Genomic DNA, 48,867 nt, shown 5'->3' with positions numbered 1-48,867 from the left:
GGTGTGGGCGTGGTATTCCACCGATTCGGCGGTGAGTTGCATGAAGGCCTCTTCCAAGGAGGCCTGCTGCGGGCTGAGTTCGTGCAGCACCAGGCGGTGGGTGGCGGCCAGTTCGCCGAGCCGGTCGGCTCCGGTGCCGTCCACTTCCAGGGCGCCGTCGTCCTTGGTGAGGACCGCGATGTCCTCCCGGTGCAGGACGTCGAGGAGCTGTTCGCGCTGGGGGCTGCGCAGCCGTACGTAGGAGCGGGAGTTCTCCCGGATGAAGTCGGCCATCGAGGTGTCCGCCAGCAGGCGGCCCTGGCCGATGACGACCAGGTGGTCGGCGGTCAGCGCCATCTCGCTCATCAGATGCGAGGAGACGAAGACCGTACGGCCCTGCGCGGCGAGGGACTTCATCAGATTGCGGATCCAGTGGATGCCCTCGGGATCCAGGCCGTTGACCGGCTCGTCGAACATCAGGATCCGCGGATCGCCCAGCAGCGCCCCCGCGATCCCCAGCCGCTGGCCCATACCCAGCGAGAAGCCCTTGGCCTTCTTCTTCGCCACCGCCGTCAGCCCGACCGTGTCCAGCACCTCGTGCACCCGGCTGCTGGGGATGCCGTTGGACTGCGCCAGACACAGCAGATGGTGGTAGGCGCTGCGCCCGCCGTGCATCGCCTTGGCGTCGAGGAGGGCCCCGATGTCCTTGAGGGGTTCCTTGAGGCGGTCGTAGTGGACGCCGTCGATCCGGACGTCGCCGGAGGTCGGCCGGTCCAGGCCCAGCATCATCCGCATGGTGGTCGACTTGCCCGCGCCGTTCGGGCCGAGGAACCCGGTCACGATGCCCGGCCGCACCGTGAAGGTCAGATTGTCGACGGCCATCTTCTCGCCGTAGCGCTTGGTCAGCCCTTCGAGCTCGATCATGCGTACACGCTAGGCGGGCCCACTGACAGGCGCCTCCCGGTGGGGCGCGCGATAGGGGCGCGCGGATGCATTGGGAGCGCATTTGGCTCTCTCGCGCGCCCCCCATGCCCGCCCGGTGCCTACGGGCCGCCGTTTCACACGGCCTGCCCGGTGCGCGCGAGGCCGTACGCACCACGCCCCCGTCCCGCGGAAAGCGCGGTACGGGGGCGTGCGGAGTTGCTGCCGTGCGGTGGGCGTCAGCGGGTCTGCTGGGCCGGCACGCCTCGGGAGGCGCTCTCGTCCTCGCCGGGAGTGCCCGCGGCGGCGACCGCGGCACCGGTCAGCGTGGCCAGCATCTCGCGGACGTTGGTCAGCTGGGCGTTGATCGAGTCGCGGCGGTTGGTGAGTGCCGCCAGCTCGCGCTCCGATTCGCTGCGGATGCGGTCGGCCTTGGCGTTGGCGTCGGCCACGATGTCCTCGGCCTGGCGCTGGGCGGTCTCCACCGTCTGGCGGGCGCGGCGCTCGGCGTCGGTACGCAGCTTCTCGGCCTCCATGCGCAGCTGCTCGGCGCGGTGCTCGATCTCGGCGAGCCGCTTCTCGGCCTTGGCCTGGCGGGAGGCGAGGTCGCGCTCCGACTGCTCGCGGCGCTTGGCGAGGTTCGTCTCGAAGTCCGCGGCGGCCTGGGCGGCCTTGGCGCGGGTCTCCTCGAAGAGGGCGTCCGCCTCCTCGCGCTTGGACTGCGCGTCCTTCTGGGCGTCCGAACGGAGCGTGCTCGCCTCGCCCTTGGCCTTCTCGACGATCCGGACGCCCTCGTCCTCGGCCTTCGCCTTGCGCTCGGCGGCGTAGGACTCGGCGTCGTTGCGCACCTGCTGGGCGGCGGACTCGGCGAGTTCACGGTGCTGCTCGGCGGCGCGGCGGGCTTCCTCCCGCAGGTCCTTCGCCTCTTCCTCGGCGAGGCGGAGGATCTTCTCGACGCGCGCGCCGAGGCCCGCGTACGAGGGCTCGGCGTCGTTGACCTGTGCCTGTGCGTTCTGGGTTTCGAGGTGGAGCTCCTCGATCCGCTTCTCCAGCGCCGTGATGCGGGTCAGGGCGCCGTCGCGGTCGGAAACGAGCTTGGAGATGCGTTCGTCCACCTGAGCGCGGTCGTACCCACGCCGCACAAGCTCGAAGCCGTAGGGGGAAGTGTCGCTCATGGGGATCCTGTCGAAAGAGACCGGTGAGGTGATAGGGGGAATCCTAGAGGCCCGGACGGCGTGTCATCGAGCAGATGCCTGTTTGGTCTGGAGAATGACACCTCTTTTGAGTGGCTGACGACCGGAGCCCTTGCCAGGGGTGGCCCCCAGGCACCCTACAAGCACCTTACAGAGTCCGGAATCCACCCTTCCGCCCGGGGAAGGGGCGTGCGCCGGAGCGTACGGAGTCGGCCGGAAATCGACGGTGCCAGACGTGAGTTGAACCACCGTCACCGACTCCGCCCAACTGCCCCCGCCCGAGCCGGAGTCAGCTCTCCGAGGACTTCGCGGAGCGGGTCGCCCCGGCCCCTGCGGGTGCCTTGCCCCCGGAGTCCTTGCCCGGGGTCTCGAAACCGAGGGTCTCCAGGACGTCCTGCACCCGGGAGATCTCGGCGTTGATGTCCTCGCGGCGGCGGACCAGGACCTCCAGCTCGCGGGTGCTCTCCTCGACCGTACGCCGGGCGTCGGCCTCCGCCTCCGCCTTGATCTGCTGGGCCTCGCGTTCGAGCCCGGCCTTCTTCTGCTCGGCCTCCTTGAGCAGGCCCTCGGCCTTCTTCACGGCGCCGATGCGCACCCGCCCGGCCTCGGCCTCCGCCTCGGCGAGCTGCTCGCGGGCGGCCTTCTCCGCCTCCGCGAGCTGCTCCTCGGCCGCCTTCACCAGAGCGTCGCAGCGTTCGCCCGCGGTCTTCATCGCCTCCGCCGACTCGCGCCGGGCCCGCTCGTGCAGCTCCTCCATCTCGCTGGTGAGGCGCTCGCGCAGCTCCTCGGCGCGCTCCCGGATCGAGGCCGCGTCCCGGCGCGCCCCGACCAGCAGGTCGTCGGCGTCCGTACGGGCCTTCTCCACCAGGGAGTTGCCCTCGACCGTGGCCTCGGAGACCAGCCGGTCGGCCTCCTTGCGCGCGGCGCCGACCATCGAATCGGCCCGGGCCTCCGCCTCGGTGTTCGTGCGGTGCGCCTCGCGCTGCGCGTCCGTGGTGAGCTTCTCCGCCTCGGCGACCGCCTCGGTGATGAGGGTGTCCACCTGCTCCGCCGCCTCCGAGCGGCGCTTGTTGGCGTCCTTGCGGGTCTCGTCGAGGGTGCGTTCGGCCTCCGCCCGCGCCTCGCCGCGTACCCGCTCGGCCTCCTCCTCGGTGCTCGACTTGAGCGCCTGCGCCTCGGTCCGTACGCGCTGCGCGTGCTCCTCGGCGGAGGCGACGGTGGCGGCGGCCTCGGTGCGCAGCCGCTCCGCCTCCGCGGTGGCGTCCGCGAGCAGCTTCTCGGCCCGCTCGACCGACTCCGCGCGTACCCGCTCGGCCTCGGTGGCGGTCTCCTCCCGCAGCCGCTCGGTCTCGGCGGTCGTCTCCGAGACGAGCGTGTCCGCCTGGGCCGCCGCGTCCGAGCGGATGCGGTTGGCGTCCTCGCGGGCGTCGGCCCGGGTGCGCGAGGCGTCCTGCTCCGCGGAGGCGGTGGCGTCGGAGGCCTCGGTACGCAGCCGCTGGGCGTACTCCGCGGCCTCCGCGCGCAGCCGTTCGGCCTCGGCGGCGGCGTCCGCGCGCAGCCGGTCCGCCTCGGTGGCGGCCTCGGTGCGCAGCCGCTCGGACTCCGCTGCCGCCTCCGAAAGCGCCTGATCGGCAAGGGACTTGGCGGTCTCGGAGGCCTCCTGGGCGTCCCTGCGCACCCGGTTGGCGTCCTCGGTGGCGCGCTCCCGCTCGGCGTAGGCGTCGGAGCGGACCCGGTCGGCCTCCTCCTGGGCCTCGCCCCGGGTGCGTTCGGCGGCGTGCTCGGCGGCGCTGCGCAGGCCGGTGATCTCCTCCTGGGCCTGCTCGTGCAGATGGGCCACCGAGTCCCGTACCTGCTGGGCCTTCTGCTCGGCACTGGTGACCAGTTCGCCCGCGCGGCGCTCGGCGTCCTCGCTCAGGCGCAGCGCCTCGGCCTCGGCCTCCTCGACGCGTTTGCGGGCCGCGGCGAGGAGTTCCTCGCTCTGCTCGCGGGCGCGGGCGCGCTCCTGGTCGGCCTCGCCGCGGGCGGAGCCCACCAGCTCCTCGGCCTCCCGGCGGCGGCGCGCGGCCTCCTCCTGGGCGGCGGACAGCGCCTCGGCTGCCTCGGCGTGCACCCGCTCGGCGGCGGTGGTGGCCTCGGCGTGCAGCCGGTCCGCGGACTCCTGGGCCTCCGTCTTCAGCCGCTCGGCCTCGGCGGCGGCCTCGCTGCGCAGCCGTACCGCGGTGTTCTCGCCCTCGGCGCGGGAGCGGGAGGCGTCCGCGGCGGCCTCGGTGCGCAGCCGCTCCGCCTCCGCCTCGGCCGCCGCCTGCAGGGTGCGGACCCGCTCGGCGGCCTCCGCGCGCAGCCGCTCGGTCTCCTCGCCCGCCTCCCGCCGCAGCCGCTCGGCCTCCGCCCGCGCCTCGGTGAGCGCGGCCTCGGCGGCGGTCAGGCGCTCCTCGGCCTCGGTGCGCAGCCGGGTCAGCTCCTCGGCGGCCGACTCCTGCCGGGCCGCCACCGCCCGCTCGGCCTCCTCGCGCAGCTCGGTGGCAGCGCGCTCGGCCTCGGCGCGAGTGGACTCGGCCTGCTCGGCGGCCTCCTCGCGCTGCTTCTGGGCCTCCGTACGGGCCCGCTCCAGGGCGTCCTCGGCCTGCTTGCGCAGGGTGCTGGCGCGCTCGATGGCGTCGAAGCGGACGCGTTCGCTCTCGGTGGTCGCGGCGCCGCGCAGCTCGTCCGCGTCGGTGCGGGCCTTGGCGAGCAGCTCCTCGGCGGACTTGGCCGCCTCCTCGATCTGCTGGACGGCCTCCCGGCGGGCCTCGCCGCGGATCTTCTCGCCCTCGGCGACCGACTCGGCGCGCAGCTGCTCGGCCTCGCCCCGCAGCCGCCGCGCCTCCTCCTGGAGCTCGACGGTCTTGGCGCGGTACTCCTTGGTGTCGTCCTTCGCCGCGCCCTTGAGCTCCTCGGCGATGTCGTGCGCCTCGGCGCGCAGCCGGTCCGCCTCGGCCTCGGCCTCGCCGCGGGTGCGCTCGGCCTCCTCGGCCGCCGCCTTGGTGGTCGCCTTGGCCTGCTCGGCGGCCTTGGTGAGCACCTCCTCGGCGGTACGGGCGGCCTTCGCGGTCTGCGAGGCGGTCTCCTCCGCGGCGACGTTGCGCGCCTTCTCGGCGGCCTCCGCGATCAGCTTCTCGGCCTCGGCCCTGGCGTCCTCGACGACCTCCTTGGCCTCGGCCCGGACCGTCTCGGCGTCCTTGGTGGCCTCGCCGACCAGGCGCGCCACCTGCTCCTTGGCCGTACGGGTGCGCTGCTCGTTGGCCGCCTCCGCGGCGGCGAGCTGGCGGGCGGCGGCCTCCTTGGCCTCGGCCACCCGCTTGTCGGCCTCTTCCCTGGCCTCGCGCAGCGCCCGCTCGGCCTCGGCCATCCGCTCCTCGGCGGCCCGGCTCAGCTCGGCGGCCTGGCGCCGGGCGCTGTCCGACTCGCTGGCGGTGGAACTGCGCAGCTGCTCGGCGTGGTCGGTGGCCTCCTGCGCCTGGGTGGAGGCGGCGTTCAGCAGGCGTTCGGCGTCCGCGCGGGCCCGGCGCAGCAGCGCCTCGGCCTCGGCGCGCGCCGACTCGGCCTCCTCGGTCAGCCGGCGGCGGGCCTCGTCGGTGAGCCGCTGCGCCTCCTCGCGGGCGGCGGCGAGCGACTGGTCCGCCTCGCCGCGGGACTCGTCGAGGAGCCGGCGGGCCTGCTGCTCGGTACGGGTGCGCAGCTGCTCGGCCCAGGCGACGTTCTCGTTGACGTGGGACTCGACGGTCTGGCGGCGCTCGGCGAGCTCCTGGTCGAGCTGCTGGCGGCGGGAGACGGCCTCGGCGTGCAGCTCGGACTGGAGCCGCGACTGCTGCTCGGCGTGCTCCTGGAGGATGCGCTGGGTCTGCGCCCTGGCCTCGCGCAGCTCGCGCTCCGCGTCGGAGCGCAACTGGTCCGCCTGGGCCTGGGCGTTGCGCAGCAACTGCTCGGCCTGGTAGCCGAGATCGGCGCTGTCGTAGGCGGGACGGAACGCCAGATTTCGCCGTGCCTCGTGCAGCTTGGCGCGCAGCACCTCGACCTGGTAGCCGAGGTCCTCGGCGTGCTGGACGGCCTTTTCCCGTTCGGTCTTCAGCCGGTCCATCTCGGCTTCGAACCGGGAGAGGTGGTCGTCCTCAGCCCGCTCTCGTTCCTGGCGTTCATAGCCACGCACTGCGCGGTCCCATCCGTCCCCTGGTCGCAGTCTTCTCCACGAGCCGCGTTCTCCGCCGAACGGGGCCCCCGGGGAATGGTGTCAGATCATCGGCACCGCGTGGGCCGCTGCTCCATGCCCGCCCCCGAAATGCCCGAACCCCGGCCACGGCCGTCCACGGCGGAAGCTCAGTCTCCACTCCCGGACGGCCGTGCCCCAAGAGTACCGGCCCAGGTGGGCGGTGGTCAGTGCTCCGAGCTCTCCGGGGGTGCGGAGGTGACGAGTTCGGTCAGCACGCCGCCGCAGTCCTTGGGGTGCAGGAAGGTGATCCGGGAGCCCATCGAGCCGATCCGCGGCTCCGGGTAGAGCACCCGTACGCCCTTGTCCTTGATGTCGGCGGCGTCCGCGTCCACGTCGGCGGTGCCGAAGGCGATGTGGTGGACGCCCTCGCCGTTCTTCGCCAGCCACTTGGCCACCGTGGAGTCCTCCCGCACCGGCTCCAGGAGCTGGAGGTACGAGGCGCCCCCGTCGTCCGTGGAGTTGATCTTGAGCATGGCCTCCCGGACGCCCTGCTCCTCGTTGACCTCGGAGTGGTACACCTCGAAGCCGTAGGTGGCACGGTAGAACTCAACGGTCTTGTCGAGATCGAAGCAGGCGATCCCGATGTGGTCGATTCTCGTCAGCATGACCTCAGTGCAACGTCACAGGGGGTGATTACGCAACGTGCGCGCGATCACACTTCGGCACCGATGACGCGGCACTTACCGCTCAGTACATTCAGGTAAACCCTCGTTCACTCCTCATCCAAGGAGCCGTGCCTGATGTCAGGAACGACCGGAACAACCTCGGTGATCGTCGCCGGCGCCCGTACGCCCATGGGGAGGATGCTGGGCTCCCTCGCCTCCTTCTCCGCCGCCGACCTCGGCGGCTTCGCCATCAAGGCCGCCCTGGACCGGGCCGGGATCGCCGGGGACCAGGTGGAGTACGTGATCATGGGTCAGGTGCTCCAGGCCGGAGCGGGCCAGCTCCCGGCCAGGCAGGCCGCCGTCAAGGGCGGCATCCCGATGAACGTCCCCTCCCTCACCATCAACAAGGTCTGCCTCTCCGGCCTCGACGCCATCGCCCTCGCCGACCAGCTCATCCGCGCGGGTGAGTTCGACATCGTCGTGGCGGGCGGCCAGGAGTCGATGACCAACGCCCCGCACGTGCTCCCGAAGGCCCGCCAGGGCTACAAGTACGGCGCCGTCGAGGTCCTGGACCACATGGACCACGACGGCCTCACCGACGCCTACGACAAGATCCCGATGGGCGCCTCCACCGAGCGGCACAACACCCGCCTCGGCATCGGCCGCGCCGAGCAGGACGAGATCGCCGCCCTCTCCCACCAGCGCGCCGCCGCCGCGCAGAAGAACGGCGTCTTCGACGCGGAGATCACCCCCGTCGAGGTCCCGCAGCGCAAGGGCGACCCGATCCTCTTCAGCAAGGACGAGGGGGTCCGCGCCGACACCACCGTCGAGGGCCTCGCCAAGCTCCGCCCGGCCTTCGACAAGGGCGGCACTATCACCGCGGGCACCGCCTCGCAGATCTCCGACGGCGCCGCCGCGGTGGTCGTGATGAGCAAGGCCAAGGCCGAGGAGCTGGGCCTGGAGTGGCTGGCCGAGATCGGCGCCCACGGCAATGTCGCGGGCCCGGACAACTCGCTCCAGTCGCAGCCCGCCAACGCGATCAAGCAGGCGGTGAAGAAGCAGGGCATCGCGGTCGAGGACCTGGACCTGATCGAGGCCAACGAGGCCTTCGCCGCGGTGGTCCACCAGTCCACCAAGGAGCTCGGCGTCTCCTCCGACATCGTCAACGTCAACGGCGGTGCCATCGCCCTCGGCCACCCGATCGGCATGTCCGGCGCCCGCCTCGTCCTCTCCCTCGCCCTGGAACTCAAGCGGCGCGGCGGCGGCACCGGCGCGGCCTCCCTGTGCGGCGGCGGCGGCCAGGGCGACGCCCTGATCATCCGCGTCCCCAAGGCCTGAGCGAGCCCGGGCAGGGCCTGAGCACGACCCGGCGGGGCCCGGGCGGATCCGAGAGCGTCCGCCCGGGCCCCACCGGTCGCGATACCGCGGGCACCCACCGGTCTGGGACCCTGTGGGCACACACTGAGTGAACGGAGCTGTGATGCAGGACGTCTCCTCTCTGGTCGACGAGGCCAGGAAGGGCAAGCCGCGTGCGGTGGCCCGGCTGATCTCCCTGGTGGAGGGCGCGTCCCCGCAGCTGCGCGAGGTGATGGCGGCCCTGGCCCCGCTCACCGGCAAGGCGTACGTCGTCGGCCTCACCGGCTCCCCCGGGGTGGGCAAGTCCACCTCCACCTCGGCACTGGTGACCGCCTACCGCAAGCAGGACAAGCGGGTCGGCGTCCTGGCCGTCGACCCCTCCTCGCCGTTCTCCGGCGGCGCCCTGCTCGGCGACCGGGTCCGGATGTCCGACCACGCCTCCGACCCCGGGGTCTACATCCGCTCGATGGCCACCCGCGGCCACCTCGGCGGGCTCGCCTGGGCGGCCCCGCAGGCCATCCGCGTGCTGGACGCCGCGGGCTGCGACGTGATCCTGGTGGAGACGGTCGGCGTCGGCCAGTCCGAGGTGGAGATCGCCTCCCAGGCCGACACCAGCGTGGTGCTGCTCGCCCCCGGCATGGGCGACGGCATCCAGGCCGCCAAGGCGGGCATCCTGGAGATCGGCGACGTCTACGTGGTCAACAAGGCCGACCGGGACGGCGCCGACGCCACCGCCCGCGAACTGAATCACATGCTCGGCCTCGGCGAATCCCGCGGCCCCGGCGACTGGCGCCCCCCGATCGTGAAGACGGTCGCGGCCCGCGCCCAGGGCATCGACGAGCTCGTCGAGGCCCTGGAGAAGCACCGCGCCTGGATGGAGGAGCGCGACATCCTCGCCGAACGCCGCCGCCGCCGCGCCGCCCGCGAGGTCGAGACCATCGCCGTCACCGCCCTCCGCGAACGCATCGGCGACCTCCACGGCGACAAACGCCTCGGCGCCCTCGCGGACCGGGTGGTCCAGGGGACACTGGACCCGTACCGGGCGGCGGACGAGCTGGTGGCGGAGCTGACGGAGGGCTAGGGGTCTCCTCGTCACGTACGGGACCGGACGTACGCGACCGGACGTACGCGACCGGACGTACGGGACCGGACCTACGCGACCGGTCTCTGACCCCGAACGCGTCGCGCCCCGCCCCCGGTTGACCGAAGTCAACGGGGCGGGGCGCGGTGCTGTGCGGCGGGGGAGACTCAGCGAAGGGCGAGGTCAGTCGTCGTCGTTGGCGTCGTCCTTCGCGTCGTCGCGGTCGTCGTCCCCGTCGTCGTCGTGACCGGACTTGTCGTCGCGGTCGTCCCCCTTCTCGTTTCGGTCGTCCCGGTCGTCCCGGTCGTCCGCCTTCTCGTCGCGGTCGTCCCCGTCGTCGTCGCGGTCGTCCGCCCGGTCGTCGTCGGCGTCCCGGTCGGCGGTGACCTCGCCGGTGGTGCCGTCCACCTTCCAGTCGCGCTCGGCGCCCTTGGACGTGGTCGTCTCGACCTCCCAGACGGCCTTGCCCGCTTCCTCGTCGAGTTCGACGGCGGTGACCCTGCCCCGGTCGGCGAGGGCGGCCGCGGCCTCCTCGGCGTCGACGCGGGTCTCGGCGGCGGGGCGCTGGTCGTCCTGGACCGCGACGGTGGACGTGGCGGAGCCCGCGCCGTTGCCGCTGTCGCCGCCCACGGCGAAGGCGGTGGCCGTACCGCCCGCGATCAGCGCGGCGGTGGCGGTGGCGACGACGAGCTTGCGCTTCATGGGCATGGAATCCTCCAGGTCTCGGGCCGGTGTCCGGCCGCGGTGGCTTCGCTGCGGCCGGTTGTCGTCCCGGCCACGGACACCACAGTCCCGGGCCGACGCTGAAGGCAGCCTGAAGGAAGCTGAAGGGTTCTTCAGGTCCCGTTTGGGAGGCTGTGCGCATGCGCCTGTTGATCGTGGAGGACGAGCAGCGCCTCGCCCGCTCCCTGGCCGCCGGACTCACCGCCGAGGGCTACGCGGTGGACGTGTCCCACGACGGCCGCGAGGGACTGCACCTCGCCTCCGAGGGGACGTACGACCTGCTGATCCTCGACATCATGCTCCCCGGCATGAACGGCTACCGGGTCTGCGCCGCCCTGCGCGCCGCCGGGCACGAGCTGCCGATCCTGATGCTGACCGCGAAGGACGGCGAGTACGACGAGGCCGAGGGACTGGACACCGGGGCCGACGACTACCTCACCAAGCCCTTCTCGTACGTGGTCCTGCTCGCCCGGGTGAAGGCCCTGCTGCGCCGGCACGCCGCGGCCGGGCGCTCCCCGGTGCACCGGCTCGGCGGCCTGACCGTCGACACCGCGGCCCGCCGGGTCTGGCGCGAGGAGGAGGAAGTACCGCTCACCGCGAAGGAGTTCGCGGTACTGGAGCAGTTCGTGCTGCGCCCCGGCGAGGTGGTCTCCAAGGCGGAGATCCTGGAGCACGTCTGGGACTTCGCCTACGAGGGCGACCCGAACATCGTCGAGGTCTACATCAGCACCCTGCGCCGCAAACTCGGCGCCGCCCTCCTCGTCACCGTCCGCGGCGCCGGATACCGGCTGGAGGCGGGCCGATGAGACGCCCCTTCGCCTCGGTACGCGCCCGGGCCACCCTCGCCGCGACCCTGGTGGTCGCCGTCGCCCTGGTGCTCGCGGGCTTCACCGTGCTGACCGCGCTGCGCTCCAGCCTCTCCGCCGAGGCGGGCAACCGGGCCGAGTCCGCCGCGCGTGACGTGGCCGCCCAGCTCGCCGGGGGCCGGGCACCCGGCGAGCTCGAACTGCCCGACGCGGAGGACAGCCCTGTACAGGTCGTGGACGAGGACGGACGGCTGCTCGCGGCCGACGAGGACCTGGAGGCGGTGACCGGGACCGGCACGGGGGACGTACGCCCGCCCCGTGCGAGCGGTTCGCCCACGAGCGGTTCGTCGCCTACGAGTGCAACGCCCCCGAGTACGAGCGGATCGCCCGCGAGTGGATCACCGCGGCCGGAGCGGACCGGGGAGGGAAGCGGCGGGGACGACGGCCGGGAGGAGACCGAGGAGCCGGACGACGACTCCGACTCCGATTCCGGGTCCGACTCCGGGTCGGATTCCGATTCCGGGTCCGAGTCGGACTCCGATGACGGTGGCGACGACAGCGACAGTGACCGCGAGGGTGATGACGACGGCTGGCGCGGCCGGCCCGGGGAGATCGACTCGGAGGCGGGGCGGGCCGAGGGCAGCGCCACCGTCGACGGGGAGACGTCCGCGTACCGTTTCGCCGTGGTGCACCTCGCGCTGCCCTCGGGCGAGCAGGCCACCGTGTACGCCGGGGCCTCCCTGGACGCCGAACACGACGCCAACCGCACCGCGTTGACCGTGATGCTGATCGGGCTGCCGGTGCTGCTGCTCGTGGTGGGCGGGGTGACCTGGCTGGTGACCGGGCGGGCGCTGCGGCCCGTGGAGGGGATCCGCCGCGAGATGGCCGCCATCACCGCCTCGGAGGATCTGCGGCGCCGGGTGCCGGAGCCCGCCACCCACGACGAGATCGCCCGGCTCGCCGCGACCACCAACGAGACGCTGACCGCCCTGGAGTCCTCGGTGGAACGCCAGCGCCGCTTCGTCGCGGACGCCTCGCACGAGCTGCGCAGCCCCATCGCCTCGCTGCGCACCCAGCTCGAAGTCGCCGCCGCCCACCCGCAGTTGCTCGACCTCGATGGCGCCGTCGCGGACACCGTACGGCTGGAACAACTCGCCGCCGACCTGCTGCTCCTGGCCCGCCTGGACGCGGGGGAGCGGCCCGCCGGGACGCGGTTCGACCTCGGTGAGCTGGTGGCCCGTACGGTGGCCGAGCGGCGGCCGGGCCGGGTGCGGGTGCGTACGGCGATCGAGGCGGCCCAAGTGACCGGCTCCCGGGGGCAGTTGGCGCGGGTGCTCGGCAACCTCCTGGACAACGCCGAGCGGCACGCCGCCGCCGAGGTCCTGGTGACGGTACGGGCCGAGCCGGGCGCGGCGGTCCTCGAAGTCTCCGACGACGGCGCCGGGGTGCCCGAGGCGGACCGGGAGCGCGTCTTCGCCCGCTTCGTCCGCCTCGACGAGGCCCGCACCCGCGACGAGGGCGGCGCTGGACTCGGCCTCGCCATCGCCCGCGACGTGGCCGAACGGCACGGCGGGACACTGGAGTTGGGGGAGGGGCCGGAGGGCGGGGCGCGGTTCGTGCTGCGGATCCCGAAGGGAGGGGGAGAGGGAGAAGGGAAGGAAGAGGGAGGGAGAGGAGAGGGGAAGGATGGGCATGTGTGACGGCTGACAGGTGACAGATTGTGGGCGGACAGATAACAGATATCGATATCTGTCAGCCGTCAGCCGTCAGCCGTCAGCCGTCAGCCGTCAGCCGTCAGCCGCCGGGTCGCCGGGGCCCCCGGGAACCCACAAGCCCACGACCTCACGGAGCCCCGAGCCCAAGCCCCCTGCAGACCCCGCCGGCCCCCAGGCCTCCAGCCCCCTCACCCCCGAGCCCGCCGCTCCCGCAGATGCCCCGCGACCGGATCCAGCGAGGTCTTCAGGGCGTCCAGTGCCTCCGGGCTCATCAGGTCGATGAAGTTCTTCCGTACCGAGTCGACGTGGTACGGGGCCACCTTGTGCATGGTCTCGCGGCCGGTGTCGGTGAGGGCGGCGTACAGGCCGCGGCGGTCGGACTCGCAGGACTCGCGGCGTACCAGGCCCGCGTTCTCCATGCGGGTGATCTGGTGCGAGAGGCGGCTCTTGGACTGGAGGGTGGCCGCGGCGAGGTCGCTCATCCGCATCCGCTGCTCCTCGGACTCGGAGAGGTTGACCAGGATCTCGTAGTCGTTCAGCGTGAGGCCGAAGGGCTGGAGGTCCTTTTCGAGCTGGTAGCTGAGCAGCCTGTTGACCTCCAGGTGGGTGCGCCAGGCGCACTGCTCCTTCTCGGTCAGCCAACGGGTGGCCGTGTCGGTCTCCATGAACTCGATTCTACCTAAGAAGTTGAAAATCCAACGAGTGAGGGGGTGGTCCGAACGGTGACCCTGCGCACATGTTCGAGGTCACCCTCCGGAGACTACCGCTCACAGACCGAAGCGACGCTGGAGGTCCCCGAGTTGACCGGGAAGCCTCGGTGATCCCGATTGCGCTCCGCCGGCCGACGGAGCGTGACCGCCGGGCACCCCGGCCTCCTGCGGGACGGCACCCGTCGGCTGCTCCGGACGCAGCGTCTCGGTGGACTGCAGCAGCACGGTCCCCGCTCCGGTGAACTCGAACTGATGCTCCTCGCCGGAGGCCCCGCCGAGTCCCGTCAGCGCCCGGATCCCGCCCAGTACGCCGGTCATATAGGCGTGGTCGTAGTGGTGGCAGGGGGAGGGGCAGTCGGCCCAGCCGACCAGGGCCTGCGGGTCGACGCGCAGCGGCGGCTCCATGAAGACCACCGGGCCATTGGAGGCGGCCACGAACTTGCCGGTGCCGAGCAGGGTGAGGAAGCCGGGCACAATCGACTGCTTCAGCGCGAGAGTTGGCTGAAAAGCGAGCAGATTGCCCGCGCGGACCGTGAGGTTGCCGTCCTCCAGGTCGAAGGAGTTGACGTCGAAGGCCCGGTCGGCGAGGAGCATCTTGCCCTGGCCCTGGGCGACGACCCAGTCGGCGGCGTGCAGCGGTGAGTGGAAGCTGGTCCGCAGCAGGCGGTCCAGGCTGCCGTGGCCGACGCCGTTGAAGTCGATCGAGCCGTAGTAAGCGATCATCTTGCCCTTCTGCAGGAACCACTGGCTCCCCTTGAGTTCCACGCAGAAGGTGTAGGAGTTGACGTTGTCGTCCGCGGGCAGCGTCATCGGGTCGTGGACGGCCGGGCCCGGGGCACCGCTCTGGTTCGTCTGGTTCACGGCTTCACAGCTTCTCTTCGGATGCCTGGACGTACACACTGCCGCTGCCGCTCAGCTCCAGCTGGAAGGCCTCGCCGGAGCCGCGGCCCACCATGTCCCGCCAGCCGAGGTCGGCCGAGAGCTTGTTGCGTACGTCCCCGTGGTGGGCGACGTAGGCCTGCGGGTCGACATGGACGGGGCGCCCGGGGGTGAGCGGGACCTCGATCACCCCGCCGTGCGCCATCACCGCGACCGCGCCGTGGCCCGTGAGGGTGGTGGTGAACAGGCCCTGCCCGGTGACCTGCCCGCGCACCATGCCCATCACCCCGCCCTGCGAGCCCATGAACATCGTGCCCTGCTCCAGGGTGCCGTCGAAGGCGAGCAGCCGGTCCGCCTCGACGTGCAGGGTGTCGCCGCCCAGCTCGATCACCTGGACGTGGTGGCCGCCGTGGCCGAACAGCACGGTGCCGCTGCCGTCCACGGTCATCAGGGGCGCCGCCTCGCCCGCGACCCGGCGGCCGATCATGGACATCACCCCGCCCCGGCCGCCGGCGCTGTTGGGGGTGAAGCTCACCTCGCCCCGGTAGGCGAGCATCGCGCCGCGCTGGGCGAACAGCCTCCGGCCGGGCTGGAGTTGCGCCTCCACCATCTTGGAGTTGATCTCCCGGAAAGGCATCAGAGGTCCCCCGCGACGGTAGTGCGCTCACTGGGCTGCACGTAGACGAGTCCCTCGCCCTCGAAGCGGATCTGGAAGGCCTCGCCGCCGCCCTCGCCGCGCAGCGTGCGGAAGGTCACCCCGGACTGGAAGCTCTGCCGGACGTCGCCCTGGTGCGCCACGTACGCGCCCGGGTCCACGGTCAGCGGGTACTGGGCGCTCACCCGCAGCACGGTGGCCTGGCCGTCCGACATGATCGCCGCCTGGCCGGTGCCCTCCACGGTGGTGGTGAACAGGCCGTTGCCCTGGGAGGCGCCGCGCAGCCCGGTGAAGGAGGTGCCGGTGCGCAGGCCCGCGTCGGCGCAGAGGAGATTGCTCGACTCCACGTAGAGCGTGTCGCCGTGCAGGCTGACGAGGTTGATCTCGGTGGCCCGGTCGGCGAACCAGCAGGTCCCCTCGCCCTTCACCTCCATCATCTCCATCTGCTCGCCGGTCAGGCGGCGGGTGACCATGCCGCGCAGGCCCTCGCCGCCGCCGGACATCTTCTTGAACGCCATCCGGCCGTCGTAGGCGACCATCGAGCCGTTCTTCGCCTTCACGGCGTCGCCGGTCATGTCGACGGCGAGCACCTTGCTGCCTTGGAGTCGGAAGGTTGCCACCCGGGCACGGTATCGGGCCCCGGGCCCGCGCGGACACCCCGGCGCCGGGCATCCGGCCCGGGCTGCGACAATGGTCCGGAAGCTTGTGAGCCCATTCACAAGATCGGCCCCCAGGGGCTCCCGTTCCAGATCAGTGCCAGCGGGACGTGCCGCGCGCGACCGCTGAACAGCCCGCGACCCCGAAGGTTCCCCGTGGACATCAAGACAGCCACCGCACTGCACCGACTGCGCCTGGTCTCCCTCCCCGAGGCGCTGTCCTTCCCCGCCCTGCTGATCTTCGGCTCGCTGCTGAGCCGCATCTCCGACATCGACTTCCTGATGATGCCGCTCGGCCTGCTGCACGGCGCCCTCTTCGTCACCTACCTGGTGCTCCTCGCCGACGTCTGGAACCGCACCAAGTGGCCCCTGAAGAAGGTCGCCGTCTACTTCCTGCTCGCCCTGCCGCCCTTCGGCGGACTGTGGGCGCACCGGATGCTCGGCCGCGAGGAGGAGGCCGGGGTCATCGCCGCCCGGGCCCGCCGCGAAGGTGTCGTGAACCCGTGATCGTCGCCTTCTCCGTCACCCCGCTCGGCGTCGGCGAGGACGTCGGCGCGTACGTCGCCGAGGCGGTGCGGGTGGTCCGCGAGTCCGGTCTGCCGCACCGCACCGACGCCATGTTCACCTCCGTCGAGGGCGACTGGGACGAGGTCATGGACGTGGTCAGGCGCGCGGTGGCCGCGGTCGAGGCGCGGGCGCCGCGGGTCTCGCTGGTCCTCAAGGGCGACATCCGGCCCGGTGTCACCGACGGGCTGACCGGCAAGGTGGAGACCGTGGAGCGCTACCTCTCCGGCGGCTGAGAGGCGGGGACGACGCGCCCGCCGCGGGCGCCCGTTCCCCCGTTTCCCGCAGGAAATCCCCTCGCACGGACCCCTCCGGTCGACACGCCGTCAGTTCTCCCTTCTTGTGTGGGTATCGGCTTGATCGCTCACACCCGGGAGGGCTTGTGCCGCCGGAGGGCTACGACTACGAGAGCTACAGCCGGCTTGCCGGGCCGCTGACCCAACCCACCGGCCGCCCCTACCGGGTGCGTTACCGCTCCCTGCTGTCCACCGAGCCGAGACGCCTGCGCGCCGTCGCGCTGATGACGCTGGCCCCGATACTCACCGCGGTGCTGCTCGTCTACCTGGTCTGGCCCTCGCACTGGACCCGCCGGGAGGGCGGCGCCGCCTGGCTGGTGGGCCTCGACATCACCATGCTGGCGGCCATCGGCCTGATCGAGGCCTTCATGCTCGTCAACGTGGTCTCGATCGCGCACGCCACGATGGTCGCCCGCGACCCGGTGCCGGTCGTCCCGCAGCCGGGCACCCGGGTCGCCTTCCTCACCACCTTCGTGCCGGGCCGCGAGTCCCTCGCGATGCTGCGCGGCACCCTGGAGGGCGCCGTCCGCGTCCGCCACACCGGCCCGCTGGACGTCTGGCTCCTGGACGAGGGCGACGACGCCCAGGCCAAGGCGCTCTGCGCGGAGCTGGGGGTGCGCCACTTCACCCGGCACGGCGTCCCCGAGTGGAACCGGGAGAGCGGCGCCCACAAGGCCCGCACCAAGCACGGCAACTACAACGCCTGGCTGGCGCTGCACGGCGGCGACTACGAGTTCTTCGCCTCCGTGGACACCGACCACGTCCCCGTGCCGGACTTCCTGGAGCGGATGATGGGCTACTTCCGCGACCCGGACGTCGCCTTCGTGGTCGGCCCGCAGGTCTACGGCAACTACCTCACCCCGGTGACCAAGGCCGCCGAGTCCCAGCAGTTCCTCTTCCACGCGCTCATCCAGCGGGCCGGCAACCGCTACCGCTCGGCCATGTTCGTCGGCACCAACAACGTCGTACGGATCTCCGCGCTGCGCCAGATCGGCGGGCTGCGCGACTCCATCACCGAGGACATGGCCACCGGCTTCGAGCTGCACCGGCACCGCAATCCGCTCACCGGCCGCCACTGGGAGTCCGTCTACACCCCGGACGTGCTCGCCGTCGGCGAGGGCCCCGCCTCCTGGACGGACTTCTTCACCCAGCAGACCCGCTGGTCGCGCGGCACCTACGAGACCCTGCTCAAGCAGTACCGCAAGGCACCCCTGTCGATGCCGGGCGGCCGCCTCTTCTCGTACTCCCTGATGCTCGCCTACTACCCGATGGCCGCGGTCAACTGGCTGCTCGGCGTGCTCAGCTGCGTGCTCTTCCTCTGGTTCGGGGCCTCCGGCACCCAGGTCGCCGCCTCGGTCTGGCTGATGCTCTACTCGGACGCCGCGGCGCTCCAGATCGGCCTCTACCTCTGGAACCGGCGGCACAACGTCTCCCCGCACGAACCCCAGGGCTCCGGCGGCCTGGCCGGAATGGCGATGTCCGCGGTCTCGGCGCCGATCTACGCCAAGTCGCTCGCCGAGGCGGTGCTGCGCAGGCCCAGCCGGTTCGTCGTCACCCCCAAGGGGGACGCCAGTCCGGACCGGCTGCTGACCTTCCGGATCCATCTGCTCTGGGCGGGCGTGCTGATCGCCTCGCTGACGGCCTCGGCCCTCCTCGACCACACCCACGCGGCCATGCGCACCTGGGCCGTCCTCGCCACCTGCATCTCGCTGGCCCCGGCCACCGTCTGGGCCTGCGGCGAGTACCGGCGCCGCCGTGCCGTGCGGGCCGAGGGCCGCGCCCGGGTGCCCGAGCCGGAGGCGGCGCCCGCGCTCGCCCGGACGGTCTCCAGCGCCTCCGCCCCGGTGTCCACCAGTACCTCAGGAGGGAACTGAGCCATGGCATACCAGCCGTCGAAGAAGCTCAAGAAGACGGCCCTCGGGGTCGCCGGGGTCGCGGTGCTCGCCGGGCTCAACGCGCCCGCCGCGCTCGGTTTCGCCGAGGACAAGTACCACGAGTACAAGATCGCGCAGCCCGGCTACCAGGCCCGCTACGGCTCCTGGCAGCAGGTCGCGATCCCGGAGAAGTACCGCACCAACGCCATCCACGCGGCGCTCCTGCACACCGGCAAGGTCCTCATCGTCGCGGGCTCGGGCAACGAGCAGCGCAAGTTCGACGCGGGCTCCTTCGACACCGTGCTCTGGGACCCCGGGAAGAACACGTACAAGAAGATCCCCACCCCGGAGGACTTCTTCTGCGCGGGCCACGCCCAACTGCCCGGCGGGCGGCTGCTCGTGGCGGGCGGCACCGCGCGCTACGAGGCGCTCGACGGCGAGGTGAAGCGGGCCGGCGGCGGGATGCGGGTCAAGAACGAGGACCCGGACAAGGCGGTCACCCTGAAGAAGGGCACCCGCTTCCGCTCGCCCTCCGGCGTGGAGTACGTCAGCCGCTTCGACGTCACCGTGCCGAAGGCGAGGAAGGCGGCGGTCAAGGGCGGCGCCAAGGTGAAGGCCAGCGAGCGCCGGGTGTTCGTGGAGGCGGTCGAGGAGGGCCCCGAGTCGGTCACCGCCCGGCAGGCCCAGTACGAGGTGGTCGGCCTGAAGGGCGGACAGGCGGACGACGTCTACGGGCTCTCCGAGAAGATCACCCTCGCCAAGCAGGACTTCCAGGGCATCAAGGCCGCCTACGAGTTCGACCCGCGGGCCGAGCGGTACATCAAGGTCGACCCGATGCGGAAGGCCCGCTGGTACCCGACCCTGGTCGGCCTGAAGGACGGCAAGGTGCTCGCGGTCTCCGGGCTCGACGACGTCGGCATGATCGACCCCGGCGACAACGAGATCTACGACCCGAAGACCAGGAAGTGGTCCAAGGGCCCCTTCCGCTACTTCCCGACCTACCCCGCCCTCTTCCTCACCAAGGGCGGCAAGCTCTTCTACCCGGCCTCCAACGCGGGGTACGGACCGGCCGACAAGGGCCGCGAGCCGGGGCTGTGGGACCTGGAGAAGAACACCTTCGCCAAGGTGCCGGGGCTCAGCGACAAGGACCAGACGGAGACCTCCTCCTCGCTGCTCCTGCCCCCGGCGCAGGACCAGAAGGTGATGATCCTCGGCGGCGGCGGGGTCGGCGAGTCGGAGAAGTCCACCGCCCGCACCGCCGTGATCGACCTCAGGAAGAAGAACCCGGCCTTCGCCGACGGGCCCGCGCTCCCGCAGGGCACGCGCTATCTGAACAGCGTGATCATGCCGGACGACACGGTCTTCACCACCAACGGCTCCGAGGACTACCGGGGCCGCAGCGCCAGCAATATCCACAAGGCGCAGTTCTACGATCCGAAGAAGAACGCCTTCACCCCGGCCGCCGATCCGGAGGTCGGCCGCAACTACCACTCCGAGGCGCTGCTGCTGCCCGACGGCCGGATCGCCACCTTCGGCTCCGACCCGCTCTTCGACGACCAGAAGAACACCAAGCTCGGCCACTTCGAACAGCGCATGGAGATCTACACCCCGCCCGCGCTGCACCGCGCCGGGGACCGGCGCCCGGTGCTCGGCAGCGGCCCGCGCCGGGTCGCCCGCGGCGAGCACGCCAGCTTCGAGACCGCCGACTCCCGGCGGATCGCGCGGGCCCGCCTGATGCGGCCGAGCGCGGTCACCCACACCACCGACGTCGAGCAGCGCTCCCTCGCGCTCGACCTCGAACGGGGCGCCGACAAGGTCACGGTGACCGTCCCGCAGGACCGGGCCCTGGTGCCGCCCGGCTGGTACATGCTCTTCGTCACCGACAAGGAGGGCACCCCCTCGGTCGCCAAGTGGGTCGAGGTGCGCTGAGCCGACCGGTACGGGGCCGCCCCCTCCCCGTACCCCCCGAACCGGGCCGGACCGCGGTGGCAGGGCGTGAGCCGCGGGCCGGGCCGGACAGGGACGGGAGGCGGGTGCCGCGCGCACCCGCCTCCCGCCGCCATTCGCGTACCCCGCCGCCATCCGCCGCGCACCACGCTGCGGACCGCTCCGTACCCCGCAGCGGACCGCTGCGTGTCCCGCCGCGAACTGGCCCGCCCTCCCCGTGAACTGGCCCCCCGTGAACCGCCCGTCCCCTGCCCGGTGTTCAGGCCGCGCGCCGCGCGAGTCCCAGGGCGTAGTCCGGCCACCAGGTCCCGGCGGCCGGTCCGCCGCGGCAGGCGCCGTCGGACTCGCCGGGCCGCTTGATCCACAGGTAGGCGTCGACCAGCGCGTCCCCGGTGGCCGTCGTCGGCGGCCTGCCGAGGGCGCGGCCCGGCGGATTGCACCAGCCCTCGCGGCGGTTGCCGGTCAGCGGCCCGAGGCCGTTGCGGCTGGTGTCGATCACGAAGTGCTTGCCGCCGAGCATCCGGGAGAGCCGGTGGCCGTACTCCCGGTTGACGGCGGTGCTCTGGAAGTTGGCGACGTTCAGCGCGAAGCCGTCGGCGCGGCCGATCCCGGCGCTGCGCAGCGGTCCGGCGAGCCGGGCCGGGTCCTTCAGCCAGCCCGGGTTGCCCGCGTCCAGGTAGACCCGGGTGTGCGGCTGCTGCTTGAGCCGGCCGATCGCGGCGCGGAGCAGTTCGTAGCGCTCCCGGTGGTACTGCTGCGGGGTGCAGCCGTCGACGTTGTGGCCCACGGCGTCGGGTTCGAGGACCACCAGGGCCCGGCGGTCCCCGATGCCCTCGGCGAAGGACCAGATCCAGCGCTGGTAGGCGGCGGCGTCCTCGGCACCGCCCGCCGAGTGCTGCCCGCAGTCGCGGTGCGGGATGTGGTAGGCGACGAAGACGGCCGTACGGTCCGCCTTCTGAGCCGCCCGGGTGGCCGCCCGGACGGTGGCGCCCGCGTCCTTGCCCGAGGGCCACAGGGCGACGGGCTGCCGGGCGATGCGGCGCAGGGTCGCGGCGTCCTTCCCGCGGCCCTCCCGCTGCCACTGGCGCAGCTGGGCGGCGGCCGGGCTCCTGGTGTCCACCCAGAACGGCGAGTCCGGATCGCCGAGCCCGTCCGGGCCCTGCTCCGCGGAGGCCTTCCCGGTCAGCTCCGAGCAGCCCGCGAGCAGGGGGAGGACACCGAGGGCGGCGAGCAGGGCGGCGGTGCGGATCAGCCGGGACATCAGGACCCCTCGGGAGAGGACGGCAGCAGGGCGGCAATCGTTACATAACGCTCTTATCCGTACGGGCCGCGACACCGGCCGCGCCCCGCTCCCGGCCGCCGGTACCGCAGTACGAGACACCCCTCATCCGGGCGCGGACGGGCGGCTAAGGTCCATGGCGTGCCGAAACCGCTCAGCCTCTCCTTCGACCCGATCGCCCGTGCCGACGAGCTCTGGCGGGACCGCTGGGGATCCGCGCCCTCGATGGGAGCGATCACCTCGATCATGCGCGCCCAGCAGATCCTGCTCGCCGAGGTCGACGCGGTGGTCAAGCCCTACGGACTGACCTTCGCCCGGTACGAGGCCCTGGTCCTGCTCTCCTTCGCCAAGGCGGGGGAGCTGCCGATGTCGAAGATCGGCGAGCGCCTCATGGTCCACCCGACCTCGGTCACCAACACCGTCGACCGCCTGGTGAGGTCGGGTCTCGTCGACAAGCGGCCCAACCCCAACGACGGCCGCGGCACCCTGGCGAGCATCACCCCCAAGGGCCACGAGGTCGTCGAGGAGGCCACCCGCGACCTGATGGCCATGGACTTCGGCCTCGGCGCCTACGACGAGGAGGAGTGCGCGGAGGTCTTCGCCCTGCTGCGCCCGCTGCGGGTCGCGGCCGGGGACTTCGAGGAGGGCTGAGCGGCTCCGGCCGGGGCGAGACGGAGGCCACCCGCCCCGGGACCGGGGGCCGTGCCGGGGCCCCGCGCGCCCCGGTTAGTCTCGTAGGCATGAAGAAGAGCGTGCTGACCCGCTACCGCGTGATGGCCTACGTCACCGGTGTGCTGCTGGTTCTGCTGACCCTCGGCGTCATCGCCAAGTACCTGCTCGACATGGACGGCGCCGCGGACTTCACCCGCGTCGTCGGCATCGCGCACGGCTGGCTCTACGTCCTCTACCTGGTCTTCGCCTTCGACCTGGGCTCCAAGGCGAAGTGGCCGGTCGGCAAGCAGCTGTGGGTGCTGCTCGCGGGCACCGTCCCGACCGCGGCCTTCTTCGTCGAGCGCCGGATCAGCGCCGAGCTGGAGCCGAAGCTCGCCGAGGGCGCGAGCACGCCCGCGCAGGTCTAGGGTTCCGCTCCCGCGGCCGGCCCTCCCCGGTCCGGCCGCGACGGGCGCGCGTCCCCGCTGCCGGGAGCCGCCCGCCCTCCCGCTCACGCTCCGTGATCCGCCGACCTCGGAGGCACTTCCTCCGTACGTGTGGATCTGCCCCGGAGGGCCCTTCGAGGCCATGTCGCACCCGTGAGCCATCGACATTTACTAGGACGTCCTAGTAAATTTGAAACATGGACGCAGACGCCATTCAGGACGGCCGCCGACGCTGGCAGGCCCGCTACGACTCCGCCAAAAAGCGGGACGCCGACTTCAGCACGCTCTCCGGCGATGAGGTGGAGCCTGCCTACGGCCCCCGCGAGGGCGACAGCTACCAGGGCTTCGAGCGCATCGGCTGGCCCGGTGAGTACCCCTTCACCCGCGGCCTCTACCCGACCGGCTACCGCGGCCGCACCTGGACCATCCGCCAGTTCGCGGGCTTCGGCAACGCCGAGCAGACCAACGAGCGCTACAAGATGATCCTGGAGGCGGGCGGCGGCGGCCTCAGCGTCGCCTTCGACATGCCCACGCTGATGGGCCGCGACTCCGACGACGGGCGCGCCCTCGGCGAGGTCGGGCACTGCGGGGTGGCCATCGACTCGGCCGCCGACATGGAGGTCCTCTTCAAGGACATCCCGCTCGGTGACGTCACCACCTCGATGACCATCAGCGGTCCGGCCGTCCCGGTCTTCTGCATGTACCTGGTCGCCGCCGAACGCCAGGGCATCGACCCCGGCGTGCTCAACGGCACCCTGCAGACGGACATCTTCAAGGAGTACATCGCGCAGAAGGAGTGGCTCTTCCAGCCCGAGCCCCATCTGCGCCTGATCGGCGACCTGATGGAGCACTGCGCCGAGAAGATCCCCGCGTACAAGCCGCTCTCGGTCTCCGGCTACCACATCCGCGAGGCCGGGGCCACGGCCGCCCAGGAGCTGGCGTACACGCTCGCCGACGGCTTCGGCTACGTCGAGCTCGGCCTCTCCCGCGGCCTGGACGTGGACGTCTTCGCCCCCGGCCTCTCCTTCTTCTTCGACGCCCATGTCGACTTCTTCGAGGAGATCGCCAAGTTCCGCGCGGCCCGCCGTATCTGGGCCCGCTGGATGAAGGAGGTCTACGGAGCCAAGACCGACAAGGCGCAGTGGCTGCGCTTCCACACCCAGACCGCCGGGGTCTCGCTGACCGCGCAGCAGCCGTACAACAACGTCGTACGCACCGCGGTGGAGGCGCTGGCGGCGGTGCTCGGCGGCACCAACTCGCTGCACACCAACGCCCTGGACGAGACCCTCGCGCTGCCGAGCGAGCAGGCCGCCGAGATCGCGCTGCGCACCCAGCAGGTGCTGATGGAGGAGACCGGGGTCGCCAACGTCGCGGACCCGCTGGGCGGTTCCTGGTACATCGAGCAGCTCACCGACCGCATCGAGGCGGACGCCGAGAAGATCTTCGACCAGATCAGGGAGCGCGGGCTGCGCGCCCACCCGGACGGCAAGCACCCGATCGGGCCGATCACCTCCGGCATCCTGCGCGGCATCGAGGACGGCTGGTTCACCGGCGAGATCGCCGAGTCCGCCTTCCAGTACCAGCGCGCCCTGGAGAAGGGCGACAAGCGCGTGGTCGGCGTCAACGTCGCCCACGGCTCGGTCACCGGCGACCTGGAGATCCTGCGGGTCAGCCACGAGGTGGAGCGCGAGCAGGTGCGCACTCTCGCCGAGCGCAGGAAGGGCCGCGAGGAGGACCGGGTGCGGGCGAGCATCGAGGCGATGCTCACGGCCGCCCGGGACGGCTCCAACATGATCGCCCCGATGCTGGAGGCGGTACGCGCCGAGGCCACCCTCGGCGAGATCTGCGACGCCCTCCGCGAGGAGTGGGGCGTGTACACGGAGCCCGCCGGGTTCTGAACGGCCCCCGCGGAGGCGGGACGCGGCGCCGGGCGGCAGCGCCGGGCGCCCGGGACGGGTGACAGGTGACAGGGGCGGGCGGCGGCCGGAAGGCAGCCGCCCGCCCCGCGTTTTCGGGTGCGGACGACAGGGCCTACGAGGCCGACCGCTCCTGGATGGTCGCGGCGAGGCCGCCGAGCAGCAGGGTGGTCAGGCGCCGGGCCCAGGCGGCGTCGATGGGTTCGGCGCTGACCAGGGTGCGGTGCACCACCGCGCCGGCCACCACGTCGAAGATCAGGTCCGCGGTCGCGGAGGCGGCCTGCTCGTCCTCCTCGACGGGGAGTTCGCCGCGCTGCTGCGCGAGGGCGCGGCCCTGGAGCACCAGGCGCTTCTGCCGGTCCACGATCGAGCTGCGGATCCGGTCGCGCAGCGGTTCGTCGCGGGTGGACTCGGCCACCACCGCCATCAGGGCCGTCCTGGTCTCGGGCCGGTCGAGGAGTGCGGCGAACTGGAGCACCACGCCCTCCACGTCCCCGGCGAGGGTGCCGGAGTCGGGCACCTCCAGCTCGTCGAAGAGGGCGGCCACGGTGTCCACGACGAGTTCGTTCTTGCTGGGCCACCGGCGGTACAGGGTGGTCTTGGCGACCCCGGCGCGGGTGGCGATGTCGCCCATCGAGAGCTTGGACCAGCCCTGCTCGACCAGGGCGTCCCTGGTCGCCTCCAGGATGGCGGCATCGGCGGCGGTGCTGCGCGGACGTCCCGTGCGCGCGGCACCCGGGGTGCGGCTCGGCATGCCGTGACCATACCGGCGGTGGCACGGGGCGCCGTGAGCGAGATCACCCGCGTTCGCCCGACACCGTCCGGCCCGGCAAGTTACGCTACGACCCGTAGCGTTAGAAAGGTGAGGTCCTCCCTCCCGGACGGCGCGAGCGACAACCCCAGGCCTGGGTGGGGACCCGGGCCGTACAGAACTTCATCACCGGCCCGCTCCGGGCCGTCCTTGCGGGCCCCGCATCCGGCGGCGGCCCTCCGGACGGCGGGGCGGGTGCACGCGGCCCGCGCGACGACGCGCGAAGCGGCCGCCCCCGGCGCGGGAAGTCCCACTTCGGCGGCCGGAACCAGTACTTCGGCTGACCAAAAACCTGTGGTTTTCCACAGTCGCGCGCGGAAGGGGGAGGATGTACTCATGCAGCCACGGAACATGTCCATGAGCGGAGTCGTCGACCTCGCCGCGGTGAAGGCGGCCCAGGAGGCCAAGACCAAGGCGGAGCAGGCCCGGGCGCAAGCCGCGAGCCAGGGCGGCGGCGGGGCCGTCGCGCCTTCGGCCCTGGTCGCCGACGTCGACGAAGCCGGCTTCGAACGCGACGTACTGCAGCGTTCCACCGAGGTCCCCGTCGTCATCGACTTCTGGGCCGAGTGGTGCGAACCCTGCAAGCAGCTCAGCCCTCTTCTCGAACGACTCGCCGCCGAGTACAACGGCCGCTTCGTCCTCGCGAAGGTCGACGTCGACGCCAACCAGATGCTGATGCAGCAGTTCGGGGTCCAGGGCATCCCCGCCGTCTTCGCGGTCGTCGCGGGCCAGGCGCTGCCCCTGTTCCAGGGTGCCGCCCCGGAGGCCCAGATCCGCCAGACCCTGGACCAGCTCGTCCAGGTCGCCGAGGAGCGCTTCGGGCTCACCGGGGTGACGGTGGCCGAGGGCGCGCCGGAACCCGCCGAGCAGCCGGAGCCCCCGCAGGGCCCGCACGACGCGGCGCTCGGGGCGGCGGTCCAGGCGCTCGACGCCGGGGACTACGCCTCCGCGGTGGGCGCCTACCAGTCGGTGCTCGCCGAGGACCCGGCCAACACCGAGGCCAAGCTCGGTCTCGCGCAGGCCGAACTCCTCCAGCGGGTCCAGGGAGTCGACGCCCAGGAGGTGCGGCGGAAGGCCGCCGAGAATCCCGCGGACCGCGAGGCGCAGATCGCCGCCGCGGACCTGGATCTGGTCGGCGGACATGTCGAGGACGCCTTCGGCAGGCTCATCGAGACCGTCCGCAGGACCGCGGGTGAGGACCGCAACGCGGTACGCCTGAGGCTGCTCGAACTCTTCGAGGTCGTCGGGGCGGACGACCCCCGGGTCTCCGCGGCGCGCACCGCGCTCGCGCGGGTCCTCTTCTGACCTGTTGCTAAACCACGCCCCCCGTGGGGTGGGCGTGAAGATTTGTCGACGCAGAGTCACGGCGGTCGCGCTTTACCAAAACTTGGTAATCCGCGGCCGCCGTTACATGTGGTCAACAAAGCGCGGTGTTAAGTCCGTTCATGTCCTCTGATGTCCGTATGTCAAGGACTCCTCAGTAACACCCAGCGTTGCGATCATGCCTCGTGGAGTCGCGGGCGGGTTATCCAGCCGTTACCAGTGGGTAACGAGACCCCTTGTGCGGGGGCCGAAGATGCACCACGATCGGCCAAGCTCGGTCCATTACCTCGTTGCCCGCAAGCCAGTTGGGAGCGAGGACCACAGTGGGTCCCCACCGAGTGGCCGATGGCAGTGGCGTCGGTCAGGACAGGGGGGTCTCTGCCGTCCGGCGGGGCCTGTCCGAGAAAGGTTGCGCGAAGGCGTGGCCGGTGGTTGTCGCTCGGGGGTGATCGCCGTGGTTCGGAACGCTCCAGCGCCTCCGAAGCGGGCGCTCTCCTTCCCGAGGACGTAGCACTTCTCCCATCCCTGCCCGGCTTGAGCCGCCCTTCGGGGAGCAAGTCAGGGCTGGAGATGTACGTCCGAGAAGGAGGAAAGTCATGGAGTCCCTGGCTCGTGGCGGAACCAGATGGAAGCGGTTCGCCGTAGTCATGGTGCCGAGCGTCGCGGCTACTGCCGCGATAGGTGTCGCCCTCTCGCAGGGTGCGCTCGCGGCATCGTTCAGTGTGTCCGGTCAGCAGTTCAAGGTGACTGCCGACCAGCTTGACGGTAAGGGCTTCGTCCAGTACGGAGCGCTCGACAGCGGCAAGTCGGGTGCACACCCGGTCGCCGTCGTCGGTTTGGACACGGCCGAGATCACCAACCTCTGCCAGTCCGTCGTCGTGCCCGTCCCGGTGTTCGGCGATGTGTCGATGACCCTGTCCGCCGGTAAGCCCGGCGGCCCCAGGGTCGAGGCGAAGAAGCTCTACATCGACGCCGATGACCTGCAGGCGAACGCGACGTTCACCAACATCGACATCGGTACGTCGATCGACAGCACCACGAAGGGCCCCGGCCCCTCGAAGGGCGACAAGTACGCCCCGGACTCGTTCTCGCAGCAGGCCGAGTCGGTGCGGTTCACGGACGTCAAGCAGCGCGCGTGGGCGACCACGGCGGGCACGTTCAAGCTCTCCGGCCTTGGCATGAAGGTCCAGAAGGGCAAGCACGAGTGCTACTGAGCGCGTGAGCGCTGAGCAAGCACCCGATGCGTTAATGCCGGGCGCGGGGACGCGAGGAGTTCTCCGAGCCGTCCCCGTGCCCGTCACCGCATCCATCTGAGATTCAGACGCCATACCCGAGGAGTACGACATGAGCGCCGAAGCGCAGGCAGGGTTGGGCGGGGGAAGCAAGGTCGGCAGGTTCGGCGAGTGGCGCCGGTCGTTCAGGAACTGGCGCGGCCAACGGCCCTTCTGGGCCGGTCTGCTGACGATTCTCGGCGGTCTGCCGATCATGTACTTCCCGTACGCGAACCTCACGCTCGGCACAATGACCATTCGCATGGCGACCACCGCAGGTGCCGGATCCCTGATCATCGGCGTGCTGCTCGTCGTGCTCGGCCTGACCATGTGGTTCCAGCGGCACTCGCGGGTGTTCGCCGGAGTCGCCGCGATTCTGCTCGCGCTGGTCTCGCTGGTCGTCTCCAACTTCGGCGGCTTCGTCATCGGCTTCCTGCTCGCCCTCATCGGCGGCGCCCTGGGCGTCTCCTGGGCGGAGGAGAAGCCGGTGAAGGGTGCCGTGAAGCGGACCGTCGAGGGTTCGCAGCCGGCGGCCGCGGGGGCGGCCGGGGAAGAACCGGGCGAGGCGAGCGACCTGTCAGGAACGAGCCCGACGAACGGGACGAACGGGAGGCACCGTGCCGGCTGACGAGGTGCGCGAGGACCCTGCGGGAGGGTCCCGTGCCAGATCCGGGCCGCGGCATGCAGCGCCCAAGAAGCCGTTGTTCAACCGGTTTCATGTACCCGCCGGCAAGGCCATGGCGCTCGCCGCCATGCCGACCGCTGTCCTCATGGGCATGGGCCTGACACCGACGCTCGCGCAGGCCAAGCCGCAGCCCAAGAACCCCTTCCAGGACGGCCCCTGCGTCACGCAGCCGGACGAGGCACCCAAGGACGACGAGGGCGCCAAGACCGGCAAGGACGAGTCCAAGGACGCCGGCAAGGACGGGAAGGACAAGGCCGGGAACGGCAAGGGCGAGTCCGCCGAGCCGAAGCCGGACGAGTCCGGCGGTACCGGTGGTGGCGCCGAGGACCCGCTGAAGGACCTCAAGGACGCCGCGAAGAAGGCCAAGGAGGCCGCCGAGAAGGCTGCCGACAAGGCCGAGAAGCTCGTCAAGAAGGCGACCGAGCCCGCCGACGGTGCGAAGCCCGCTCCGGAGCCGAGCCCGTCCGAGGACTCGGGCGACGACTTCAACCCCTGGGACCCGCTGGGCCTCGGCAAGGCGCTGAAGGACCTCTTCACGCCCGACGAGGAGGAGGGCACCGAACCCTCCGACCAGCCGTCCGAGGAGGTGCCCGAGGGCGCCGACAAGGAGGCCGTCGAGGCCGCCAAGAAGGCGCTCGCGGACGCCAAGGCGAAGAAGAAGGACGCGGCCAAGGCCCAGAAGGCCCTGGACGAGGCCGAGGACAAGGCCGCCGACAAGGCGGAGGACTCCGGCGGCGAGGCCGGGGACGCGGCCGACGGATCCGCCGACAAGGCGGACGAGGCCGGCAAGGCCGAGGACGACGCCGAGCCCTCGCCGGGTGCCGAGGACCCGATGGCCCCGGACGAGGACGGCAAGAAGCCGTTCCCGTGCCCGGTGGAGAAGAAGGTCGCGGGCGAGGACGAGCAGACGCCGACGGTGCTGCCCAACCAGCCCTGGTTCCTGAAGGCGAGCTCCCTCACCCTCAAGGGCCTCGACTACAAGGGCGTCGTCAACGTCAAGCAGGCCGACGGCAAGGTCAAGCAGGTCCTGAAGTTCACCGTCGACAACGGCACCGACATCGGCGACCTGCACCAGACGATCGTCGACCAGAAGACCGGCAAGACGATCCACGTGGAGGCGGCCAAGGGCTCGACCTCCACCATCCGCGGCGGACGCACCACGCTGTACACCGAGGAACTCAAGGGCAATCTGTTCGGGCTGATCCCGATTACCTTCGACCCCGAGCACGAGCCCCCGATCAACGTTCCGCTCGCGATCTTCACCGATGTGACGGTTCGCCAGGCCGGGCAGTTCGGCGGGGACCTCACCGTCCCCGGGTTGCACACCTACATCACCGACTGATACCTCACCGACCGACCAGCCGACGCAGCTCGATCAGCTGCCCCAGGACCGGTCCGGGAGCCGCAACAAGGCCGTGGCCCGCACCCCCGCACAAGGGGTGCGGGCCACGGCTCTGTCCGCCCGGGCCCCGGCCGCGGCCCGGCGCTGCCGTCCCGGGGGTTTCCTGACCCGCCTGGCCCCGGCGGGCGGGCCCCGGAGTGCGCCCGCCGTACCGCCGCGGTACTCCCGTGTCAGGGACGGTTTCCCGGCGGTCACGGATCCGCTCCCGGTGGTTTCCCCGCGGGCGCCCTTCCGGGCACGCCCGCGTACCGACGGTGAGAGGACAGGCATGTCTGTGCTGAGGTTCTGGCTGAAGAGCGCGGCGGTGGGCGGCGCGGCGGCCGCGCTGCTCGCCACGGGCCCGGCGGCCTCCGCGGCCCCGCCCCCGCCCACGCCGGACGAGGACGTCCTCCTGGTGGGTACGTGGACCGGGCACCGCGAGCGGATCGCGAGCAACGACGGGTACCGCCAGGGCCGGGCCACCCTGGTGGTCGTCGAGCAGCGGGGCCGCACCTTCAAGGGGCTGATGCGCTGGTCCACGCCCGAGGGCGAGGAGCAGGACGAGCTGGTCGGCGCCTTCTCCCCGGACGCCCGGGTGATGTCCGGCGCCGACGAGGAGGGCACCTACACCTTCAAGCTGGTGGGCCCGACGACGCTGGACTACTGCTACGCGGAGCACGGCGAGGGCTACCGCACCACCTGCGCGCGCCTGGAACGCAAGGACTGAACGGGGAACGGACCGGCCGGGCCCGATGCACCGGTTCGGCGTACGGGCCCGACCGCACGGACCGAGCGGGCCAAAAGCCTTGGCCGGGGCGGCAGTTGTGCCCCGGCCAGGGCTTCCGGCCCGCTGCTAGCGGGAGCTGCCGAGGTGGTGCACCAGGACCATGTTGGTGGTGCCCGGGACGCCGGGGGGCGAGCCCGCGGTCATGACCACCGTGTCGCCGCCGTTGAAGCGGTTCAGCTTCACCAGCTCGGCGTCGACCAGCTCGACCATGGCGTCGGTGGTCTCCACGTACGGCACCACGAAGGACTCCACGCCCCAGCTCAGCGTCAGCTGGTTGCGGGTGCTCTCCTCGGTGGTGAAGGCGAGGATCGGCTGCGCGGCGCGGTAGCGGGACAGGCGGCGGGCGGTGTCACCGGACTTGGTGAAGCCGACCAGGCCCTTGCCGCCGAGGAAGTCGGCGATCTCGCAGGCCGCGCGGGCCACCGAACCGCCCTGGGTACGCGGCTTCTTGCCCGGCACCAGCGGCTGGAGGCCCTTGGAGAGCAGCTCCTCCTCGGCCGCCGTGACGATCTTCGACATCGTCTTCACGGTCTCGATCGGATAGGCGCCCACGCTCGACTCGGCGGAGAGCATCACCGCGTCGGCGCCGTCCAGGATCGCGTTGGCGACATCGCTCGCCTCGGCGCGGGTGGGACGGGAGTTGGTGATCATCGACTCCATCATCTGGGTCGCCACGATCACCGGCTTGGCATTGCGGCGGCACAGCTCGATGAGGCGCTTCTGCACCATCGGGACCCTTTCGAGCGGGTACTCCACGGCCAGGTCGCCGCGCGCCACCATCACCCCGTCGAAGGCCATCACCACGGACTCCATGTTCGCCACCGCCTGCGGCTTCTCCACCTTGGCGATGACGGGGACCCGGCGGCCCTCCTCGTCCATGATCTTGTGGACGTCCTTGACGTCGTCCGCGTCCCGCACGAAGGAGAGCGCCACCAGGTCGCAGCCCATCCGCAGCGCGAAGCGCAGGTCCTCGATGTCCTTCTCCGAGAGCGCGGGGACGTTCACCGCCGCGCCGGGCAGGTTGATGCCCTTGTGATCGGAGATGACGCCGCCCTCGATCACGATCGTGGTGACCCGGGGGCCCTCCACGCCGGTCACCTTGAGCTCGACGTTGCCGTCGTTGATCAGGACGGTGTCGCCCTTGGAGACATCGCCGGGCAGGCCCTTGTAGGTGGTGCCGCAGATCGACTTGTCGCCGGGCACGTCCTCGGCGGTGATGGTGAACTCGTCCCCGCGGACCAGCTCCACCGGGCCCTCGGCGAAGGTCTCCAGGCGGATCTTCGGGCCCTGGAGGTCGGCGAGCACGCCGACCGCGCGGCCGGAGTCCTGGGCTGCCTGCCGCAGACGGTGGTAACGGGCCTCGTGGTCGGAGTGGGTGCCGTGGCTCATGTTGAAACGGGCCACGTTCATCCCGGCGTCGAGGAGCGTCTTGAGCTGCTCGTAGGAGTCGACGGCGGGACCCAGCGTGCAGACGATTTTGGAACGGCGCATGGTGCGGATCCTATCGGGTTTGTTTCGAAGCGGAATATTCACGGAGCGGCCACCGGGCGTCCCCCGGTCCCGGCCGCCGGGCACCGGGCTCGCCGCCCCGCTCACTCGGCGCTGACCAGTGCGTACGTCTGATGCGCGATCTCCAGTTCCTCGTCGGTCGGCACCACGGCGACCGCGACCCGCGCTCCGGCGGGCGAGATCAGCCGGGGCTCCTTCGACCGTACGGCGTTCAGCTCGGCGTCGACCTCCAGGCCGAGGCCTTCGAGACCGCTGAGGGCAGCCTCGCGCACCGGTGCCGCGTTCTCGCCGACACCCGCCGTGAAGACCACCGCGTCCACCCGGCCGAGCACCGCGTAGTAGGCGCCCAGGTACTTCTTCAGGCGGTGCACATAGATCTCGAAGGCCAGCCGGGCCGCCGCGTCGCCCTCCTCGATCCGGCGCTGGATCTCCCGCATGTCGTTGGCGCCGCACAGCCCGATCAGCCCGCTCCGCTTGTTGAGCAGGTCGTCGACCTCCCCGGCGTCCATGCCGGCGTTGCGCATCAGATGGAAGATCACCGCCGGGTCGATGTCCCCGGAGCGGGTACCCATCACCAGCCCCTCCAAGGGGGTCAGCCCCATCGAGGTGTCCACGCAGCTGCCGCCGCGCACCGCCGAGGCGGAGGCGCCGTTGCCCAGGTGCAGGACGATCAGGTTGGTCTCGCCGGGGTCCTTGCCGAGGAGGGCGGCGGCCGCCCGGCTGACGAAGGCGTGCGAGGTGCCGTGGAAGCCGTAGCGGCGGATCCGGTGCGCGTCGGCGGTCTTCGCGTCCAGGGCGTAACGGGCCGCGTACTCCGGCATCGTGGTGTGGAAGGCGGTGTCGAAGACCGCGACCTGCGGCAGGTCGGGGCGCAGCTCGCGCGCGGTGCGGATGCCGAGGAGATTGGCCGGGTTGTGCAGCGGGGCCAGCGGGACCAGGCGCTCGATCTCGGTGAGCACCTCCTCGTCGATCACCGTCGGCTCGGTGAAGGAGAGACCGCCGTGCACCACCCGGTGCCCGATGGCGGCCAGCTCGGGGGAGTCGAGACCGAGCCCGTCCGCCGACAGCTCCTCGGCGACGGCCCGCAGCGCCGCCGCGTGGTCGGCGAACTCCCCGGTGCGCTCGCGCTCGGCGCCGCCGTTCAGGGGCGTGTGCACCAGGCGCGCGCCCTCCTCGCCGATGCGCTCGACCAGGCCGGTGGCCAGGCGCTGCAGGGTGCGCATGTCGAGCAGCTGGTATTTGACCGACGAGGAGCCGGAGTTGAGGACGAGGACGCGGGAGGCCGCTGCCGTCACGGGGTACTGCCTTCCTGGCCGGCGCTGGTCCGCCGACCGCTCACTGGGCCTGGATCGCCGTGATGGCGACCGTGTTGACGATGTCCTGGACGAGGGCGCCGCGCGAGAGGTCGTTCACCGGCTTGCGCAGCCCCTGGAGCACCGGCCCCACCGCGACCGCGCCCGCCGAACGCTGCACCGCCTTGTAGGTGTTGTTGCCGGTGTTCAGGTCGGGGAAGATCAGCACGCTCGCCTGCCCCGCCACCTCGGAGCCGGGCAGCTTGGTCGCCGCGACGCTCGGCTCCACCGCCGCGTCGTACTGGATCGGCCCCTCCGTCTTCAGGTCGGGGCGCCGCGAGCGGAGCAGCTCGGTGGCCGCGCGCACCTTGTCGACATCGGCGCCGGATCCCGAACTGCCGGTGGAGTACGAGAGCATCGCCACCCGCGGTGCCACGCCGAACTGCCGCGCGGTGTCGGCGGACTGGACCGCGATGTCCGCGAGCTGCTCGGCGCCCGGGTCCGGGTTGACCGCGCAGTCCCCGTAGACGAGGACCTTGTCGGCGAGGCACATGAAGAAGACCGAGGAGACGATCGCGGTGTCCGGCTTGGTCTTGATGATCTCGAAGGCGGGCCGGATGGTCGCGGCCGTGGAGTGCACCGAGCCGGAGACCATGCCGTCCGCGAGGCCCTCCTGCACCATCAGGGTGCCGAAGTAGTTGACGTCCGCGACGACGTCGTGCGCCAGCTCCACGCTCACGCCCTTGTGCGCCCGCAGCGCCGCGTACCGCTCCGCGAAGCGCTGCCGCAGCGGGGAGTCGGCCGGGTCGGTCAGCTCGGCGCCGGTGAGGTCCACACCGAGGTCGGCGGCCTTCTTGCGGATCTGCTCGACGGGGCCGAGCAGCGTCAGCTCGCAGACCCCGCGCCGCAGCAGGACGTCGGCGGCCCGCAGCACCCGCTCCTCGGTGCCCTCCGGGAGCACCACCCGGCGCTTGTCGGCGCGGGCCTGTTCGAGCAGCTGCCGCTCGAACATCATCGGGGTGACCCGCTCGCTGCGCGGCGCCGAGACCCGCTCGCTGAGCGCCGCGGTGTCCACGTGCCGCTCGAAGAGGCCGAGCGCGGTCTCCGCCTTGCGGGGCGTGGCGGCGTTCAACTTGCCTTCCAGGGCGAAGAGTTCACCCGCGGTGGGGAAGCTGTTGCCGGGCACCGAGATCACCGCGGTGCCGGGGGCGAGCCGCTCGGCGAGGGTCAGCACCTCCCGGCTCGGCCGCTCCCCGAGGGTGAGCAGCACGCCCGCGATGGAGGGGGTGCCCGCGCTGTGCGCGGCGAAGGAGCCCACCACCAGGTCGGCGCGGTCCCCGGGGGTGACCACCAGGCAGCCCGGGGTCAGCGCGGCCAGGAAGTTCGGCAGCATGGCGCCGCCGAAGACGAAGTCGAGGGCGTCCCGGGAGAGCCCCGCGTCGTCGCCGAGCAGGACGGTGCCGCCGAGGGCCTGGGAGATCTGCCGCACGGTGGGCGCGGCGAGCGCGGGCTCGTCCGGCAGCACATAGCAGGGCACCGGCATGTGCGAGCCGAGGGCGCGCTCGACCGCGTCCCGGTGCGCGGGCTCCACCCGGTTCACCACCAGGGCGAGGACCTCGCAGCCCAGGCCCGCGTAGGCCCGGTGGGCGTTGCGGGTCTCCGCCTCCACCGACTCCGCGCTCTGGCCGCGGCCGCCGACGACGGTCACCACCGGGGCGCCGAACTCGTTGGCGAGCCGGGCGTTGAGGGCGAGTTCGTCGGGCAGCTGGCTGTCCGCGAAGTCGGTGCCGAGGACGAGGACGACCTCGTAGGCGCGGGCGACCGCGTGGAAGCGCTCGACGAGCTGCGAGACGAGTTCGTCGGTGCCCTTGTCGGCCTGGAGGGCCGCGGCGTCCTGCTGGTCCATCCCGTAGACGGTCGCCGGCTCCTGGGAGAGCCGGTACCGGGCGCGCAGCAGCTCGAAGAGGCGGTCCGGGCCGTCGTGGACCAGCGGCCGGAAGACGCCCACCCGGTCGACCTGCCGGGTGAGCAGTTCCATCACGCCCAGCTCGACGACCTGGCGGCCGTCGCCCCGGTCCGTCCCGGTCACGTACACGCTGCGTGTCACGCCGTGCTCTCCGTCCCCTCGGTGTTCTCGGTCTCAGCCTGCGTTCTTGGGCCTGCCGCCGCCTGCCGGTACCTCCGAGGCCCGGACAGGGTCTGCGCGACCCCGGGCGGACCTCCCCGACGATACCCGCGGGCCCTGGTGCGGCGCCCCTGGGTGCGGCCCGGCCTGGACCCGGTCCGGCGCCTGGGCGCACCGCGCCGCCGACGCCCGGGCCGGGGTCCCGGACGGGCCCCTCGGAGGCCTCGCGGCGAGAGTATGCCGCCGGGGCGAACCGCGTTCGTGCCTGTGGAAAACTCCGGTTGTCCACAGGGGCGGCGGGCCCCGTCGCGCGGCGTGAAAGAATCGGCGGCACCCCCACCGAACCGGCCACGAGCGAGCGGGAGAGACGGCACGATGCGAATCGGCGTACTGACGGCAGGCGGCGACTGCCCTGGTCTGAACGCGGTGATCCGGTCCGTGGTGCACCGGGCGGTGGCCCAGTACGGCGACGAGGTCATCGGCTTCGAGGACGGTTTCGCGGGCCTTCTCGAAGGCCGGTACCGCCCCCTCGACCTCAACGCGGTCAGCGGCATCCTGGCCCGCGGCGGCACCATCCTCGGCTCCTCCCGCCTGGAGCGGAACCGGCTGACCGAGGCCTGCGAGAACGTCGCCGACATGGCCGTCGAGTTCGGCATCGACGCGCTGATCCCGATCGGCGGCGAGGGCACCCTGACCGCCGCCCGGATGCTCGGCGACAGCGGTCTGCCGGTGGTCGGCGTCCCCAAGACCATCGACAACGACATCTCCGCCACCGACCGCACCTTCGGCTTCGACACCGCGGTCGGCGTCGCCACCGAGGCGATGGACCGGCTCAAGACCACCGCCGAGTCGCACCAGCGCGTGATGGTCGTCGAGGTCATGGGCCGGCACGCGGGCTGGATCGCGCTGGAGTCCGGCATGGCGGGCGGTGCGCACGGCATCTGCCTGCCCGAGCGCCCCTTCGACCCGGCCAGCCTGGTCGCGATGGTCGAGGAGCGGTTCGCCCGCGGCAAGAAGTTCGCCGTGATCTGCGTGGCCGAGGGCGCCCATCCCGCCGAGGGCTCGATGGACTACCTCAAGGGTGAGATCGACAAATTCGGCCACGAGCGCTTCCAGGGCATCGGCACCGCCCTCGCCTACGAGCTGGAGCGCCGCCTCGGCAAGGAGGCCAAGCCGGTCATCCTCGGCCACGTCCAGCGCGGCGGCACCCCCACCGCCTACGACCGCGTCCTCGCCAACCGCTTCGGCTGGCACGCCGTGGAGGCCGCGCACCGCGGCGAGTTCGGCATGATGACGGCGCTGCGCGGCACCGAGATCGTGATGGCCCCGCTGGCGGACGCGGTGTCCGAGCTGAAGACGGTCCCCAAGGACCGGATGGACGAGGCGGAATCGGTCTTCTAGAGCGGGTCCCGGGGCCGGCGGCCCGTCTTCCGAGGCGGGCCCCGGCGCCGGTGGCGGGCTCCCCGGGGGCCGTTGTCGGTGGGGCTTGGTAGAACTTCTGGCGTGCCGAACGGCGGCACTCTTCGCACCCCAGGAGCCTCTCGATGATCCTCGGCGAGCATTTGCAGGAGCTGCACGGCCTGCCCGCCTTCACCTTCCCCGGCCCGGACGACGAGTCGGGGGCCGCCCTGCCGGACGCCGGGACCGTGGCCTGGCGGATCGCCTCCGATGTGTACGACTCCGAGGAGCCCTGGGAGGCGGCCTTCGCCCGGTTCCTCGGCGCGGTCGACACCACCCGGGTGCGCGCGCTGATCATCGGTGCCTGGGAGGAGGCCTACGAGAACAGCAGCGCCGAGGTGATCGGGTCCCTGGTCGCCGCGAAGGAGCAACTGCCCGCCCTGCGTTCGCTCTTCCTCGGCGACATGGGCTCCGAGGAGTGCGAGATCTCCTGGATCGTGCAGAGCGATGTGGCCCCGCTGCTCAACGCCTTCCCGGAGCTGGAGGAGTTCGGCGTACGCGGCGGCAACGAACTCGCCTTCTCCACCGTGCGGCACGAGAAGCTGCGCGCGCTGACCGTGCAGACCGGGGGCCTGCCCGCCGCCGTGGTCCGCGGCATCGCCGCGAGCCGGCTGCCCGAGCTGCGCCACCTGGACCTGTGGCTGGGCGACGAGCAGTACGGCGGCGACGCCGAGGTCGAGGACCTGGACCCCTTCCTCATCGGCGCCGATTTCCCGCGGCTTGAGCATCTCGCGCTGCGCAACAGCCAGTTCCAGGACGAGATCGCCGCCTCCTGCGCCACCGCCCCGGTGGTGCCCCGGCTCAGCGTGCTCGACCTGTCGATGGGCGTGCTCACCGACAAGGGCGCCACCGCCCTGATCGAAGGCCAGCCCCTGACCCACCTCAGCAAGCTCGACCTGCACCACCACTACCTCGGCGAGGAGGTGAAGGAGCGGATACGCGAGACGCTCCAGCCCTCCGGTGTCCTGCTCGACCTGGACGAGGACGGTGCCGACAGCTACGAGGACGACGACGGCGAAGTGCACCGCTACGTCGCGGTGGCGGAGTGAGCGTGCCGCGCGGCCGGGAGCAGGGCCACCGCGCCGACGCTCCCCTTGGCGACGGCCGCTTCGGGAGCGCCCGGCGGCCGGGGCACAGGACGGCGGGGCATGCGGCACACGGCAGTTGAGACCCCTGCGGCCGCGGAGCCCCGTGACTCCGCCGAGAGCCCCGCGGCCGCCGAGACCCTCGCGGCCCCGCCGCGCTTCGCGGTGGTCGGCAACCCGGAGAACCGCCGGGTGGGCCTGTTCACCACCGCGGTGCGCGCCGCCGGGCTGCCCGCCCCGCGGGTGCTCGCCTGGCGGGACGTACTGCGGGAGGGCGGCGCCGTGTTCGCGCCGGAGGAGTACGTCCGTGTCGACTCACCCGGGGAGAACCCGGAGGTCGACCGGCTGCTCCGGGGCGCCGGCGAGCCGACCCGGGTGGAGGGCACGGCCCGCTGGTACGCGCGGTTCACCGCCGCCGTCCGCGGGCTGAGCGGCGGCCTGCCGCTCGACGACCCCGAGGAGCTGGCCGTCCTCTTCGACAAGCGCCGCTGCCACGGGGTGCTGCGCGCGGCAGGCGTCCCGGTGCCCGAGTCACCGACCTCGGGGCCGGACGGGGCGCCGGTGCGCGGCTGGGCGGACGTACGGGAGCTGATGCGCGAGCGGCGGATGCCGCGTCTGTTCGTCAAGCTCGCGCACGGCTCCTCGGCCTCCGGGGTGCTGGCCGTCGAGTCGGCGAGCGGCGGCCGGATCCGCGCCACCACCTCCGCCGAACTCGCCCCGGACGGCCGCCTGTTCAACTCCCTGCGGGTACGGCGCCACACGACGGAGCGCGAGGTCGCCGCGCTGGTGGACGCCCTCGCCCCGGACGGACTGCACCTGGAGCGCTGGCTGCCGAAGGCGGGACAGCGGGGCCGGGCCGCCGATCTGCGAGTGGTCGTCGTCGCAGGTCGCGCCACCCACGCCGTGGTGCGCACCAGCCGCCACCCCATGACCAATCTGCACCTCGGCGGCGCCCGCGGCGATCTGGCCGCCGCCCGGGCCGCGGTGGAGGCGGCCGGCGCCGACTGGGGCGAGGCCCTCGCCCTCTGCGAGCGGGCCGCGGCCTGCTTCCCGGGCACCCTGTGCGTCGGGGTCGACCTGCTTCCGGCCCTCGGCTGGCGGCGCTTCACGGTCGGCGAGGTCAACGCCTTCGGCGACCTGCTCCCGGGCCTGACGGGGCTGCCGGGCAGCGGCGCGGAGGGTCTCGACACGTACGGGGCGCAGATCGCGGCGGTCCTGCGCGGGGAGCGGGGCGAGCGTCCCCGCAGGCACCCGCTCGGGCCCGGGCCCGGGCTAGGGCCCGGGGTCCCGGCCCCCGGCGACAACGGAGCGGAGAACGCCGATGCCCCTGTCTGAACCCGCCTCGACTCCGGCCCCGGGACAGGCCCCTGCCCGTCCTGATCACTCCGCCCCCGACATGAACCGCGTCGTCGGCAGTCACGACCTCCTCCTCGTCACCCTCGACACCCTGCGCCACGACGTGGCCGAGGAGTCGGCGGCGGCCGGGCGGCTCCCGCACCTCGCCCGGTACCTGCCGGGCGGCCGCTGGGAGAAGCGGCACGCGCCCGGCAGCTTCACCTACGCCTCGCACCAGGCGATCTTCGCCGGGTTCCTGCCCACCCCGGCGGCGCCCGGACCTCATCCGCGCCTCTTCGCCGCGCGCTTCGCGGGCAGCGAGTCCACCGCCCCGGACACCTTCGTCTACGACACCCCGGATCTGGTCACGGGCCTCGCGGCGGCCGGGTACCGCACGGTCTGCCTCGGCGGTGTCGGCTTCTTCAACAAGCAGGGCCCGCTCGGCTCGGTGCTGCCCTCGCTCTTCCAGGAGTCGTACTGGGAGCCCGAGTTCGGCGTCACCTCGCCCCGCTCCTTCGAGGCCCAGGTCGAGAAGGCCGAGCAGGTGGTGGCACAACTCCCGCATGAACAGCGGCTGTTCCTCTTCGTCAATGTCTCGGCGCTGCATCAGCCGAACTGGTTCCACCTGCCCGGCGCCACCCGTGAGGACGGTGACACCCGGGCCAGCCACGCCGCCGCCCTGGAGTACGTGGACCGGCACATCGGCCGCCTCTTCGCCGCCGCGAGCAGCCGCCGCCCCTGCTTCGCCGTCGTCTGCTCCGACCACGGCACCGCCTACGGCGACGACGGCTGGACCGGTCACCGCCTCGGCCACGAGTCCGTGTGGACCGTGCCCTACGCCCACTTCCTCCTGAACCCCACCGAGGCACCATGAGCACCGCGACGCACCCCACCGGCCCGGCCGCCCCCGAGGCGCTGCCCGCCGGCGGCCCGTACCAGAGCTATGTCTACGGGTACCCGCACAAGACCTCCTACCGCGAGCGCGCCGACCGCCCCGCGCTGCGCGAGCTGTGGGCGGGCGAGCCGAAGGACGCGCTCTCGCTCTATCTGCACATCCCCTTCTGCGAGGTGCGCTGCGGCTTCTGCAACCTCTTCACCCGCATCGGCGCGCCCGAGGGCCTGACCGGCGCCTACCTCGACGCCCTGGAGCGCCAGGCCCGAACGGTCCGCGCGGCCCTGGAGGAGAGCGGCACCCCCGAAGGCGGCACCGGTCGGGTGCGCTTCGCCAACGCCGCCTTCGGGGGCGGCACCCCGACCTTCCTGACCGCCGCCGAGCTGACCCGGCTCTGCGACATCGCCGAGCACCGGATGGGCGCGGAGCTGCGCGCGATCCCGCTCTCCGTGGAGGCCTCCCCGGCGACCGCCACCGCCGACCGCCTCGCCGTACTCGCCGAGCGCGGCACCACCCGGCTGAGCCTCGGCGTGCAGAGCTTCGTGGACGCAGAGGCCCGCGCCGCGGTGCGCCCGCAGCGCCGCGCCGAGGTGGAGGCGGCGCTCGGCCGCGTCCGCGAGGCCCGCATACCGGTCCTCAACATCGACCTGATCTACGGCATCGACGGCCAGACGGAGGCCAGTTGGCGCCACTCGCTGGACGCCGCCCTCGCCTGGCGGCCGGAGGAGCTGTACCTCTACCCGCTGTACGTACGCCCCGGCACCGGCCTCGACGGGCGCACCGACACCGCCGACCCGGAGTGGGACGCCCGGCGGCTGCGGCTCTACCGCCACGGCCGCGACCACCTCCTCGCCGCCGGGTACGTGCAGCACTCGATGCGGATGTTCCGCCGCCCCGACGCCCCTGAGGAGGGCGAGGACGACTACTCCTGCCAGCGCGACGGCATGGTCGGCCTCGGCTGCGGCGCCCGTTCCTACACCTCGGCGCTGCACTACTCCTTCGACTACGCGGTCGGCACCCGCCGGATACGCGGCATCATCGACGAGTTCACCGCCCGCCCGGCCGAGGACTTCGGGTACGCCGAGTACGGCCGCGCCCTGGACGGCGACGAGCCCAGGCGCCGCCATCTGCTCCAATCCCTGCTCCGGGCCGAGGGCATGGAGCTGGCCGCCTACACCGCCCGCTTCGGCACCGGGCCGGCCGAGGACTTCCCGCGCGAGTTCGGGCAGTTCGCGGACCGCGGCTGGCTGGACACCGCGAGCCCCGCGGGCGTCCTGCGGCTGACCCCCGAGGGACTCGCCCACTCGGACGCGCTCGGCCCCGCCCTCTACTCCGCCCCGGTGCGTGCCGCCATGGCCGCCTACGAACTCAAGTAGGGCTGAGCGCCGTGGAGTTGACGCTGCTGTACCGGGGGCCGCTGGCCTCCTGCGACTACGACTGCCCGTACTGCCCCTTCGCCAAGCGCCGGGACGCGCCCGCCCAGCTGCGCCACGACCGCGCCTGCCTGGAGCGGTTCGCCGACTGGGCGGAGGCGGCCACCGGGGACGAGCTCTCGCTGCTCTTCACGCCCTGGGGCGAGGGCCTGGTGCGCTCCTGGTACCGGACCACGCTGGCCCGGCTCTCCCGCCTCCCGCACCTGCGCCGGGTCGCCATCCAGACCAATCTGAGCTGCCGCACCGACTGGCTCGCCGACGCCGACCCGGACACCCTCGCCCTGTGGTGCACCTTCCACCCCGGCCAGACCCCCTACGACCGCTTCCTCGGCAAGTGCCGCGAACTCGCCGAGGCCGGCGTGCGGTTCAGCGTCGGCGTGGTCGGGCTGCCCGAACACCTCGCGGCGGCACGGCGGTTGCGCACCGAGCTGCCCGAGCACGTCTACCTCTGGATCAACGCCGCCGAGGGCCACACCTACACCGACGAGGAGGCTGCCCGGTGGACGGCCCTCGACCCGCTCTTCCCGTACAGCCGCCACCCGCACCGCAGCGCCGGTCTGCCCTGCCGTACCGGCGCCTCGGTCGTCTCCGTGGACGGCGAAGGCACCGTACGCCGCTGCCACTTCGTCCCCGGCACCCTCGGCAACCTCTACGACGGCTCCTACCGCACCGCCCTGCGCCCCCGCCCCTGCCCGCTCGCCGTCTGCGACTGCCATATCGGCTACGTCCACCTGGAGAGCCTGCCGCTGTACGACGTCTTCGCGGGCGGAGTCCTGGAACGCATCCCGGCGGGGGGCCCGCTCAGCCCTTGACCGCCGCCCCCAGGGCGAAGCCGCCGCCGAGGCGGCGGGCGACCAGGATGTAGAGCAGGACCACGGGGGTGGAGTACAGCATCGAGAAGGCCGCCAACTGCCCGTAGACCACGGTCCCGTAGTTGCCGAAGAGGCCGTAGACCGAGACGGACGCGGGCAGTTGGTCGGGGGAGAGCAGCAGCATGAAGGGGACGAAGAAGTTGCCCCACATCATGACGAAGGAGTAGACGGTCACCACGGCCACCCCGGGGCCCATCAGCGGCAGCACGATCCGGAGGAGGGACTGGAGGCCGGAGGCGCCGTCGGTCCAGGCGGCCTCCTCCAGGACGACCGGGACGCCGTCCATGAAGTTCTTCATCAGCCAGATGGCGAAGGGGAGTTGGGTCGCCGCCAGGAAGAGCGCGGTGCCGTACATGGTGTCGACCAGGTTGACCTGGACGAAGAGCCCGTAGACCGGGACCATGATCGCGGTGATCGGCAGGCTGGTGCTGAAGATGACGGTGAGCAGGTAGGGGCGGGTCAGCCGGGAGCGCAGGCGGGAGAGCGGATAGGCCGCGAGCGCCGCGCAGACCACCGTGAGCAGGGTGCCGCTGCCGCACAGCAGCAGGCTGTTGAGCATCGGGGTGAAGGTGATCTCCTCGTTCCACACCGCCGAGAAGTTCTCGCCCGTCACCGAGTCGGGGACCCGGGTGCGCAGGGTGGCGGCGCTGTCCACCGAGGAGAGCACCAGCCAGGCGAGCGGCAGCGCGAAGGCGGCGGCGAGGACGAGCAGCGCGGCGTTGGCGGCGAGCTTCTGGCGTGCGGGGCGGCGGAGTTGACGGCGGGCGCGGCGTGGCGGATCCGCGCTCGGCGGCCCCGAGGTCTTCTCGGTGCCCTGCCCGGCGGCTTCCTGGCGGGCTTCGCGTAGCGACACGCTCCTCACACCTCATCCCGGATCAGACGCAGATACACGGCCGAGAACAGCGCGCCGACCAGCAGGAGCAGCAGGGCGACCGCGGTGCCGTAGCCGATCAGCGTCTTGGTGAAGGCCTGGTCGTACATGAAGATCGGCAGGGTGGTGGAGCGGTCGCCGGGGCCGCCCTTGGTCATCGCCCAGATGAGGCCGAAGACGGAGAGGGTCTGCAGGGTGTTGAGCATCAGATTGGTGGCGATGGAGCGGCGGATCAGCGGCAGCGTCACGTACACCAGGCGCCGCCAGCCGCGTGCCCCGTCCATCTCGGCGGCCTCGGTCAGCTCCTTGGGGATCTCGGCGAGCGCGGCGGAGTAGACGAGCATCGAGAAGGCGGTGCCGCGCCAGACGTTGGCGAAGGAGACCGCGAGGATCGGCAGCGTGAACAGCCAGTTCTGGCCGGGGAGATGGAGCAGGTCGAGGACCGCGTTGAGGGTGCCCTCGCGGCGGAAGAAGGCGTAGAGCAGGAAGGCGGCCACGATCTCCGGGAGCACCCAGGCGCCGATCACCACCGCCCCGGTCAGGGTGCGCACCGGGCGGGAGGCGCGGCGCATCAGCGCGGCGAGCGCGAGGCCCAGGGTGTTCTGGCCGACCAGCGAGGACAGGAAGGTGAACACCAGCGTCAGCCATACGGCGTTGCGGAAGTGCTCGTCCTCGAAGGCGCGGCGGAAGTTGTCCAGGCCGACGAAGTGGGTCTCGGCGGCGCCGCTCAACTGCATGTCGGTGAAGGCGATCCAGACGCAGTAGGCGATCGGCCCGGCGAGGAAGAGGAGCAGCAGCACGGTCGCGGGCGCCAGCGGCAGCCAGCGCAGCGGCCGGGTCCGGCGCCGGGCCGAACGGGCGCCCGGCGCAGGCGACTTGAGGGGGCTCGCCGTTGGCTTGAGGGTGCTCATCGGCCGCCCCCGCTACCTGTTCACCACCGCGCCGCCGACCAGGTCCCCGAGCTGGCCGTCGTACTCCTTCGCCGCTCCGGCCGGTGAGGCGTCGTCGGTGGTCACCGCCTCCATCGCCTCACCGATGGCGGTGGAGACCTGCGGGTAGACCGGCAGCGCGGGGCGGTAGTGGGTGCGGTCGACCAGCGAGGTGAAGAACTTGATGCCCGGCATCGAGTTCAGGTACTTCGGATCGGCGGCGACGTCCTCGCGGACGGCGATCTGGGCGTCGGCGACGTCCCAGCGCACCGCGTTCTCCTTCGTCTGCAGGGTCTTGACGAACTCGAAGGCCAGCTCCGGGTTGCCGGCCTTCCGCGGAATCGACCAGGCCCAGCCGCCTGACATGGAGACCGCGCCGGGTGCCTGGCCGTGCTGGGTGGGCATCGGCGCCTGGCCGAGGTCCTTGGACCAACTCGGCCATTCCCGGGGGCCCTTGTTGATCCAGTTCTGCCCGAGCCAGGAGCCGTCGAGGCCGATCGCGAGCTTGCCCTCGGGGAACCACTCGGTGCCGACGCTGGTGGGCACATTGGCGTCCAGGGCGTCCGAGACATCGGGGCCGAGCTTCTCGCGGTAGACGGTGTCGATGAAGCCGAGCGCGTCCTCGAAGCCCTTGCCGCCGGTGACCCACTTCCTCGCCGCCGGGTCGTAGAGCGGGTCCTTGCCGGTGCCGTAGAGCAGCATCTCGAAGCCCTGCATCACGGCGGCCTCGCCGGGCGCCTTGCCGGTGTAGACGTTCAGCGGGGTGACGCCGGGGACCTTCTTCTTGATGGTGCGGGCGGCGGTGAGGATCTCGTTCCAGTCCTTGGGCTTCCAGTCCTCGGGCAGCCCGGCCTCGGCGAAGATCTTCTTGTTGAACCACAGGCCCCGGGTGTCGGTGCCGACCGGTATGCCGTATGTCTTGCCGTCCTCGGCCTTCGCCGCCGCCTTCGCCGAGTCGGCGAACTGCTCCCAGTCCGGCCAGGCGGCCAACTCCTTGTCCAGCGGCCGCAGATACCCCGCCTTGATGTCGGCGTTGATCCGGAAGGTGTCCTCGTAGACCAGGTCCGGGGCGGTGCGCGGGGAGCGCATCATCTGCTGGGCCTTGGTGGCGTAGTCGTTGTCGGGTGCCTGGATCGGCACCAACTCGACCTTCTTGCCCGGGTGTTCCTTCTCGAACTGCTTCTTCATGGCCGCCAGGTACTCGTCCTTGTACCGGGTCTTGTTGTCGGTGCTCCGGTTGTACGCGACCTTCACGGTGTCCGGATCGCTGCCCGAACCCCCGCCGCAGGCGGTGAGGGTGGCGGCGGCGACCACCAGGCTGAGGAGTACGGGGGCGGTGGGGCGCACGGCTCGACCTCCAGAGTGACCGACAGTGGTCGGATCGGTGCGCCATGTGAAGCGGCGCGCTCTGACGGGTGAACCTACGGGCCACCTCCGTACAGGGTCAATGGTCGTGCAGCGGTGCGATGTCCGGGGCCGACAACGTTGTTGCGCCCGGCCTGCGTTCGTGACTCCGCGTCACTCCGCGCGACCCCACTGGTAGGTCAGCTCCGGTCGGCCCACCTGCCCGTAGACGGGGCTGCGCCGGGCGCGCCCGGCGGTCACCAGGTGCTCCAGATAGCGGCGCGCGGTGATCCGCGAGATACCGGCGCGGGCGGCGGCCTCGGTGGCGGTGACGCCCTCGGCCGAGGAGCGCAGGATGCCGGTGACCCGCTCCAGGGTCGGGGCGCTGAGCCCCTTCGGCAGCTGCGCCGGACCGGGGGCGCGCAGCGCGGCGAGGGTGCGGTCCACCTCGTCCTGCCCGCTCGCCTCCCCGGCCGCCGACCTGAACTGGGCGTATCTGTCGAGGCGTTCGCGCAGGGTGGCGAAGGTGAACGGCTTGAGGACGTACTGCACCACCCCGAGCGAGACCCCCTCGCGCACCACCGCGAGATCCCGCGCCGAGGTCACCGCGATCACATCCGCCTGGTGCCCGGCGGCCCGCAGCGCCCGCACCAGCTGGAGCCCGTGGCCGTCCGGCAGATGCAGGTCGAGCAGGACCAGCTCGGCGGGCTCCCGGTCCAGGGCGCGCCGGGCCTCGGCCGCCGAGTGCGCGGTGCCGGTCACCGTGAAGCCGGGCACCCGGCTCACGTACAGCACATGCGCGTCGGCGGCGACCGGGTCGTCCTCCACCACCAGGACGCGGATCTCGGGGCGCTGACCGGTCATGAGCCGTCCGCCTCCCGCCCGCTCAGCGGGATCCGGACGGTGAACTCCGCGCCGCCGTCCGGGGATCGGTCCAGTACGAGATCGCCGCCGTGCCGGGCGACCACCTGCCGGACCAGGGCGAGGCCGAGGCCGCGCCCGCCGGGGCCGCCCTGCTTGGTGGACCAGCCGCGCCGGAACAGGGCCTCGCGATGCGCCGGGTCGACGCCGGGCCCGGTGTCGGCGACCCGCAGCAGCAGGGCGCCGTCCTCGGTGCGGGCGGTGACCGTGACCCGGGCCTGCGGGACAACGCCCTGGGCGGCGTCCACGGCGTTGTCGATCAGATTGCCGAGGACGGTGACCAGGTCCCGGGCGGGCAGCGAGTCGGGCAGGAGTCCGTCGTCGAGGCGGCTGTCGGGGGAGACCAGCAGCTCCACGCCCCGCTCGTTGGCCTGGGCCGCCTTGCCGAGCAGCAGCGCCGCGAGCACCGGCTCGCCGACCGCGCCCACCACCTGGTCGGTGAGCGCCTGGGCCAGCTCCAGCTCGGAGGTGGCGAAGTCGACGGCGTCCTCGGCCCGGTCCAGCTCGATCAGCGAGACCACCGTGTGCAGCCGGTTCGCCGCCTCGTGCGCCTGCGAACGCAGCGCCTGGGTGAAACCGCGCTCGGAGTCCAACTCGCCCATCAGGGACTGGAGTTCGGTGTGATCGCGGAGGGTGACCACGGTGCCGCGCCGCTCGCCGCCGAGGACCGGCGAGGTGTTGACCACCAGGACCCGGTCCTCGGTCAGGTGCAGCTCGTCCATCCGGGGCTCGGAGGCGAGCAGCGCCCCGGTCAGCGGGGCGGGCAGGCCCAGATCGGCGACGGAGGCGCCCACCGCGGAGGAGGGGACGCCGAGCAGCTCCCGGGCCCCGTCGTTGATCAGCGCGATCCGGCGCTGCCCGTCCAGCATCAGCAGGCCCTCCCGTACCGCGTGCAGAGTCGCCTGATGGTAGTCGTGCATCCGGCTCAGCTCGGTGGCGTTCATGCCGTGCGTATGGCGGCGCAACCGGGCGTTGACCCAGTAGGTGCCGAGCCCGCCGAGGGCCAGCGCGCCCGCGGCCACCACGAGCAGCACGGTGACCTGCTCGCGCACCTGCGCGGTGATCGACTCCACCGTGATGCCCGCGCTGACCAGGCCGGTGATCCGCCCGCCGTCCCGGATCGGGGTGACCACCCGCACCGAGGGGCCGAGGGTGCCGGTGTAGGTCTCGGACAGGGTCTCGCCGCGCAGCGCCGGGGCGATGTGCCCGAGGAAGCGCTCGCCGATGCGCCGCTCGTCCGGGTGGGTCCAGCGGATGCCCCGGGTGTCCATGATCGTCACGAAGTCGATGCCGGTGCCCCGCCGCACCCGCTCCGCGTACGGCTGGAGCGTGGCCGAGGGGTCGCTGCCGCGGGCCGCCTCCCGTACCGAGGGGGAGTCCGCGATCGCCCGGGCCGCCGCGGTGGCCTCGCGGCGGGCGGCCTGCTCCGCCTCCCGGACGTCGCTGAAGTACGCGAAGAGCGCGCAGCCCGCGACCACCAGGGCCACCAGGACGACCTGCATCGCGAACAGCTGCCCGGCGAGACTGCGCGGCCGGGACGGGGGACGGAGGGACATGGGGTCAGTGTGCGCCGCGCCCACGGTGTGAACGAAATGCCGAAGCGTGTGAACGAAATGAACGCAAGGGTGACGCAGCTCACGGGCAGGGGGGATAGTCACCGGGATCGCGCACCGCCGAGCCGCTGTGCGCCACCGCGGCCGACACCCGCGTACACCGCCCGCAGCGGGGGTACGCACCGGCCGTACCGCACCGCGCTCCCCGCCGGTCGGGCCGATCACACACAACCGCTCACGACGATCCGGCCGCTCACGGTCGCCGGCCGCCCGGTCCGCCAGGACCGGTCGGACCGTACGCCGATGAAGCCGAACCAGGAGGCACCCCATGGCCGAGCCGCCCATGGCCGACGCGAAGAAAACCGCGCCCGGTGCGGGACGCGCCCGTACTCATCTGTTGTATCTGGCGGTGATCGTCGCGGTGGCGGCGGGTATCGCGGTGGGTTTCATCTGGCCTGATGCGGCGGTGGAGTTGAAGCCGATCGGTAC

General features: G+C 72.2%; 41 protein-coding genes and 1 pseudogene. 23 read left to right on the top strand and 19 right to left on the bottom strand.

The genetic code is table 11. The features are described 5' to 3' along the window. The 4 genes from HFV08_RS30130 to mce form a co-directional block, all read right to left on the bottom strand. Positions 1-903: ABC transporter ATP-binding protein (locus tag HFV08_RS30130; protein WP_168543742.1), on the bottom strand; the 903-nt coding region annotated here is incomplete at its 3' end. 236 nt (positions 904-1,139) lie between these two features. After that, entirely contained in the window at positions 1,140-2,075 is a 936-nt protein-coding gene (locus HFV08_RS30125) for a coiled-coil domain-containing protein (RefSeq protein WP_168543741.1), read from the bottom strand. Between the two features lie 307 nt (positions 2,076-2,382). After that, a complete protein-coding gene (gene scy, locus HFV08_RS30120; RefSeq protein WP_168543740.1) occupies positions 2,383-6,282 on the bottom strand; it encodes a polarized growth protein Scy in 3,900 nt (1,299 codons plus the stop codon). Positions 6,283-6,506: 224 nt separating this feature from the next. After that, complete coding sequence (gene mce / locus HFV08_RS30115) at positions 6,507-6,947, bottom strand: methylmalonyl-CoA epimerase (RefSeq protein WP_040248242.1); 441 nt, start codon at positions 6,945-6,947, stop codon at positions 6,507-6,509. Between the two features lie 135 nt (positions 6,948-7,082). Here mce and HFV08_RS30110 point away from each other — a divergent pair, with 135 nt between their 5' ends. Then, positions 7,083-8,285 (top strand): acetyl-CoA C-acetyltransferase, encoded by a 1,203-nt coding sequence (locus HFV08_RS30110; protein WP_168543739.1) that lies wholly within the window; start codon positions 7,083-7,085, stop codon positions 8,283-8,285. 142 nt (positions 8,286-8,427) lie between these two features. After that, positions 8,428-9,384, top strand: coding sequence for a methylmalonyl Co-A mutase-associated GTPase MeaB (meaB, locus tag HFV08_RS30105; protein ID WP_168543738.1), 957 nt, complete (start codon positions 8,428-8,430; stop codon positions 9,382-9,384). A gap of 183 nt (positions 9,385-9,567) precedes the next feature. Here meaB and HFV08_RS30100 read toward each other — a convergent pair whose 3' ends face one another. Then, on the bottom strand, positions 9,568-10,086 hold the full coding sequence (locus HFV08_RS30100) for a PepSY domain-containing protein (protein ID WP_168543737.1): 519 nt from the start codon (positions 10,084-10,086) through the stop codon (positions 9,568-9,570). Between the two features lie 161 nt (positions 10,087-10,247). Here HFV08_RS30100 and HFV08_RS30095 point away from each other — a divergent pair, with 161 nt between their 5' ends. Both HFV08_RS30095 and HFV08_RS30090 read left to right on the top strand, forming a co-directional pair. Further along, complete coding sequence (locus HFV08_RS30095) at positions 10,248-10,913, top strand: response regulator transcription factor (protein WP_040248232.1); 666 nt, start codon at positions 10,248-10,250, stop codon at positions 10,911-10,913. Next, positions 10,910-12,613 (top strand): sensor histidine kinase, encoded by a 1,704-nt coding sequence (locus HFV08_RS30090; protein WP_168543736.1) that lies wholly within the window; start codon positions 10,910-10,912, stop codon positions 12,611-12,613. The genes HFV08_RS30095 and HFV08_RS30090 overlap by 4 nt, the downstream gene beginning before the upstream one ends. A 203-nt stretch (positions 12,614-12,816) precedes the next feature. Here the strand turns inward: HFV08_RS30090 and HFV08_RS30085 are convergent, their stop codons facing one another. The 4 genes from HFV08_RS30085 to HFV08_RS30070 all read right to left on the bottom strand — a co-directional run bounded on the left by HFV08_RS30085 (position 12,817) and on the right by HFV08_RS30070 (position 15,492). Continuing rightward, a complete protein-coding gene (locus HFV08_RS30085) occupies positions 12,817-13,293 on the bottom strand; it encodes a MarR family winged helix-turn-helix transcriptional regulator (RefSeq protein ID WP_168543735.1) in 477 nt (158 codons plus the stop codon). Positions 13,294-13,395: 102 nt separating this feature from the next. Beyond that, entirely contained in the window at positions 13,396-14,148 is a 753-nt protein-coding gene (locus HFV08_RS30080; protein ID WP_168543743.1) for an AIM24 family protein, read from the bottom strand. Positions 14,149-14,203: 55 nt separating this feature from the next. Further along, positions 14,204-14,854 carry an AIM24 family protein gene (locus tag HFV08_RS30075; RefSeq protein WP_168543734.1) on the bottom strand — a complete coding sequence of 217 codons (651 nt, stop codon included), beginning with the start codon at positions 14,852-14,854 and terminating at the stop codon, positions 14,204-14,206. Beyond that, entirely contained in the window at positions 14,854-15,492 is a 639-nt protein-coding gene (locus HFV08_RS30070) for an AIM24 family protein (RefSeq protein WP_168543733.1), read from the bottom strand. Before HFV08_RS30070 ends, HFV08_RS30075 begins: the two co-directional genes overlap by 1 nt. Before the next feature lie 192 nt (positions 15,493-15,684). Here HFV08_RS30070 and HFV08_RS30065 point away from each other — a divergent pair, with 192 nt between their 5' ends. From HFV08_RS30065 to glxA, 4 genes are all read left to right on the top strand, one after another. Continuing rightward, positions 15,685-16,035 carry a DUF3817 domain-containing protein gene (locus HFV08_RS30065; protein ID WP_168543732.1) on the top strand — a complete coding sequence of 117 codons (351 nt, stop codon included), beginning with the start codon at positions 15,685-15,687 and terminating at the stop codon, positions 16,033-16,035. Beyond that, on the top strand, positions 16,032-16,328 hold the full coding sequence (locus HFV08_RS30060; RefSeq protein ID WP_168543731.1) for an MTH1187 family thiamine-binding protein: 297 nt from the start codon (positions 16,032-16,034) through the stop codon (positions 16,326-16,328). The genes HFV08_RS30065 and HFV08_RS30060 overlap by 4 nt, the downstream gene beginning before the upstream one ends. A gap of 146 nt (positions 16,329-16,474) precedes the next feature. Continuing rightward, positions 16,475-18,262: a glycosyltransferase family 2 protein gene (locus HFV08_RS30055; RefSeq protein WP_168543730.1), complete on the top strand. Its 1,788-nt coding sequence runs from the start codon at positions 16,475-16,477 to the stop codon at positions 18,260-18,262. Between the two features lie 3 nt (positions 18,263-18,265). Further along, positions 18,266-20,191 (top strand): radical copper oxidase GlxA, encoded by a 1,926-nt coding sequence (gene glxA / locus HFV08_RS30050; RefSeq protein ID WP_168543729.1) that lies wholly within the window; start codon positions 18,266-18,268, stop codon positions 20,189-20,191. Positions 20,192-20,468: 277 nt separating this feature from the next. On the opposite strand, the gene HFV08_RS30045 is transcribed toward glxA, so the two are convergent. Then, positions 20,469-21,470, bottom strand: coding sequence for a glycoside hydrolase family 6 protein (locus tag HFV08_RS30045; protein WP_168543728.1), 1,002 nt, complete (start codon positions 21,468-21,470; stop codon positions 20,469-20,471). 159 nt (positions 21,471-21,629) lie between these two features. Between HFV08_RS30045 and HFV08_RS30040 the strand changes: the two genes are divergently transcribed. From HFV08_RS30040 to icmA, 3 genes are all read left to right on the top strand, one after another. Next, the gene (locus HFV08_RS30040) at positions 21,630-22,139 is read left to right on the top strand and encodes a MarR family winged helix-turn-helix transcriptional regulator (RefSeq protein ID WP_168543727.1); all 510 of its coding nucleotides are present in this window, start codon (positions 21,630-21,632) and stop codon (positions 22,137-22,139) included. An 89-nt stretch (positions 22,140-22,228) separates the two neighbouring features. Next, a complete protein-coding gene (locus HFV08_RS30035; protein WP_168543726.1) occupies positions 22,229-22,567 on the top strand; it encodes a DUF3817 domain-containing protein in 339 nt (112 codons plus the stop codon). A gap of 215 nt (positions 22,568-22,782) precedes the next feature. After that, positions 22,783-24,483: a coenzyme B12-dependent isobutyryl-CoA mutase large subunit gene (gene icmA / locus HFV08_RS30030; RefSeq protein WP_168543725.1), complete on the top strand. Its 1,701-nt coding sequence runs from the start codon at positions 22,783-22,785 to the stop codon at positions 24,481-24,483. A gap of 133 nt (positions 24,484-24,616) precedes the next feature. Here icmA and HFV08_RS30025 read toward each other — a convergent pair whose 3' ends face one another. Beyond that, on the bottom strand, positions 24,617-25,255 hold the full coding sequence (locus HFV08_RS30025) for a TetR/AcrR family transcriptional regulator (protein WP_168543724.1): 639 nt from the start codon (positions 25,253-25,255) through the stop codon (positions 24,617-24,619). A 393-nt stretch (positions 25,256-25,648) separates the two neighbouring features. Here HFV08_RS30025 and HFV08_RS30020 point away from each other — a divergent pair, with 393 nt between their 5' ends. The 5 genes from HFV08_RS30020 to HFV08_RS30000 all read left to right on the top strand — a co-directional run bounded on the left by HFV08_RS30020 (position 25,649) and on the right by HFV08_RS30000 (position 30,699). After that, positions 25,649-26,617, top strand: a complete 969-nt coding sequence (locus HFV08_RS30020) for a tetratricopeptide repeat protein (protein ID WP_168543723.1) — start codon at positions 25,649-25,651, stop codon at positions 26,615-26,617. A 614-nt stretch (positions 26,618-27,231) separates the two neighbouring features. Continuing rightward, a complete protein-coding gene (locus HFV08_RS30015) occupies positions 27,232-27,849 on the top strand; it encodes a DUF6230 family protein (RefSeq protein WP_168543722.1) in 618 nt (205 codons plus the stop codon). 130 nt (positions 27,850-27,979) lie between these two features. Continuing rightward, positions 27,980-28,534 carry a DUF6114 domain-containing protein gene (locus HFV08_RS30010; RefSeq protein ID WP_168543721.1) on the top strand — a complete coding sequence of 185 codons (555 nt, stop codon included), beginning with the start codon at positions 27,980-27,982 and terminating at the stop codon, positions 28,532-28,534. Positions 28,535-28,658: 124 nt separating this feature from the next. Beyond that, positions 28,659-29,933, top strand: a complete 1,275-nt coding sequence (locus tag HFV08_RS30005) for a prolipoprotein diacylglyceryl transferase (RefSeq protein WP_210430955.1) — start codon at positions 28,659-28,661, stop codon at positions 29,931-29,933. Positions 29,934-30,261: 328 nt separating this feature from the next. After that, positions 30,262-30,699 (top strand): hypothetical protein, encoded by a 438-nt coding sequence (locus HFV08_RS30000; protein ID WP_168543719.1) that lies wholly within the window; start codon positions 30,262-30,264, stop codon positions 30,697-30,699. 126 nt (positions 30,700-30,825) lie between these two features. Here HFV08_RS30000 and pyk read toward each other — a convergent pair whose 3' ends face one another. The 3 genes from pyk to pta form a co-directional block, all read right to left on the bottom strand. After that, positions 30,826-32,250, bottom strand: a complete 1,425-nt coding sequence (gene pyk / locus HFV08_RS29995; protein ID WP_168543718.1) for a pyruvate kinase — start codon at positions 32,248-32,250, stop codon at positions 30,826-30,828. A gap of 101 nt (positions 32,251-32,351) precedes the next feature. After that, a complete protein-coding gene (locus HFV08_RS29990; protein ID WP_168543717.1) occupies positions 32,352-33,563 on the bottom strand; it encodes an acetate kinase in 1,212 nt (403 codons plus the stop codon). A 40-nt stretch (positions 33,564-33,603) separates the two neighbouring features. Continuing rightward, positions 33,604-35,667 (bottom strand): phosphate acetyltransferase, encoded by a 2,064-nt coding sequence (pta, locus tag HFV08_RS29985; protein ID WP_168543716.1) that lies wholly within the window; start codon positions 35,665-35,667, stop codon positions 33,604-33,606. A gap of 393 nt (positions 35,668-36,060) precedes the next feature. Between pta and HFV08_RS29980 the strand changes: the two genes are divergently transcribed. From HFV08_RS29980 to HFV08_RS29955, 6 genes are all read left to right on the top strand, one after another. Beyond that, entirely contained in the window at positions 36,061-37,086 is a 1,026-nt protein-coding gene (locus HFV08_RS29980) for an ATP-dependent 6-phosphofructokinase (protein ID WP_168543715.1), read from the top strand. A 143-nt stretch (positions 37,087-37,229) separates the two neighbouring features. Further along, positions 37,230-38,192 carry an STM4015 family protein gene (locus HFV08_RS29975; protein WP_168543714.1) on the top strand — a complete coding sequence of 321 codons (963 nt, stop codon included), beginning with the start codon at positions 37,230-37,232 and terminating at the stop codon, positions 38,190-38,192. Between the two features lie 99 nt (positions 38,193-38,291). After that, complete coding sequence (locus tag HFV08_RS29970) at positions 38,292-39,563, top strand: STM4014 family protein (protein ID WP_168543713.1); 1,272 nt, start codon at positions 38,292-38,294, stop codon at positions 39,561-39,563. A 61-nt stretch (positions 39,564-39,624) separates the two neighbouring features. After that, entirely contained in the window at positions 39,625-40,437 is an 813-nt protein-coding gene (locus HFV08_RS29965) for an STM4013/SEN3800 family hydrolase (RefSeq protein WP_168543712.1), read from the top strand. Next, complete coding sequence (locus HFV08_RS29960; protein WP_168543711.1) at positions 40,434-41,831, top strand: STM4012 family radical SAM protein; 1,398 nt, start codon at positions 40,434-40,436, stop codon at positions 41,829-41,831. Before HFV08_RS29965 ends, HFV08_RS29960 begins: the two co-directional genes overlap by 4 nt. An 11-nt stretch (positions 41,832-41,842) precedes the next feature. Beyond that, positions 41,843-42,700 (top strand): STM4011 family radical SAM protein, encoded by an 858-nt coding sequence (locus HFV08_RS29955; RefSeq protein ID WP_168543710.1) that lies wholly within the window; start codon positions 41,843-41,845, stop codon positions 42,698-42,700. Here HFV08_RS29955 and HFV08_RS29950 read toward each other — a convergent pair. The 5 genes from HFV08_RS29950 to HFV08_RS29930 all read right to left on the bottom strand — a co-directional run bounded on the left by HFV08_RS29950 (position 42,690) and on the right by HFV08_RS29930 (position 48,381). Further along, on the bottom strand, positions 42,690-43,613 hold the full coding sequence (locus tag HFV08_RS29950) for a carbohydrate ABC transporter permease (protein ID WP_168543709.1): 924 nt from the start codon (positions 43,611-43,613) through the stop codon (positions 42,690-42,692). The two genes, HFV08_RS29955 and HFV08_RS29950, sit on opposite strands and share 11 nt — an antisense overlap. A gap of 5 nt (positions 43,614-43,618) precedes the next feature. Beyond that, positions 43,619-44,542, bottom strand: coding sequence for a carbohydrate ABC transporter permease (locus HFV08_RS29945; protein WP_168543708.1), 924 nt, complete (start codon positions 44,540-44,542; stop codon positions 43,619-43,621). Positions 44,543-44,554: 12 nt separating this feature from the next. Continuing rightward, positions 44,555-45,907: an extracellular solute-binding protein gene (locus tag HFV08_RS29940; RefSeq protein WP_168543707.1), complete on the bottom strand. Its 1,353-nt coding sequence runs from the start codon at positions 45,905-45,907 to the stop codon at positions 44,555-44,557. A gap of 171 nt (positions 45,908-46,078) precedes the next feature. Then, positions 46,079-46,768 (bottom strand): response regulator, encoded by a 690-nt coding sequence (locus tag HFV08_RS29935; RefSeq protein WP_168543706.1) that lies wholly within the window; start codon positions 46,766-46,768, stop codon positions 46,079-46,081. Beyond that, entirely contained in the window at positions 46,765-48,381 is a 1,617-nt protein-coding gene (locus tag HFV08_RS29930; protein ID WP_168543705.1) for a sensor histidine kinase, read from the bottom strand. The genes HFV08_RS29935 and HFV08_RS29930 overlap by 4 nt, the downstream gene beginning before the upstream one ends. 340 nt (positions 48,382-48,721) lie before the next feature. Between HFV08_RS29930 and HFV08_RS32000 the strand changes: the two are divergent. Continuing rightward, positions 48,722-48,867 (top strand): annotated as a pseudogene (locus HFV08_RS32000) (C4-dicarboxylate transporter DctA); the annotation flags it as partial.

It is taken from the genome of Streptomyces physcomitrii, assembly GCF_012273655.1.
In the GTDB taxonomy this organism is placed as follows: Bacteria; Actinomycetota; Actinomycetes; order Streptomycetales; family Streptomycetaceae; genus Streptomyces; species Streptomyces physcomitrii.
This window is presented reverse-complemented; position numbering and strand designations above follow the sequence as displayed.

Coding starts and splice junctions, on each gene's coding strand:
- HFV08_RS30125 (WP_168543741.1), bottom strand. CDS start 2,075: ATGAGCGACACTTCCCCCTACGGCTTCGAGCTTGTGCGGCGTGGGTAC.
- mce (WP_040248242.1), bottom strand. CDS start 6,947: ATGCTGACGAGAATCGACCACATCGGGATCGCCTGCTTCGATCTCGAC.
- HFV08_RS30110 (WP_168543739.1), top strand. CDS start 7,083: ATGTCAGGAACGACCGGAACAACCTCGGTGATCGTCGCCGGCGCCCGT.
- meaB (WP_168543738.1), top strand. CDS start 8,428: ATGCAGGACGTCTCCTCTCTGGTCGACGAGGCCAGGAAGGGCAAGCCG.
- HFV08_RS30100 (WP_168543737.1), bottom strand. CDS start 10,086: ATGAAGCGCAAGCTCGTCGTCGCCACCGCCACCGCCGCGCTGATCGCG.
- HFV08_RS30095 (WP_040248232.1), top strand. CDS start 10,248: ATGCGCCTGTTGATCGTGGAGGACGAGCAGCGCCTCGCCCGCTCCCTG.
- HFV08_RS30090 (WP_168543736.1), top strand. CDS start 10,910: ATGAGACGCCCCTTCGCCTCGGTACGCGCCCGGGCCACCCTCGCCGCG.
- HFV08_RS30085 (WP_168543735.1), bottom strand. CDS start 13,293: ATGGAGACCGACACGGCCACCCGTTGGCTGACCGAGAAGGAGCAGTGC.
- HFV08_RS30080 (WP_168543743.1), bottom strand. CDS start 14,148: ATGACGCTGCCCGCGGACGACAACGTCAACTCCTACACCTTCTGCGTG.
- HFV08_RS30075 (WP_168543734.1), bottom strand. CDS start 14,854: ATGCCTTTCCGGGAGATCAACTCCAAGATGGTGGAGGCGCAACTCCAG.
- glxA (WP_168543729.1), top strand. CDS start 18,266: ATGGCATACCAGCCGTCGAAGAAGCTCAAGAAGACGGCCCTCGGGGTC.
- HFV08_RS30045 (WP_168543728.1), bottom strand. CDS start 21,470: ATGTCCCGGCTGATCCGCACCGCCGCCCTGCTCGCCGCCCTCGGTGTC.
- HFV08_RS30035 (WP_168543726.1), top strand. CDS start 22,229: ATGAAGAAGAGCGTGCTGACCCGCTACCGCGTGATGGCCTACGTCACC.
- icmA (WP_168543725.1), top strand. CDS start 22,783: ATGGACGCAGACGCCATTCAGGACGGCCGCCGACGCTGGCAGGCCCGC.
- HFV08_RS30025 (WP_168543724.1), bottom strand. CDS start 25,255: ATGCCGAGCCGCACCCCGGGTGCCGCGCGCACGGGACGTCCGCGCAGC.
- HFV08_RS30020 (WP_168543723.1), top strand. CDS start 25,649: ATGCAGCCACGGAACATGTCCATGAGCGGAGTCGTCGACCTCGCCGCG.
- HFV08_RS30015 (WP_168543722.1), top strand. CDS start 27,232: ATGGAGTCCCTGGCTCGTGGCGGAACCAGATGGAAGCGGTTCGCCGTA.
- HFV08_RS30010 (WP_168543721.1), top strand. CDS start 27,980: ATGAGCGCCGAAGCGCAGGCAGGGTTGGGCGGGGGAAGCAAGGTCGGC.
- HFV08_RS30005 (WP_210430955.1), top strand. CDS start 28,659: ATGCCGACCGCTGTCCTCATGGGCATGGGCCTGACACCGACGCTCGCG.
- HFV08_RS30000 (WP_168543719.1), top strand. CDS start 30,262: ATGTCTGTGCTGAGGTTCTGGCTGAAGAGCGCGGCGGTGGGCGGCGCG.
- pyk (WP_168543718.1), bottom strand. CDS start 32,250: ATGCGCCGTTCCAAAATCGTCTGCACGCTGGGTCCCGCCGTCGACTCC.
- HFV08_RS29980 (WP_168543715.1), top strand. CDS start 36,061: ATGCGAATCGGCGTACTGACGGCAGGCGGCGACTGCCCTGGTCTGAAC.
- HFV08_RS29975 (WP_168543714.1), top strand. CDS start 37,230: ATGATCCTCGGCGAGCATTTGCAGGAGCTGCACGGCCTGCCCGCCTTC.
- HFV08_RS29970 (WP_168543713.1), top strand. CDS start 38,292: ATGCGGCACACGGCAGTTGAGACCCCTGCGGCCGCGGAGCCCCGTGAC.
- HFV08_RS29965 (WP_168543712.1), top strand. CDS start 39,625: ATGAACCGCGTCGTCGGCAGTCACGACCTCCTCCTCGTCACCCTCGAC.
- HFV08_RS29960 (WP_168543711.1), top strand. CDS start 40,434: ATGAGCACCGCGACGCACCCCACCGGCCCGGCCGCCCCCGAGGCGCTG.
- HFV08_RS29945 (WP_168543708.1), bottom strand. CDS start 44,542: ATGAGCACCCTCAAGCCAACGGCGAGCCCCCTCAAGTCGCCTGCGCCG.
- HFV08_RS29935 (WP_168543706.1), bottom strand. CDS start 46,768: ATGACCGGTCAGCGCCCCGAGATCCGCGTCCTGGTGGTGGAGGACGAC.
- HFV08_RS29930 (WP_168543705.1), bottom strand. CDS start 48,381: ATGTCCCTCCGTCCCCCGTCCCGGCCGCGCAGTCTCGCCGGGCAGCTG.